The sequence below is a fragment of the Asaia krungthepensis NRIC 0535 genome, from assembly GCF_025995175.1.
Lineage (GTDB): Bacteria > Pseudomonadota > Alphaproteobacteria > Acetobacterales > Acetobacteraceae > Asaia > Asaia krungthepensis.
On the sequence record NZ_BAPV01000004.1, the window covers coordinates 288,358 to 344,433 of the forward strand.

Annotated in this window: 57 protein-coding genes and 1 other RNA gene (2 of these 58 cut by a window edge); 27 read left to right on the plus strand and 31 right to left on the minus strand. The window is 60.5% G+C overall.

The window, feature by feature from the left end:
• Positions 1–5: the 5' end (the start) of an amino acid permease gene (locus AA0535_RS03790; RefSeq protein ID WP_264814560.1), read on the minus strand. 1,405 nt of this gene lie to the left of the window's left edge; only the first 5 of its 1,410 coding nucleotides appear in the window; it begins with the start codon at positions 3–5; the stop codon falls past the left edge of the window.
• Between the two features lie 472 nt (positions 6–477).
• Here AA0535_RS03790 and AA0535_RS03795 point away from each other — a divergent pair, with 472 nt between their 5' ends.
• Positions 478–2,100 carry a dihydroxyacetone kinase subunit DhaK gene (locus tag AA0535_RS03795; protein ID WP_264814561.1) on the plus strand — a complete coding sequence of 541 codons (1,623 nt, stop codon included), beginning with the start codon at positions 478–480 and terminating at the stop codon, positions 2,098–2,100.
• 124 nt (positions 2,101–2,224) lie between these two features.
• Here the strand turns inward: AA0535_RS03795 and AA0535_RS03800 are convergent, their stop codons facing one another.
• Together AA0535_RS03800 and AA0535_RS03805 are read right to left on the minus strand one after the other, a co-directional pair.
• Complete coding sequence (locus AA0535_RS03800) at positions 2,225–3,076, minus strand: GntR family transcriptional regulator (protein WP_264814562.1); 852 nt, start codon at positions 3,074–3,076, stop codon at positions 2,225–2,227.
• Between the two features lie 151 nt (positions 3,077–3,227).
• Positions 3,228–4,226: an alcohol dehydrogenase catalytic domain-containing protein gene (locus AA0535_RS03805; protein WP_264814563.1), complete on the minus strand. Its 999-nt coding sequence runs from the start codon at positions 4,224–4,226 to the stop codon at positions 3,228–3,230.
• A gap of 298 nt (positions 4,227–4,524) precedes the next feature.
• On the opposite strand from AA0535_RS03805, the gene AA0535_RS03810 reads away from it, so the two are divergent.
• Both AA0535_RS03810 and AA0535_RS03815 read left to right on the plus strand, forming a co-directional pair.
• Complete coding sequence (locus tag AA0535_RS03810; protein ID WP_264814564.1) at positions 4,525–5,307, plus strand: class I fructose-bisphosphate aldolase; 783 nt, start codon at positions 4,525–4,527, stop codon at positions 5,305–5,307.
• Positions 5,308–5,456: 149 nt separating this feature from the next.
• Entirely contained in the window at positions 5,457–6,782 is a 1,326-nt protein-coding gene (locus AA0535_RS03815) for an FGGY family carbohydrate kinase (RefSeq protein ID WP_264814565.1), read from the plus strand.
• Between the two features lie 10 nt (positions 6,783–6,792).
• Here AA0535_RS03815 and AA0535_RS03820 read toward each other — a convergent pair whose 3' ends face one another.
• The 3 genes from AA0535_RS03820 to pstS all read right to left on the minus strand — a co-directional run bounded on the left by AA0535_RS03820 (position 6,793) and on the right by pstS (position 9,300).
• Positions 6,793–7,632, minus strand: a complete 840-nt coding sequence (locus AA0535_RS03820; RefSeq protein ID WP_264814566.1) for a fructosamine kinase family protein — start codon at positions 7,630–7,632, stop codon at positions 6,793–6,795.
• Positions 7,632–8,099, minus strand: coding sequence for a low molecular weight protein-tyrosine-phosphatase (locus AA0535_RS03825; protein WP_264814567.1), 468 nt, complete (start codon positions 8,097–8,099; stop codon positions 7,632–7,634). Before AA0535_RS03825 ends, AA0535_RS03820 begins: the two co-directional genes overlap by 1 nt.
• A 208-nt stretch (positions 8,100–8,307) precedes the next feature.
• Positions 8,308–9,300 carry a phosphate ABC transporter substrate-binding protein PstS gene (pstS, locus tag AA0535_RS03830; protein ID WP_264814568.1) on the minus strand — a complete coding sequence of 331 codons (993 nt, stop codon included), beginning with the start codon at positions 9,298–9,300 and terminating at the stop codon, positions 8,308–8,310.
• 107 nt (positions 9,301–9,407) lie between these two features.
• Between pstS and AA0535_RS03835 the strand changes: the two genes are divergently transcribed.
• Positions 9,408–9,779, plus strand: coding sequence for a DUF4870 family protein (locus tag AA0535_RS03835; protein WP_264814569.1), 372 nt, complete (start codon positions 9,408–9,410; stop codon positions 9,777–9,779).
• A gap of 174 nt (positions 9,780–9,953) precedes the next feature.
• Here the strand turns inward: AA0535_RS03835 and AA0535_RS03840 are convergent, their stop codons facing one another.
• The 7 genes from AA0535_RS03840 to AA0535_RS03870 all read right to left on the minus strand — a co-directional run bounded on the left by AA0535_RS03840 (position 9,954) and on the right by AA0535_RS03870 (position 16,309).
• Positions 9,954–10,943 carry a sensor histidine kinase gene (locus tag AA0535_RS03840; protein ID WP_264814570.1) on the minus strand — a complete coding sequence of 330 codons (990 nt, stop codon included), beginning with the start codon at positions 10,941–10,943 and terminating at the stop codon, positions 9,954–9,956.
• Between the two features lie 168 nt (positions 10,944–11,111).
• Entirely contained in the window at positions 11,112–11,807 is a 696-nt protein-coding gene (gene phoB, locus AA0535_RS03845; RefSeq protein ID WP_264814571.1) for a phosphate regulon transcriptional regulator PhoB, read from the minus strand.
• Positions 11,804–12,520 (minus strand): phosphate signaling complex protein PhoU, encoded by a 717-nt coding sequence (gene phoU / locus AA0535_RS03850; protein ID WP_264814572.1) that lies wholly within the window; start codon positions 12,518–12,520, stop codon positions 11,804–11,806. Before phoU ends, phoB begins: the two co-directional genes overlap by 4 nt.
• Positions 12,521–12,551: 31 nt before the next feature.
• Positions 12,552–13,373, minus strand: coding sequence for a phosphate ABC transporter ATP-binding protein PstB (pstB, locus tag AA0535_RS03855; protein ID WP_264814573.1), 822 nt, complete (start codon positions 13,371–13,373; stop codon positions 12,552–12,554).
• Positions 13,374–13,392: 19 nt separating this feature from the next.
• Positions 13,393–14,262, minus strand: coding sequence for a phosphate ABC transporter permease PstA (pstA, locus tag AA0535_RS03860; protein ID WP_127100538.1), 870 nt, complete (start codon positions 14,260–14,262; stop codon positions 13,393–13,395).
• Positions 14,259–15,233 carry a phosphate ABC transporter permease subunit PstC gene (gene pstC, locus AA0535_RS03865; protein ID WP_264814574.1) on the minus strand — a complete coding sequence of 325 codons (975 nt, stop codon included), beginning with the start codon at positions 15,231–15,233 and terminating at the stop codon, positions 14,259–14,261. The genes pstA and pstC overlap by 4 nt, the downstream gene beginning before the upstream one ends.
• Positions 15,234–15,370: 137 nt before the next feature.
• Positions 15,371–16,309: a glycosyltransferase family 2 protein gene (locus tag AA0535_RS03870; RefSeq protein ID WP_264814575.1), complete on the minus strand. Its 939-nt coding sequence runs from the start codon at positions 16,307–16,309 to the stop codon at positions 15,371–15,373.
• Positions 16,310–16,459: 150 nt separating this feature from the next.
• Here AA0535_RS03870 and AA0535_RS03875 point away from each other — a divergent pair, with 150 nt between their 5' ends.
• Positions 16,460–18,964: a glycosyltransferase family 2 protein gene (locus tag AA0535_RS03875; protein ID WP_264814576.1), complete on the plus strand. Its 2,505-nt coding sequence runs from the start codon at positions 16,460–16,462 to the stop codon at positions 18,962–18,964.
• A gap of 55 nt (positions 18,965–19,019) precedes the next feature.
• Here the strand turns inward: AA0535_RS03875 and AA0535_RS03880 are convergent, their stop codons facing one another.
• Positions 19,020–20,195 carry an MFS transporter gene (locus AA0535_RS03880; RefSeq protein ID WP_264814577.1) on the minus strand — a complete coding sequence of 392 codons (1,176 nt, stop codon included), beginning with the start codon at positions 20,193–20,195 and terminating at the stop codon, positions 19,020–19,022.
• A gap of 85 nt (positions 20,196–20,280) precedes the next feature.
• Here AA0535_RS03880 and AA0535_RS03885 point away from each other — a divergent pair, with 85 nt between their 5' ends.
• From AA0535_RS03885 to AA0535_RS03895, 3 genes are all read left to right on the plus strand, one after another.
• The gene (locus AA0535_RS03885; RefSeq protein ID WP_264814578.1) at positions 20,281–20,658 is read left to right on the plus strand and encodes a nuclear transport factor 2 family protein; all 378 of its coding nucleotides are present in this window, start codon (positions 20,281–20,283) and stop codon (positions 20,656–20,658) included.
• Positions 20,659–20,742: 84 nt separating this feature from the next.
• Positions 20,743–21,279, plus strand: a complete 537-nt coding sequence (gene dps / locus AA0535_RS03890; RefSeq protein WP_264814579.1) for a DNA starvation/stationary phase protection protein Dps — start codon at positions 20,743–20,745, stop codon at positions 21,277–21,279.
• A 295-nt stretch (positions 21,280–21,574) separates the two neighbouring features.
• Positions 21,575–23,008 (plus strand): calcium-binding protein, encoded by a 1,434-nt coding sequence (locus AA0535_RS03895; protein WP_264814580.1) that lies wholly within the window; start codon positions 21,575–21,577, stop codon positions 23,006–23,008.
• 118 nt (positions 23,009–23,126) lie between these two features.
• On the opposite strand, the gene AA0535_RS03900 is transcribed toward AA0535_RS03895, so the two are convergent.
• The 4 genes from AA0535_RS03900 to ahpC form a co-directional block, all read right to left on the minus strand.
• Complete coding sequence (locus AA0535_RS03900; RefSeq protein WP_306310214.1) at positions 23,127–24,200, minus strand: aldo/keto reductase; 1,074 nt, start codon at positions 24,198–24,200, stop codon at positions 23,127–23,129.
• 49 nt (positions 24,201–24,249) lie between these two features.
• Positions 24,250–25,362 (minus strand): DNA topoisomerase IB, encoded by a 1,113-nt coding sequence (locus tag AA0535_RS03905; protein WP_264814581.1) that lies wholly within the window; start codon positions 25,360–25,362, stop codon positions 24,250–24,252.
• Positions 25,363–25,465: 103 nt separating this feature from the next.
• On the minus strand, positions 25,466–27,025 hold the full coding sequence (ahpF, locus tag AA0535_RS03910) for an alkyl hydroperoxide reductase subunit F (RefSeq protein ID WP_264814582.1): 1,560 nt from the start codon (positions 27,023–27,025) through the stop codon (positions 25,466–25,468).
• 83 nt (positions 27,026–27,108) lie between these two features.
• Positions 27,109–27,672 carry an alkyl hydroperoxide reductase subunit C gene (gene ahpC, locus AA0535_RS03915; protein WP_127100560.1) on the minus strand — a complete coding sequence of 188 codons (564 nt, stop codon included), beginning with the start codon at positions 27,670–27,672 and terminating at the stop codon, positions 27,109–27,111.
• A 144-nt stretch (positions 27,673–27,816) separates the two neighbouring features.
• On the opposite strand from ahpC, the gene AA0535_RS03920 reads away from it, so the two are divergent.
• The gene (locus AA0535_RS03920) at positions 27,817–28,758 is read left to right on the plus strand and encodes a hydrogen peroxide-inducible genes activator (protein WP_264814722.1); all 942 of its coding nucleotides are present in this window, start codon (positions 27,817–27,819) and stop codon (positions 28,756–28,758) included.
• A 104-nt stretch (positions 28,759–28,862) separates the two neighbouring features.
• Here AA0535_RS03920 and AA0535_RS03925 read toward each other — a convergent pair whose 3' ends face one another.
• Both AA0535_RS03925 and AA0535_RS03930 read right to left on the minus strand, forming a co-directional pair.
• Positions 28,863–29,477 (minus strand): transglycosylase SLT domain-containing protein, encoded by a 615-nt coding sequence (locus AA0535_RS03925; RefSeq protein WP_264814583.1) that lies wholly within the window; start codon positions 29,475–29,477, stop codon positions 28,863–28,865.
• A gap of 72 nt (positions 29,478–29,549) precedes the next feature.
• Complete coding sequence (locus AA0535_RS03930; protein WP_264814584.1) at positions 29,550–29,765, minus strand: hypothetical protein; 216 nt, start codon at positions 29,763–29,765, stop codon at positions 29,550–29,552.
• Positions 29,766–29,905: 140 nt separating this feature from the next.
• On the opposite strand from AA0535_RS03930, the gene AA0535_RS03935 reads away from it, so the two are divergent.
• The gene (locus tag AA0535_RS03935; protein WP_264814585.1) at positions 29,906–30,241 is read left to right on the plus strand and encodes a hypothetical protein; all 336 of its coding nucleotides are present in this window, start codon (positions 29,906–29,908) and stop codon (positions 30,239–30,241) included.
• A 29-nt stretch (positions 30,242–30,270) separates the two neighbouring features.
• On the opposite strand, the gene AA0535_RS03940 is transcribed toward AA0535_RS03935, so the two are convergent.
• On the minus strand, positions 30,271–30,522 hold the full coding sequence (locus tag AA0535_RS03940; protein WP_264814586.1) for a hypothetical protein: 252 nt from the start codon (positions 30,520–30,522) through the stop codon (positions 30,271–30,273).
• 4 nt (positions 30,523–30,526) lie between these two features.
• Complete coding sequence (gene thyX, locus AA0535_RS03945; RefSeq protein WP_264814587.1) at positions 30,527–31,435, minus strand: FAD-dependent thymidylate synthase; 909 nt, start codon at positions 31,433–31,435, stop codon at positions 30,527–30,529.
• A 181-nt stretch (positions 31,436–31,616) separates the two neighbouring features.
• Here thyX and ssrA point away from each other — a divergent pair.
• Positions 31,617–31,949, plus strand: a transfer-messenger RNA (tmRNA) gene (ssrA, locus tag AA0535_RS03950).
• Positions 31,950–32,110: 161 nt separating this feature from the next.
• Complete coding sequence (locus AA0535_RS03955) at positions 32,111–32,635, plus strand: SspB family protein (protein WP_264814588.1); 525 nt, start codon at positions 32,111–32,113, stop codon at positions 32,633–32,635.
• Between the two features lie 165 nt (positions 32,636–32,800).
• Here the strand turns inward: AA0535_RS03955 and AA0535_RS03960 are convergent, their stop codons facing one another.
• Positions 32,801–33,331, minus strand: coding sequence for a TetR/AcrR family transcriptional regulator (locus AA0535_RS03960; protein ID WP_264814589.1), 531 nt, complete (start codon positions 33,329–33,331; stop codon positions 32,801–32,803).
• Between the two features lie 104 nt (positions 33,332–33,435).
• Between AA0535_RS03960 and AA0535_RS03965 the strand changes: the two genes are divergently transcribed.
• The 3 genes from AA0535_RS03965 to AA0535_RS03975 are packed head-to-tail and all read left to right on the plus strand — an operon-like array spanning position 33,436 to position 35,544.
• A complete protein-coding gene (locus AA0535_RS03965) occupies positions 33,436–34,002 on the plus strand; it encodes a hydrolase (RefSeq protein ID WP_264814590.1) in 567 nt (188 codons plus the stop codon).
• A 38-nt stretch (positions 34,003–34,040) separates the two neighbouring features.
• Positions 34,041–35,123 (plus strand): AbrB family transcriptional regulator, encoded by a 1,083-nt coding sequence (locus tag AA0535_RS03970; RefSeq protein ID WP_264814591.1) that lies wholly within the window; start codon positions 34,041–34,043, stop codon positions 35,121–35,123.
• A gap of 28 nt (positions 35,124–35,151) precedes the next feature.
• Positions 35,152–35,544 carry a VOC family protein gene (locus AA0535_RS03975; protein ID WP_127100577.1) on the plus strand — a complete coding sequence of 131 codons (393 nt, stop codon included), beginning with the start codon at positions 35,152–35,154 and terminating at the stop codon, positions 35,542–35,544.
• Between the two features lie 334 nt (positions 35,545–35,878).
• On the opposite strand, the gene AA0535_RS03980 is transcribed toward AA0535_RS03975, so the two are convergent.
• Positions 35,879–36,103 (minus strand): hypothetical protein, encoded by a 225-nt coding sequence (locus AA0535_RS03980; protein WP_264814592.1) that lies wholly within the window; start codon positions 36,101–36,103, stop codon positions 35,879–35,881.
• 356 nt (positions 36,104–36,459) lie between these two features.
• Here AA0535_RS03980 and AA0535_RS03985 point away from each other — a divergent pair, with 356 nt between their 5' ends.
• On the plus strand, positions 36,460–38,493 hold the full coding sequence (locus AA0535_RS03985; protein ID WP_264814593.1) for a Hint domain-containing protein: 2,034 nt from the start codon (positions 36,460–36,462) through the stop codon (positions 38,491–38,493).
• Between the two features lie 62 nt (positions 38,494–38,555).
• On the opposite strand, the gene AA0535_RS03990 is transcribed toward AA0535_RS03985, so the two are convergent.
• A complete protein-coding gene (locus AA0535_RS03990; protein WP_264814594.1) occupies positions 38,556–39,173 on the minus strand; it encodes a YceI family protein in 618 nt (205 codons plus the stop codon).
• 29 nt (positions 39,174–39,202) lie between these two features.
• On the minus strand, positions 39,203–39,814 hold the full coding sequence (locus tag AA0535_RS03995) for an FMN-dependent NADH-azoreductase (RefSeq protein WP_127100586.1): 612 nt from the start codon (positions 39,812–39,814) through the stop codon (positions 39,203–39,205).
• A 159-nt stretch (positions 39,815–39,973) separates the two neighbouring features.
• Between AA0535_RS03995 and AA0535_RS04000 the strand changes: the two genes are divergently transcribed.
• From AA0535_RS04000 to AA0535_RS04020, 5 genes are all read left to right on the plus strand, one after another.
• Positions 39,974–40,966, plus strand: coding sequence for a LysR family transcriptional regulator (locus AA0535_RS04000; protein ID WP_264814595.1), 993 nt, complete (start codon positions 39,974–39,976; stop codon positions 40,964–40,966).
• A 209-nt stretch (positions 40,967–41,175) separates the two neighbouring features.
• The gene (gene queA / locus AA0535_RS04005; protein ID WP_264814596.1) at positions 41,176–42,213 is read left to right on the plus strand and encodes a tRNA preQ1(34) S-adenosylmethionine ribosyltransferase-isomerase QueA; all 1,038 of its coding nucleotides are present in this window, start codon (positions 41,176–41,178) and stop codon (positions 42,211–42,213) included.
• Positions 42,210–43,382, plus strand: coding sequence for a tRNA guanosine(34) transglycosylase Tgt (gene tgt, locus AA0535_RS04010; protein ID WP_264814597.1), 1,173 nt, complete (start codon positions 42,210–42,212; stop codon positions 43,380–43,382). Before queA ends, tgt begins: the two co-directional genes overlap by 4 nt.
• Before the next feature lie 13 nt (positions 43,383–43,395).
• A complete protein-coding gene (gene queG / locus AA0535_RS04015) occupies positions 43,396–44,457 on the plus strand; it encodes a tRNA epoxyqueuosine(34) reductase QueG (protein ID WP_264814598.1) in 1,062 nt (353 codons plus the stop codon).
• Complete coding sequence (locus tag AA0535_RS04020; RefSeq protein WP_127100596.1) at positions 44,450–44,665, plus strand: ribbon-helix-helix domain-containing protein; 216 nt, start codon at positions 44,450–44,452, stop codon at positions 44,663–44,665. The genes queG and AA0535_RS04020 overlap by 8 nt, the downstream gene beginning before the upstream one ends.
• Positions 44,666–44,732: 67 nt before the next feature.
• Here the strand turns inward: AA0535_RS04020 and AA0535_RS04025 are convergent, their stop codons facing one another.
• Positions 44,733–44,984, minus strand: a complete 252-nt coding sequence (locus AA0535_RS04025) for a hypothetical protein (RefSeq protein WP_264814599.1) — start codon at positions 44,982–44,984, stop codon at positions 44,733–44,735.
• On the minus strand, positions 44,981–45,418 hold the full coding sequence (locus AA0535_RS04030) for a DUF2778 domain-containing protein (RefSeq protein WP_264814600.1): 438 nt from the start codon (positions 45,416–45,418) through the stop codon (positions 44,981–44,983). Before AA0535_RS04030 ends, AA0535_RS04025 begins: the two co-directional genes overlap by 4 nt.
• 254 nt (positions 45,419–45,672) lie before the next feature.
• On the opposite strand from AA0535_RS04030, the gene AA0535_RS04035 reads away from it, so the two are divergent.
• From AA0535_RS04035 to AA0535_RS04045, 3 genes are all read left to right on the plus strand, one after another.
• Positions 45,673–48,888, plus strand: a complete 3,216-nt coding sequence (locus AA0535_RS04035) for a response regulator (protein WP_264814601.1) — start codon at positions 45,673–45,675, stop codon at positions 48,886–48,888.
• A gap of 32 nt (positions 48,889–48,920) precedes the next feature.
• Positions 48,921–49,748, plus strand: coding sequence for a TerB family tellurite resistance protein (locus tag AA0535_RS04040; RefSeq protein ID WP_264814602.1), 828 nt, complete (start codon positions 48,921–48,923; stop codon positions 49,746–49,748).
• 156 nt (positions 49,749–49,904) lie between these two features.
• Positions 49,905–50,942, plus strand: coding sequence for a sulfite exporter TauE/SafE family protein (locus AA0535_RS04045; RefSeq protein WP_264814723.1), 1,038 nt, complete (start codon positions 49,905–49,907; stop codon positions 50,940–50,942).
• Positions 50,943–50,980: 38 nt separating this feature from the next.
• Here AA0535_RS04045 and AA0535_RS04050 read toward each other — a convergent pair whose 3' ends face one another.
• On the minus strand, positions 50,981–52,132 hold the full coding sequence (locus tag AA0535_RS04050; RefSeq protein WP_264814603.1) for an aldose epimerase family protein: 1,152 nt from the start codon (positions 52,130–52,132) through the stop codon (positions 50,981–50,983).
• A 361-nt stretch (positions 52,133–52,493) separates the two neighbouring features.
• Here AA0535_RS04050 and AA0535_RS04055 point away from each other — a divergent pair, with 361 nt between their 5' ends.
• The 3 genes from AA0535_RS04055 to AA0535_RS04065 are packed head-to-tail and all read left to right on the plus strand — an operon-like array spanning position 52,494 to position 54,758.
• Complete coding sequence (locus tag AA0535_RS04055) at positions 52,494–53,339, plus strand: MlaA family lipoprotein (RefSeq protein WP_264814604.1); 846 nt, start codon at positions 52,494–52,496, stop codon at positions 53,337–53,339.
• Positions 53,340–53,351: 12 nt separating this feature from the next.
• Positions 53,352–53,969: an MlaC/ttg2D family ABC transporter substrate-binding protein gene (locus AA0535_RS04060; RefSeq protein WP_264814605.1), complete on the plus strand. Its 618-nt coding sequence runs from the start codon at positions 53,352–53,354 to the stop codon at positions 53,967–53,969.
• A gap of 54 nt (positions 53,970–54,023) precedes the next feature.
• On the plus strand, positions 54,024–54,758 hold the full coding sequence (locus AA0535_RS04065) for a metallophosphoesterase family protein (RefSeq protein ID WP_264814606.1): 735 nt from the start codon (positions 54,024–54,026) through the stop codon (positions 54,756–54,758).
• Between the two features lie 20 nt (positions 54,759–54,778).
• Here AA0535_RS04065 and AA0535_RS04070 read toward each other — a convergent pair whose 3' ends face one another.
• Both AA0535_RS04070 and ettA read right to left on the minus strand, forming a co-directional pair.
• Positions 54,779–55,273, minus strand: coding sequence for a GNAT family N-acetyltransferase (locus AA0535_RS04070; protein ID WP_264814607.1), 495 nt, complete (start codon positions 55,271–55,273; stop codon positions 54,779–54,781).
• A gap of 68 nt (positions 55,274–55,341) precedes the next feature.
• Positions 55,342–56,076, minus strand: the 3' end of a protein-coding gene (ettA, locus tag AA0535_RS04075) for an energy-dependent translational throttle protein EttA (RefSeq protein ID WP_023979103.1). The gene runs 945 nt beyond the window's last position; the window shows 735 of its 1,680 coding nt (coding positions 946–1,680); its start codon lies beyond the right edge, outside the window; the stop codon is at positions 55,342–55,344.

Here is a 56,076-nt window from a genome sequence, read left to right on the forward strand (position 1 = left end):
TCCAAAACTCTGTAATCCTGACCTTGTTGACGAGAATTCTTGTATAATCGTAACGAAATCCCTGACCGCTGCCAATCGTTTACATGAGCACCTTGCTCGAAAGCGGCCTTCCTGAGAGCACGGCACCCGGCCCTTTGTGTCAAGCATCAACGCCCTGTCAGGAGAGATGCCTCACAGGTCAGAGCAAGGTCCCGTCACGGCTTCGCGCGCAGGAAATGAGGGCTTTCCTCTCCGCCCGAGCTTACCCTGCTCATGGCGGAACCGGCGCAGGTCGGAGGCCGAACGAGCGTGGCAGGGCCGGTATGGTCGCGCGCGCGGGGAAGGACCATAGCGCTCAGCCATTCGGCTCATCGTCACATCAATGTGTCTTTCATCACATGAAAATGTCATGTCCGTCACGCGTCGGGCTCTCTAGCGTGCTCGCCCTGAGCAAGACCACCGATCCCGAGCGGCGGTGAAACGATGCGGAGACAGCCGATGAAACGTTTCTTCAATCAGCGCGAAACCATTGTCAGCGAGAGCCTTGAGGGATTGCTTCGCTCCCCTGCCGGCGCGTCGCTGTGCCGTCTGGAGGGTGATGACGATATCCATGTCGTCCTGCGGCGCGACTGGACCAAGGATCAGGTCGCTCTGCTGTCGGGCGGTGGTTCGGGCCATGAGCCGGCCCATGCAGGATTCGTTGGAAAAGGAATGCTGACGGGCGCCATATGCGGACAGCTTTTCGCATCACCGGGCGTCGACGCCATTCTTGCTGCCATACGCGCGGTGACGGGCGAGGCAGGCTGCCTCCTGATCGTCAAGAATTACACCGGCGACCGTCTGAATTTCGGGATTGCCGCCGAGCAGGCCAAGGCGCTGGGGCTCAGGGTCGACCTCGTGATCGTGGGTGACGATATCGCCCTTGGCCGGACGGACCGGGCGCGCGGTATCGCCGGCACCGTTCTGGTCCACAAGATCGCAGGAGCCGCGGCAGAGGCCGGTCGCACGCTGGACGAAGTGGCTGCTCTTGCCCGCAAGGCCGCGGCTTCGCTCGGCTCCATCGGTCTCGCCCTCAGCGACTGCAATGTGTTCACCCGCGATCAGAAACCGCGTCTGGGCGACAACGAGGCCGAGCTTGGGCTCGGTATTCACGGTGAAGCCGGTGTGGAACGCATTCCCATGGCCGGTCTGGACGCGCTGATGGCCGTCACGGCAGACAAGCTTGAGGCTGCAATGCCCGGCAAGGGTTCGCTGGTCGTCCTGCTCAATATGCTCGGCAGTGTTCCCCCTATCGAAGCCTACGCTTTGCTCGACGGATTCTCACGCACGGGACTGGCTGCCCGCACACGATGGATCATTGGCCCTGCTCCGGTCATGACCGCGCTCGACATGAACGGGTTCTCCCTCACAGTGCTTCCCGACGATCCTGACTTCATCGAGGCGCTGAGCGCACAGGCCGCGCCTCATGCATGGCCCGGCATGGCAGCTTTCGGCGCGGTTGCGACCATCCCCTCGCCTGATCTGCCTGCGACATTCATCGAACCCCCTTCGGACGATACCCTGTTGCGCCGTCTCATCCAGAGCGGAGCAGACGCGCTGATCGGTCACGAGGCTGCCTTGAACGCCCTCGATGCGAAATGCGGTGATGGCGATGCAGGATCGACCTTCGCAGAGGCCGCGCGGCAGGTGCTGCGCTCTCTGGATGCTCTACCCCTTGCCGCTCCGCAGGCTCTGCTCGCCACGCTGGGTCGTCTGATGGCGCGCCACAGTGGCGGGTCGAGCGGCGTTCTGCTCTCTATCCTGATGACGACCGCCGGGCATGAGCCCGACTGGCGCAAGGGATTGCAGGAGGGCGCCTCGCGCATGCAGGCTTATGGCGGGGCTAAGCCAGGCGACCGGACCATGCTCGATGCGCTGCTCCCTGCGATTGCCGCTTTGCAGGCCGGTCAGAGCCTGGCGCAGGCCACCCAGGCAGCGCGTGCGGGCGCCGATGCCACGCGCCATATGAAGGCCCGGGCCGGACGCGCCTCCTATATCCCCGCAGACCAGCTTGCCGACATTCCCGATCCCGGCGCAGAGGCTATAGCGATCCTCTTCGAGGCACTCAGCGCCTCGGTCTGATCAGATCCCCGCAAAGCCCGGTTTCGATCCTCGTGAAACCGGGCAAGCGAGGCAACACCTGCGAGAGGCGTGCTTTCGGCCAGCGAGAGCATCGACCCCGGGCGCCATGTCTCCGGTCTCTCGCTCAGATCGCACTGACATCGACTTCCAGAGGGATCAGATCGCTCCTGACCCACGCCTCATACACATCGAAACGCTTTCCATCGCGCCTCCAGGACACGGAACGCACGCGCAAGAGCGGTGAGCCGGTCCGGACATCCAGTCTTGAGGCGATGTTACGCGGGGCGGAAACGGCCACGATGGAGCGATGCGCGCCTTGCAGCGCATAACCTGATTCGCCCAGCAGGGCACTGAGAGAAGAGCGTCCTTGCAAGACAGCATCCCCCTGTTCGAGCACGCCGATGACGTCGGGCGGGCTGTAGTTGATGCTGTAGAGCGCAGGGATGCCGCGCAGGGCGCGCACGCGCACCAGTTCGAACCCCTCACTTCCTTCAGGGATCTCGAGCAACCCGCAGATCATCTCGCTCAGTATGGCGCGTCCCGAGTGCAGCACGCGCGTCGTCACATCGAGATGCCCGTGACCGAGCGCGGTCTCCAGAAACCCTTGACGCCCCTGGATCATCCAGCCCTGGACCATACCCCCCGGCGCGACGAAGGCCCCTCTGCCGGCGATACGCTGCACCACGCCTCGCGCTTCGAGCGTCTGCAATGTCTGCCGGACCGTGGCACGTGACAGGTCGAATCGTGTGCACAACTCGCTCTCGCTGGGCAGGCGTTCTCCCGGCCCGTACAAACCCTCGTGAACACCTGCCTCAAGATGAGCCGCAAGTTGCGCGTAGTAAGGTTCGGCCGCCATCCGGTCGATCTCGAATGCCGGAAGGGAACGCGGTTGAGCCCGGGCAGGAACAGCCGCCTCCTCGGCAAAGGACCTGGTCTCAGATTTCTTTCGGGCGGGGTGGCGAGCGGTAGTTTTCATGACGGGGCGCAGCGTCCTTCTGTCTCATCGGCATCGTTCGCCCCGGATAGCATGAATGGCAACCCTGCCTCGAGCCGCTCAGCCCTTGTCCCGTTGCGTCGCGAGGGTCAGCCAGAAAATCCCCATGCACGCGCCGGGGCGGCTCGTTGCCTCAGTCCTGCATGCAGCGAATCATGACCTTGCGCGCCGCCTCAGACCGCGCAAGAGCGAACCCGGTCCTTGCATCCTCGAGATCCACCACATGGCTGACAAGTCTCGTCCCGAGATCGCCCATCTCGGCCATGATCCCGATCGCTCGTCCGTAGGATCCTGCGAGAGATTGTGACCCTATCAGGGTCAGCTCACGCTTGAAGAGATCATAGGGCCTGAGAGCAATACTGGCCTCCGGTGCACAAACCCCCATCTGCACCAGGGTGCCACGCGGGGCGAGGCGCGTCAGGGCGTCGGCCACGGCTGACGGATGCCCACTGGCCTCGATCACGACATGCACATCCTCGCATCGCTCGTACGTCCCGGGGGCATAAGCCGAATCGGCGCCCATTTCGATAGCGGCCCGGCGACGCGTCTCGCTCGGCTCAATGACCTCGATGCACGCAGCCTTTCGGTGCCGCACGAGAGCGATCGCAAGGAGTCCGATACTCCCTGCCCCATAGACAAGCACATGCCTGGCCTCGAGTGAGGGGGCGCGTTCCAATGCGTGTACCACACAGGCCATTGGCTCGATCAGGGCGCCTGAACGTGCATCGAGACTTTCGGGCAGGGCATGCACGATCTTTTCCGGGACCGCGACGTATTCGGCAAACGCGCCATCTATCGTGACGCCGACCGGGATCAGATTGAGGCACAGATTCGGCGCATCATCCCTGCACATCGGACAATGCCCGCAGGCAATATTCGGATCCACGCAAACCCTCTCGCCTTTCGCGAAGCGTGTCACCCCTGCGCCGGTCGCCACAACCTTCCCGGAGAATTCATGCCCCCCAATGCGGGGGAAGCGCCCCAGAGGATATTCACCATCCAGCAAATGAAGATCCGTCCCGCAGATGCCCACCAGTTCCGGGACAATGAGAACAGTGTCTGCATCCAGCGCGGGGATCGCCCGCTCCTCGAGAGTGATCCCGCCTTTTCCATCGAATATGACTGCGCGCATGACGATTCTTTCCGTGTAGAAACTCTGCCCGCTTCGCATGAAGCCGGGGCAGGTCTCATAGCAGGATCGTCTCTTCCGCTCATATTGTCCGTACAGTATGGACGATCAGGCTTTTGTGATTATCTCTGAAACATCTGTTCTTCAGAGACTTAGGAGCGTATCGGCCCTCCCTCTCCACGCTGGAGGCGAACAGAGAGTTGACGACAAGCCTCGAAGCGCGCCTCGGTGTTGTACGTACAGACCGTACAGTTTTAACAACGGGCATCACGCCACCGCGGTCCTAACGGGAGTTTTTCTCATGTCCATGACCTACCGCCTGCGTCGCACCTTACCGAGCAACCGTGCCGCCATCATCATGCCTGTCGATCATGGCCTGATTTTCGACCGTATCGAAGGCCTCGAGACGCCTTCCTCGCCTTTCGCCCGCTGGGCAGGACGCGGGGTGACAGGCTTCATGCTCACCCCAGGTCAGGTCCGACAGACCGAAGGCTTCTTCGCAGCGCATCCCGAACTCACACGTGTCCTCACGATCGACACCTATTATGATTATCGGCAGCTCGATGGCGGCGGCTCCCATGACCTGATCACCTCGGTCGAAGACGCTGTGCGAATGGGGGTAGATGCGGTCAAGATGCTGTTCCCGTGGAACATGTCCAACAAGGAGCGCGTGGCCATCTGCCATCGCGCAGGCAAGGTGATCTCGGCCTGCGATCGCTGGGATATTCCGCTCGTTCTCGAACCGGTCCTGATCGGCGCTCCACGCACCGAGGAAGTGATCATCGAGGAAGAGAAGATCGCCCGCATCGCCTATGATCTGGGCGCACATGTCATCAAGATCGCCTTCCCCGGCGAGGCCCGTACGAAGCGCCTCGTCGAGGAGCTCCAGGTTCCACTGGTCATTGCCGGAGGTCCTTTGGCGGGTGGCCCTGCAGAAACCCTCGATGCAGTTGCCCAGACGATACGGTCGGGCGCACGCGGCGTGATTGTCGGCCGCAATATCTGGCAACGCGACGAGAAAACGGCCCGCGATCTGCTCAATCAACTTGATGAGCTCTCCTGCTCGGTCCGCTTCCAGGACTGACCGCCGCGCGATAGCCTGTGAAAATCCGGAGTGGGAACTGGCACAGGTTCGCTACCTGTCAGGGATCTCGGGCCCGACAGGGAACGCTGACAGGCCCCTCCCACCCGGGTGGGCATCAAAAGACCCGAGTGTCGTGAATAGGGCTCATCATGGGTTTCGATCGTGTAGCCGCCGGGCTCGATATCGGCAGCACCAATCTCAAGGCCATCATCATTTCCCCTGAAGGTCGCGTGGTCGGTCGTGCAGCCGTGCCGACGCCCAGACGGCTGGAAGATCGCATGATCGATGCGACGTTTCTATTGCACGAAGCTTCCAAATTGCTGCGCTCCCTCTGCAGCGACCGATACCGCATTGCCGCAATCGCCACGGCAGGGATCGGCGAAGACGGCATGCTGGTAGACTCATCCCTGGCCCCCCTGAGCCCTGCCCTTCCCTGGTTCGATCCGCAACGTCACGCCCTGTACGCCGCTTTCGCGGCAGACCTCCCCACCGGCAACGCCACAGGCATCGTCCCTGATCCGTTCCGCACCCTGGGAGGCTGGTACTGGTCGGCGCGCCAGTCAGGTCATGAACAGGCGCAAACCTGGCTCGCCATATCTGACTACCCCTCGGCGTTCTGGTCGAGTCAGGCATTCATGAGCGACACCCTGGCGTCCCGCACCGCCGCTTACCTGCCACGCACAGGCAATTGGGTTCCAGAATCAGTAGCGGCAACGCTTGGCAACCCGGCGCTTCTCCCTCAGGTCAGGCGCACCGGCTCGATCATCGGACCGGTCATACAGGCCGGTTCGGGCGAATCGCCTTTTTCTGACGACGCTGTTGCCGTGGTAGGGGGGCATGATCATCCGATCGGCGGATGGGGGATCAACCAGATCACCCCCGGTGCCATTCTCGACTCCATGGGAACGGCCGAGGTGATCGTGACGCAGGCGCCTGCCTATCCGGATCCGTTCCCCCAAGATCTCGACATCGCGCCGGGCATCCTTTCCTCAGGGGCGACGCTGATCCGTGTGGAGGAGCTGGCCCGTAATCTCGCCTGGGCATCATCAGATGAGATCTTGGCTGACGCAATCAGGGCCCTTTTCGCCGGCACGGTACAGCCCGACTCCTTTCTCGACAGTTCGTGTTTCACCCCCGGATCCCATGGCGGACATGACCCGCGATTTTCCGCGGATGCGCCGTCATCTCCTCTTTCACGCGCCTCGGCGGTCGTTGGCGCCCTGGCACGGATCGGCGCCGATTCTGTGGACTATCTTGGAGCAATGACCCAAGGCGACAGAGCTCTCTATATCTCCGGTGGCTGGTCCCGTGCGCCGGGCTGGGTTGCCATCAAGCAGCGTTTCAGCAAGCGGCCATTTCGGGTTGTCAGGGAGCCTGAGCTCACCGCTGCCAGCGCGGCGCTTCTGGCAGCGCGCGCTATTGGCTGGGCTCCTTCGGCTTCCGATCTTCTGATGCCAAACTCCGATAGCGCCTGAATACCGTCCCCTATATCTCCAGAGCATCGAGCGTCATTTCGACCATCCCGCGATAGGTTTCGCCGAAAAGCCGGTAATGCACGAGGGCGGGCCAGAGGCGATAGACGTTGATCGTCGTCTCATAATCCGACGGGAGCGGACCGTAGGCCTGCCAGAATGACACGGGAGGTGTGGAGAAGAGCGTCAGTATTGCAAAATCGGCGCTCGCATCGCCAATCGTGCAGGCAGGGTCGATCAGAACCGCCTGCGTTGCCCCTTCGTCGGAACGTGTCGCGATGAAATTCCCCGTCCACAGATCACCATGCAGCAGTACAGGCCGGGGCGTCGCCGGCAGGAAGCGCTCGAGACGATGCGCCAGATGCGCGACACGGGGGGCGAGTTCTCTCGGAAGAAAGTCCAGGCAGGGGAGCAACCGGCTGTCCCGCCAGAAAACACGCCAATCCTCTGCCCAGCCATTGGGGATTGGCATGGAGCCGAACGCATAATCCTCATCCCAGCCATATCGTGGGGCTCTGCTTCTGGCGTGAAGCGTCTTCAGGGTTTCACCCAGAGCGATCCATCCAGCGTCAGGGCTCTGCGCCGTTTGCGCTGAAAGGGGCGGTATGTAGCCCAGCACCAGCATGTCGCCTTTTGCGGCCAGCAACGGAGGCACACTCGCACCGGTTTGCTGGATGGCTCGCAGCATGGCGGCCTCACTCTCGGCGCGCCCCCCGAGCTTGACCACCACGTCCTGCCCGGACTCGAAACGCAACCGCCACAGGCTTGAAAGATCACCACCGCCGAGCGCCATTGCCTCGAAGGGCGAAGTTTCGCCGATCAGAAGCGCAGCTTCGTCGAGGCGGGCAGCCATCAGGAATCGAGCGTGAAGCTGGCCAGATGGGCGCAGCCGAGGGCAATCTCCTGCCACGCCGTCTCGAAATCGATATCCTTGCCGTAAAACGGATCGGATATCTCCTCGCCCCGGCGTTCCGGCACATAATCGAGGAGGAGGCGTATGCGCTCCTGTTCGGCCTGTGGCGCAAGGCGGCGCAGGGCCCTCATATGCCCCCCATCCAGCGCGATAATGTGGTCGAAGCGGCTGAAGTCGTCTTCCTGAACCTGACGCGCCACATAGGTGTCGATATCCAGCCCGTGGCGTTTAGCCACGCGCCGCGCTCTCACATCAGGCGCTTCCCCCACATGCCAGACCCCTGTTGCGGCAGAGTCGATGTCGAGGGTCAGACCGCGCTTGGCGGCCTCGGCGCGCATTGCAGCTTCAGCCAGAGGGGAGCGGCAGATATTACCCGTGCAGACGAAAAGGAAGGAAGGCAAAGGCATAGGCTCTATCCCGCGCAGTCTTTGTTTTGTCCAACGCCGGAACATACGCCCCGGCTCATGGAAGAAAAACCAGAATAGAGAGCCCCGCGCAGTTGGAAATGCTGTACCCTATCAAGACTTTGCTACTTCTCGCGTCGGGAACTTTTCACCTTGATGGAGAAACGCATCTGGCAGCTAAGGGCAGACGCGTTGCTCCCTCAGGGAGCTATCAATGAGACCAGACTGAAAGACATTCCTCACGCACCGCTTCCGGCACGGGGATGTAATCGAGGCGTTTTGCCTCCTGCACGCCTTCTCTCATCCCTATTTCGAAAAAGCGTTTGACTTCGGGGCGGGTCTTTTCGGGGATGATGGCGTACGTAGCGCTCATGATAGGCCACGCATTGGCGCCAGCGCTGTCCAGCAGATCAACCACGTGGTTCTCGGCATGTTGCCAGTCTGCCTGCGCGGCGGTGGCGGCAAAGCTGTTCGGGCTGGCCGCGATATAGGCACCATCATGGCTTTTGAGTTGCGCCATGGGGATGTGATTGTGACTGGCATAGGCATATTCGACATAACCGATACCACCGATTGTCTCGTGTACGCTGGCAGCGACGCCATCATTACCCCGTGCGCCTGCTCCCTCGGTCCAGGCTACCGAGGTTCCCGCACCGATCTTCGCTTTCCATTCCGGCGAGACATGGGACAGATAGGACGTGAACACGAAGCTGGTGCCGGAAGCATCTGCGCGGTGAATGGGCGCCACATCGGCATCCGGCAATCTGATCCCGGGGTTCTGGGCCTGAATGCGTGGGTCGTTCCATTCCGTGATACGCCCGTCATAAAGCGCCGCCAGTGTCGGCCCGTCGAGATGCAACGCCCCCGGCGGCACATCGGGAACGTTGACGATCACCACGATAGCCCCAAGCGCAGTCGGAAACTGGACGAGCTTGTGTTCTGCCAGAAGCGCCCTAGAAGCGGGTTTGTCGGAAGCTCCGAAATCGACCGTACCCGCCACGACCTGATTGAGCCCGGCTCCTGAGCCGACACTTTGGTAATTGACGCTGATTCCGGCCTTGTCACGCGCGAGCGTGCCCCAGCTTTCGTAAAGCGGGGCTGCAAAGCTGGAACCGGCTCCCGTTACGCTCTGCGCCTGCGCGCAGGAGAGGGAGAGCGAGGCAGCGAGACCCAGGAGCAGCACAGGGCGCGGAATCGAAATCATGGCACCGATCATTTTTCTTTATCGACATGGACCTGCATCGGGATATCCTGCCCGACGCGACCCGACCTGAATTCTAGCACAGCACAGTAAAAGGACTGAAATCGCCCATGCAATCCGGTTTCACACAGGCCTGGCCGACCTCTCCGCGCGCTGAGCGTTCACGGCGCTGGGCATGGATCGTCCATATCCTGTTCATTGCCTCATTCTTCTGCGGCATCACCAGTATTCCCGGTGTGATCGTGGCCTATATGAAGCGCGGTGAAGCGCAGGGCACGATCTATGAGAGCCATTTCATCTATGCCATCCGCACGTTCTGGCTGGGCCTGCTGGGGGCGATCATCGGCGGCGTGCTCTGCTTTATAATGATCGGCTATGTGCTACTGGGCCTGCTGTTCATCTGGTGGCTGGTGCGGGTCATACGTCCTATAGTCGCCTTGGTAGACGAAGCCCCGATGCGCAATCCCCGTGGCTGGTTCTGAACGCTTCCTCCTAGTCGAAGAGAGCCCTACCCCGCCCGAGGGTGAGGAACGAAGCGTCTTTTAGATGATACTCCGGCGGGAAAATTTTCATCCCCGATCCTGACAATTCAGGACACCGGACATAGCCTGCGGGTGGCGGCGCTTCATGCCTGCCGGCGTGACTACAGACGGTCGCTAGCTCGCTTTCGGAAGCCAGATCCGACAGGTCATCCCCCTGCCGGGCGCGCTTTCAATACGCAGGCGGCCCCCATGTCGGTCGACAATGTGCTTCACGATGGCCAATCCCAGCCCCGTCCCCGACTGGGAAGCCGTCGCGCGCCCTTCCACGCGATAGAACCGCTCTGTCAGGCGGGGCACATGCTGACTATCGACACCGCGCCCGTTATCGGACACCGAGATTTCCACACCCTTGCCGTTATCGGCAACGATACCAACCCGTATCTCGATATCCGGACCACCATATTTCAGGGCATTTTCGACCAGATTGAGCAGGACCTGGACGATCTGATCTTCGTCCGCGGGGAAAAACAGATCCTCATCGGTGGGCATGAGGACAAGACGCGCTTCGGATGATCGAATGAGGATCTGGCTGTCTTCGAGCAGACGATCCATCAGATCCTGTGCCGCGACCATGTCATGAGGGCGCATATGCTCCAGGCGCTGAACCCGTGACAGATAGAGCAGACGCTCGATCAGGCGCTCCATACGCGCAGCCTGCGCCGCCATGATAGCGAGAAACTGCTGCTGGGCCGCAGGATCATCGGCGGCAGGCCCTTGGAGCGTCTCGATAAACCCAATCAAAGAGGCCAGAGGGGTACGCAGTTCATGACTCGCATAGGCCACGAAATCGGCGCGCATGCGGTCCACGACCTCGAATTCCGAGCAATCTTCCAGGACGGCCAGAACGCCCTCATGCCACCCGATGGCGCTTGCAAAGCGTTCAGGCCACTGGCGGAACGTCACCTGAACGATACGCCGCACCGGCACATCCAGCTCCACACGGGTCACGACACCAGTTTCGGGCGTCAGTGTAGAAAGCACCGACTGCACAGCCGGGTGGCGGATGACAGCCCCCAGCGCGTCGCCGAATATCGAATGCGCCACACGGTTGGCATGGAAAATACGCCCGCCGCTATCGAGCAGGACCGCCGGTATCGGCAGCAACTCGCAAAACGCGGGCGCGGCCGGCGATTCATGCGGTCTCGGCGCGGCGGGCAGAACCGAATGCCGATCGAGGCGCGTCCTGCCAAGCCAGTATCGCCACGAGATGAACCACCCGACCAGGGAGAGACAAAGAAGGGTGGCGAGAAAGAAAGTCAGAGGCGCGTTTCCTCAGGCCTGATCGTCAAGCGCATAACCGGCAGAACGGACAGTCCGCACGTAATCCAGTTCGTCGTCCAGATTGAGTGCCCGACGCAGACGGCGGATATGCACATCGATCGTGCGCAGCTCGACATGGACATTCGAACCCCAGACCTTCTGAAGCAGATCCTCACGCGAAAAAACACGTCTCGGATGCCGCATCAGAAACTCGAGCAGCCGGAATTCGGTCGGACCGAGTGTCAGGGCCCGCCCATTGCGCTCGGCGCGGTGGGTTTGCAAATCGAGCTGAAGATCGGCGAAGTTCAGGATGTTCTGCTTGACCGGCTGGGTGCGGCGCAGCAGGGCGCGCAGCCGGGCATCGAGCGCCTCGATACTGCAGGGCTTGGCGATATAGTCATCGGCCCCGCTATCGAGCCCACGAATGCTGTCCTGCTCATCGGCGCGCGCCGTCAGCATCAGAACCGGCAGATCATGCAGGGACGACGTTCCCCTGATGCGCCTGCACAGATCGATGCCCGACATGCCCGGAAGCATCCAGTCGAGCACAATCGCGTCGGGGCGGGCGCGGGAGATGAACTCCCAGGCCTGCTCGGCTTCGGGAAAGGCCGAGACGTCATAACCGAGCTTGTCGAGGTTATAACGGATCATCAGCTGCAGGGAGGGATCGTCCTCGACAACGACTATCTTCACCAGCGAACCACTCATCGTGAGACCACATCATCCCCTGCGGCCAGACCGCCGCGCGGACGCACCGCAGGCAGGTTCTCGCCTGTCACAGCGTAATAGACGCGCTCTGCGATGTTGGTCGTGTGATCGCCGATGCGCTCGAAATTCTTGGCGATGAACAGGAGATGGGTGCACGGGCTGATGTTGCGCGGGTCTTCCATCATATAGGTCACGAGCTCACGGAACATGGCCGTGTAATACTCATCGACCTCGCGATCGGCCTGCCAGACTTCGGTCGCACGATCGGCATCCTGCTGTGTCACGGCATCGATCACGCGGCGCAGATTTTCCTGCACCAGGCGCCCCATGCTGCGCAGACCGGAAAGCGAGATCTGACGATCTACCAGGTCAAAACGCTGGCTGCGCCGGGCAATGGACGCCGCATAATCGCCGATACGCTCCAGATCGCCTGTGATCTTGAGCGCCGCCACGATTTCGCGCAGATCGCCCGCCATGGGGCTGCGCAAGGCAAGAAGACGGATGGCCAGCGCCTCGACATCGCGTTCCAGCAGATCGACCTGCGGGTCCTGTGCCGGTGCAGCCTGCGCGGCATCCTCGTCATGTTCGGTCACTGCGGCGACCGCCTGGGCTACCTGACTTTCGACGATCCCGCCCATACGCGCCATCATGGCGCGCATACGGTCGAGTTCCTGCTCGTAGCTCTTGACGGTGTGGAGGCTGTCCGCTGGCATGATAACTTGTCCCTACCCGCTTGGGGAAAACTTAACCGAAACGCCCGGTGATGTAATCCTGAGTCTGCTTCTGACGCGGATTGGTAAACATCCGGTCAGCGCTATCCATTTCGATCAGGGAGCCGAGATAGAAAAACGCTACCTGATCCGCGCAGCGCGCTGCCTGCTGCATGTTATGCGTCACGATCGCGATGGTGAAATCCTGCTTGAGCTCGTCCAGCAGTTCCTCGATGCGCGCTGTCGAGATCGGATCGAGAGCCGAGGTTGGCTCATCGAGCAGGAGCACTTCCGGCTTGGTCGCGATGCTGCGCGCAATGCACAGACGCTGCTGCTGACCGCCAGACATGCCCGCAGCGGGCTCCTTGAGGCGATCGCGCACTTCCTTCCAGAGTGCCACACGGGTCAGCACGTCCTCGACACGGGCATCCATCTCGGCGCGCGACAGCTTTTCATGCAGGCGCACACCGAAAGCGATGTTATCGTAGATCGACATGGGGAATGGCGTGGGCTTCTGGAACACCATGCCGATGCGCGAGCGCAGCATGTTCAGGTCGAGGGCAGGATCGAGGATATCGGCGCCATCGAACAACACCGACCCCGTCGCCCGTTGACCCGGATAGAGGTCGTACATGCGGTTGAAAATGCGCAGCAGGGTGGATTTGCCACAGCCCGAGGGGCCGATCATGGCCGTCACGTTCTGCTTGCGGAAATCCATGCTGATGGATTTCAGGGCCTGCTTCTCGCCATAATAGAAATCGAGTTCACGCACCGCCAGCGCGGCCTCTGGCGTGGCTGCGTGTACCGCCCCCTGGGCCTGCGATGCGGTGGAGAAATCCTGCAGGGCTTCGCTCATGAGCGTGTCGTCCTCTTGCTTATGACTGTTTGCTGCGGAAGCCGAACCGCACGATGATATTGATACCGAGAACGCCCAACGTGACCAGCAAGGCGCCGGTCCAGGCCAGACGCACCCAGTCATCATAGGAGGCGCCTGCATATTGATAGATGGCGATAGGCAGGCTTGCCATGGGTTTGTCGAGGCTGAACGACCAGTTCTGGTTCCCGAGCGAGGTGAACAGCAAGGGTGCCGTCTCACCACTCACGCGCGCCAGGGCGAGGAGAATACCGGTGAGCACCCCCGGCGCTGCCGAACGCAGGCACAGGAACAACACGACGCGCCAATGGGCTGCCCCGAGTGCCGAACCCGCCTCGCGCATCGCAACAGGCACCAGACGCAGCATATCCTCAGTGGTCCGCACGATAATGGGGACGGCCAGAATGGCGAGGGCCACCGAACCGGCGAAGCCGGAGAAGTGCCCGAAAGGCGCCACCAGAACCAGATAGACAAAAAGACCGATCAGAATGGAGGGTGCCGAAAGCAGCACGTCCGAGACGAAACGCACGGCGGTCGCAAATTTCGATCCGGTCCCGAATTCAGAAAGATAGATACCGCAGCCCAGTCCGACCGGAGTGGCGATCAGAAGGGCGACGGCAGTCTGGATCAGGCTGCCCAGAATGGCGTTGGCCAGACCACCATTGCTGCCAGGCGGCCCCATGGGGTGCAGCAACGCAGCGAGCGACAGCCCTGCAAGCCCGTTCCAGAGCAATGTCCAGAGAATTGAGGCGAGCGCGAGGACCAGGATAGCCGTAGCCGTCAGGCTCATCCCGGTCGCAAGGCGGTCCATCAAGAGGCGCTGCGTGGCGCGCGGGTCCTTGCGCCACCCCTGTCCCATCGACTTGCTCATGCGCGTTTCTCCCTCAGCAGCCAGCGCGCAATGGCAAGGGTCGTAAAGGATAGCAGCATGAGTATGAAGCCCAGAGCCAGCAGGGAGGACAGCTTGAGGCTGCCAGCGGCACTCTCGGGGAATTCCAGCGCCACAAGCGAGGCCACCGTGTTGCGCGGCGCAAAAAGCGACCAGCCGATGGTATTGGCATTACCGATCACGAAGGTGACCGCCATGGTCTCGCCCAGGGCACGGCCCATGCCCAGCACCACACCGCCAATCATACCAGCGCGCGACCAGGGCACGATTACGCGACGCATGACCTCCCAGCGCGTCGCACCCAGCCCATAGGCACTTTCCTTGAGCATGGGCGGCATGACGGCAAACACGTCACGCATGACGGCTGTGACGAAGGGCGTGATCATGACGGCCAGGACGAGACCGCCCGTGAGCAGGCCGTATCCGAAGGGTGCGCCGTGAACGAGCCAGCGTATGCCGGGCACATGGCCGAAATGATGCCGGAAAAAGGGCTGAACATGCTGCGCCATGAACGGCACAACCACGAAAAAGCCCCACATACCGAAAATGATGGAAGGCACGGCGGCCAGAAGCTGCACAGCTGTCCCCACCACTCCGGCCACCATGGGCGGTGCGATATTGGTCAGCCAGAAAGCTGCCCCGAAGGCGAGCGGCACACCAATGGCGATGGCAATCAGCGTCGAGCCGATCGTGCCGAACACAGGTGCCAGAGCGCCATATTCGTTTGTGACTGGGTTCCAGACATTGCTGAACACGAAACCCGGGCCGAACGCACCGAAGGCCTTGCTGCCCCCGAACGCCATGGTCAGAACCAGACCGCCCAGCGATACCAGGACGAGTAGCGCACACGCGCCCACGAGCAGACGGAACAGCCGGTCTCCCTTCCAGAAGGGGGTTTTGCGGGCTTCCTGGATCGGTGCAGGCTGGGTCCGCGAAGCGGCAGCGCTAGTCATACGGTCGTTGCGTCCTGGCTCAAACAAGGAGGGGTCAGGGTGGAAAGGCACTCTGTGCCAGCTTGTCGTGTAGCTTTCCGGAACGAACGAGACAACAAGCCTTGCCGTCGGGAAGCTGTGAATATTTCATGACATCCTCAGAATACCCGGCCCTCGCTCCAGCCGTGAAGCAGATAATGCATGAGCGGCCCGGGTGGCCAGTTTTTCACGTCGTGATGCGCGGCCTCATAAGATCTGGCCGACCAGTCACGCATACCGCGGTGATCCTGAAGCAGAACCTTGCCGTGCTCGACATCTCCCGGGAGCGCCGAGGGTGTTGCGGCCCACGGCACATGTAACCGAAGCAGCGCATCATAACGCGAGAGATAATGGGCTTCATCTTCCAGCAGAAGATCGACAAGATGCCGCCCCGGCAGATTGGGGATGGACGCATAGCGCAGCAGGGCCGCCCGATCGGTTGGGTCCAGCAGGGAGTTGTCCAGCTTTCGGCGGGCCCTCTCCCTCATTTCCGTGAAATCGTGATTGTGCCAGTGCAGATAGGCGAAGCGCGTCAGAGCGTGACCGGGGGCCAGTCTTGAGCACGGATTATGCTGGCCATTATCGATCACGGCCACGCTATTTGCCGGCAGGCAGCCTTTGACAAATTCGGGATCGACGGCAAACCATCCGGGCCGCGAGGGCATGTTGAACAGGGAAACACCAATACGAAGGGCTCGTTTCTCGTCCCGATGGGCTGCAAATTCCTGCATGATGCGCGCCCGGTGCGTCGATAGTCCCTCATCATCGACAACCACCAGAAATTCGTCGCAATCCACCGGAAGGGCGAAATCATAGTCGCCATCCTTGTCCCAGGCCCGGATCTGCTCGGCAAAATGCAGCCCCTTCGCATGGAAATCGCCCGGATCGTTACGGTCATAGCGCACGGTCGCGCCGCAGCGTCGCGCATGCGCAAGGAGGTGAAGGGTCAGGGGATCGCGCGAGCCATTATCGAAAACGGTCAGGTTCGGAAAACCGAACAGCCTGCCGTAATAAGAGAGCCACGCCATGAGCATGGCCCCCTCATCGCGCTGCATCATCACAACGCGTATTCTCGGAGCAAATATAATAAAATATCTCCTTGCCATGCAGATACAGGCATTCGCCTAGCCATCCACGCAGAACTGCGGCATTGCTGACAGTAACGATCCACGCACGATTTCAGATGTGACCGGCAAGAGATACAGATCATGAAAACCGCCCGTACCAACAGCCCTTTTCTTGCTCATTGCGACGGGCTCAAGAAGGATGTCCTGACCGGGTGGGCCGTAAACAGACTGGATCCTGCAACCCCTGTCAGACTTCATCTCCTGATAGACGGGCAGGAAATCGCCCAGATACTGGCCGACACGCCGAGACAGGATGTGCAGAACGCCCTCAAGACCCCTCATGACCGACTGGGCTTCCAGTTTCCCGTTCCTGTCCGGTTCATGGATGGGAAGCCGCATGAACTGTCGATCCGTCTCCCTGACAGATCGACATTACCCATACAGAACGATTCTGTACCAGTTAAATCATCTCAGTCTCTTGTTTTTACCATAGAACTACGCCCCGAATACACGAGCTGCGTCGACGGCATCAAGCAAGGCGCTCTCAAGGGCTGGATCCTTCAGAGGCTTCCGGGGGAAACCGAGTGGCGCGGCGACTGTGTCGTGTCCGTATCGGCCAATAATGTCCTGATCGCCCAGACGCGCGCCGACCGTTATCGCGGTGACGTGGCCGCAGCTGTCGGATGCAATCCGAACTGCGGATTTGAGGTCCCGATACCCCAAAGGTTTCGTGGCTCATCACCGCGCAGCTTTTCGGTCAGGGTCATGCCCGAGGGTGAGGAACTCATGGGTAGCCCCTTCACGAGTTCGATTGCGGATGATGCACTCGAGACGCGTCTGCTCGATATTGCCGAGACCATCGACCGGCTCCACCGGGAACTGACGACACTGCGCACAGAGATCCGCAGCGCCATCCCGCAGGCGGGCTATAATCTGGGCAATTACGACCGCTGGGCCGCACTCTACTACCCTGCCCTGCGCGAACGGACTGCCCTGCAGCGTGTCACGGCGCCGCTCACCGATGAGCCGCTGATCAGCATTCTCTGCCCCACCTACAAGCCATTGAGAGCGGATTACGTCACCGCCATTGAATCCGTCCTGAAGCAGAGTTATCGCAACTGGGAGCTGATCCTGATCGATGACGGTATGGTCAGCGCGGAAACGACGGCCCTCATGGCCGAGTATGCCGCACGTGACCCGCGTATCGTCATTCTGCCCCTCGAGAAAAATCTGGGTATTTCCGGCGCGACCAATGCCGGAATGGATGCTGCCCGAGGCGCCTATACGGTCTTCTTCGACCATGATGACATGATGGTCGACGTGGCGCTGGAGATCATGCTGCGCAAGGCGCAGGAAAGCGGTGCGCTTCTGATCTATTCCGACGAGGACAAGATAGACCTTGCCAATAACTGGCAAGCGCCCAACTTCAAGCCGGATTTCAATTATCGCTATCTGCTGGGCTGCAATTACGTCTGCCACCTCACAATGGTCGAAACCGCGACAATGCGGGCTATCGGGCCGCTCCGTGCGGAATATGATGGGGCACAGGACCATGATTTCATTCTGCGCGCCTGCGAGATCATGCCCCATGACAGGATCGCCCATGTACAGGAATTGCTCTATCATTGGCGCATGACGCCCAACTCTACCGCAGTGACGGTAGGCAACAAGAATTATGCCATCGCGGCAGGCGTCAGGGCGGTCAATGATCATCTCGTGCGTCGGGGGTTCAAGCCCGACGTCTCGTCCATCAATGGCCTCACGCTCTATCGCGTCGACTGGCGTCTGACACAGAGCCCGAGTGTCACGATCATCATTCCGTTCAAGGATCAGAGCGACATCACGCGCCGATGCCTCGAGACCCTGCTCGAGCGCACCGACTATCCCGATTTCGAGGTCGTTCTGATCGATAACTGGTCGGTGCAACCTGCCACTCAGGCTTTCATGACTGAGTTCGGCAAGAAGCCGAATGTGCGCTTCATGACGATCGAAGAGCCCTTCAACTACTCCAGACTCAACAACCTGGCTGCCCGGACATGCCGTTCGGATTATCTCGTCTTCATGAATAATGACGTCTTTGTCGAAAAATCCGACTGGTTGCGTCTGATGATGAACGAGGCCCTCGCGGGTGACAGGGTTGCGGCAGTGGGGGCGCGACTCCTCTACCCCAATGAAACGATCCAGCATGCAGGAGTGGTGGTTGGCCCCGCAGGCGTCGGTGCCCATGCGCATCGCGGCTGCGGCCCGGAGGATTACGGGTATATCGGGCGCATTCTGCTCAGCCATGAAGTCACGGCCGTCACGGCGGCCTGTATGCTCGTCGAGCGCGAGGTGTTCGACGCTATCGGCGGCTTCGACGAAACCCATCTCAGGATCGCCTATAACGACGTGGATCTTTGTCTCAAGATCAGGGCGGAGGGCTATCGCATCGTCTATTGCGCGGAGGCCATGGCATGGCACCATGAAAGCCTCACACGCGGATCGGACGATGTGCCCGAGCACGAAGCGCGCTTCTTCGAAGAGGGGCAGACCATGCAGAAACGATGGGCTGGGCACCCGCTCTACGAACGCGACCCGGCCTATCCGCGCTTCTTCACCGTAGACTTGCAGCCATTCTTCGATCTGGTCGACCCGCTGAAAACCTGATTTGTCAGCGGGTCTTTTCTGGAATGCAGTAAAAAGGGGGCCGAGGCCCCCTTTTTCATACCCTCGGTATGTTGTTCTTCTTGGTCTTGAACTCGTCAGCGATGCTGAGGACGTAAATGCCGAATCCCCCCAGCGACAAGGCAAGCCCGACCCAGCCGACCGAGGTCCAGCCAAGCCCCGCCGAAATCGCCAGCCCCCCAAGCCAGGGGCCAACAGCATTGGCAATATTGAAGGCGCTCTGATTGAGGGCGGCAGCCAGTCCTTCCGCCCCTACGGCAACAGTGAGCAAACGCGCTTGTACCACCGTTGCAAGTCCGCCGCTGGCCCCGATCATGAACACGTTGATCGCAAGGGGAACGAATTTATGCGCGGCTTCAGGAAATCCAGCCATGGCGGCCGCACCCATCAGCAGGACACCAGCCAGTGTCGGCATCATCTTGTGGTCCGCCAGCCAGGCACAGACCAGCGTACCGATGGTCATGCCCACACCGAACACGGCAAGCATGATCGGCACATAGGATTCAGGCACCTGGGTAACATTGATCATGATCGAGGCAAGATAGGTGTAAACGCAAAAGACGCTGCCAAAACCCACCGCACCGATCGCAAGGGTCAGCCACACCTGCTTGATCTTGAGCGCCGTGAACTCGTTGAGAATGCTGGCATCCTTGCGAGGTGTGTCCTTGGGCGCGAAGATGCTCAGGAGCAGCGCCGTGCACAGGGCGAGGAATGCGATAAGGGCGAACGCCCAGCGCCATCCGACGATCTGGCCAATTCCGTTGGCCAGCGGCACACCGCCGATGGTGGCGATGGTCAGCCCAAGAATGACTCGTCCCACTGCCTGGGACCGCTTGTTGGGCGGCACAAGGGACGAGGCCAGAATACCCGCAATCCCGAAATAGGCACCGTGCGGCAAACCGCTGATGAAGCGGCAGGCAAGGAAGAGCAGATAATTCGGGGCAATCGCACTCACGCCATTCCCCAGCATGTAGAGGAGCATCATGCTGATCAGCATCGTGCGACGGCTCACGCCAGCGCTGAACAGGGCAATGGTCGGCGCGCCCACGCAAACGCCAGCCGCATAGAGCACGATGGCATGACCGGCTTCCGGATCGCTCACACCGAAGCTGTGTGCAATCATCGGCACCAGACTCATCGCTGCGAATTCAGCCGTGCCGATTGCAAAGGCCCCGAGGCCAAGACTAAAAAATATGATGCGTATGTCGCGCATCGATCGCGCCAGATCCCCGGATCCCAAGCCGCTCATGCCACCCCCAGCAAGTCTGTAGAATTTTCTCGTGAATAAGGGCGCGCCCATGACTTTCACCGCATATCCCGAGACGATCTCTGCCCTTACTCTTGCCTCGGACCAATATGAAGAGGCCCTGGCCCAAAATGATGTGGGCCGCCTCGATTCCCTGTTCAGCAATGACCCGAATGTGATCCGCCTGGGAGCGACGGAGAATTTGTTCGGCCCTGAAGAGATCGCCGCTTTCCGGCGCGGTCGCACCGGTGGGGCGCCGCCGAGGGAACGCATCAGACGCGACATTGCCGCTCTTGGCCCCGATGCGGGTTGCGTCACGATTCTCTTTCGTAACCTGCGCACGGGTCAGACCGGTCGGCAGTCCCAAACATGGCGACGCGAGGGCGATCAGTGGAAGGTGCTGATCGCTCATGTGTCTTTCATTGTCTGAGGGCGCAACCCCGCCCATATCAAGAGCGTTCTGAAGTCATCGCTTTCTGCGAATGTCCGACAGCAAAAACGCAAGGGTAATATCATGGCCACGAAAAACGCGATGCACACGACACAGAATGCTCTGAAGTCCAACGCGAAAACAGTGTCGATCGAGACACTGAACGCACGTCTGGCTGACCTGATCGATCTCGCTCTCATCACCAAGCAGGCTCACTGGAACCTGAAGGGGCCGCAGTTCATCGGCGTCCATGAGATGCTCGACGGATTCCGCGACAGCGTGGACGATCTGGTGGACAAGGTCGCCGAGCGCGCCGTGCAACTGGGCGGCACCGCCTATGGTACCGTTCAGGATGTCTCGAAAAACTCGGCCTGCACGCCCTATCCAACGGACGTGTACAAGATAGCCGATCACATCTCTGCCCTGATCGATCGCTATGCGACGGTGGCCAATAACGTTCGCGAGTCCATCGACGTCACAGACGAAGCTGGCGATGCCGATACTGCCGACCTTTTCACCGAAGCGTCGCGCGCACTCGACAAGCATCTTTGGTTCCTCGAGGCCCATACGCAGGAACCCACTGGGCAGATGCGTGATGGCGACCATACAGGCGCCCGCTGAGCGCTCTTCCTTATAGGGAGAAACTATAAAAGCCCTGTCGCCATGTGCAGCAGGGCTTTTATTTTATGTGCTCCATGCGGCATCCGGGGCTCTGTGCATTGATTTATATCGTTATTTCATTTCGAATCCGAACGTATATGTCGTTATATTATCGTTTTATCGGGATTAACGATACAATTTGCGAATTTATCGATATGAAACTTAAATTAACGTAACTAGAGTTTTCATGATCCGCTCTTTAACGGCACAACGCTCTTAGCCGCCCCAGGCTGTGTTGCCGGAGAGTGCCCCGCCCATGAGCATTGTAACGATCGTCGGAACATCCGGTACTGCCATCCATGTCACGGTTGGTGGAGGTCGGGCGCAGGCGCTTGCCGAGACCTATGCGCAGCAGATGAACGACGCGTACAAGCAGAACCAGCTGACAACCGTTCTGCTTTCCGAGGGGAATGCTGTCGCCAGCGCCGGAACAGGATCGCTTCTTGAAGGGTTCGTGACGACAGGGGGCAGTTTCGCGCCTGTAGGATCATTCGACTTCATCGGTGCAGGATCCTGGCTCAACTCCCATGCTGGCAGCCAAAGCGTATTGCTCGATGAGGCCGTGACCATCAACGGTGCAGGGCTGTCCAGCAGCGATACGCTCTCCATTCTCGGCGGGAGCACAATTGGACTGACCTATGAAGCGGGTAGCGCCCCGAAGGGCAGCTTCCTGGGCGTGAGCGGCGATAATTTCTTCAACGGTAATAACCAGAGCGCCAGCTGGACCATCGTGACCGCCGCGGGAAATGACACGATCATGGCCACCAACGGCACGAATGACATCAATGCCGGAGCAGGCAACAATGTCATCACGCTTGGTCAGGGCATCAACAGCGTTGTTTCCGAAGGTCAGGATACCATCACTGGCGAAGAGGGCGGCGTTACCGAACTCACGCTCTCCGGTGGCAATTCTCTGGTTTCGCTGGGCAGCAACAGCCATGTCAGCGATAACGCCACGATTGGTAGCATCATCAGCCTCGGCAATGACAGCACGGTCCAGGCGGGACAGGGATCGACTATTCATTTCACCGGGGCAAACGGCACCGTGATGAACGCATCGAATGACACCGTCTCCGCTGTTGGTGACCTGACCGTTCTTCACGGAAGCGACCAGACTCTCAGCGTCGGCGGAGCGCTGAAATTCATCGCAGGGACCGGTAACAGCGTCATTACTGCTGATCAGTCCACCTTGTGGGGCGCTGATGGCCTCAGCGCCCGGTTGTCGATCGGTGACAATGCCCTCTGGACCGGAAATCAGACCGGGGCGCAGAGCAACGAGATGATCGACGCCTCTTCCTCCGCGGGATCGCTGGAAGCCTGGACCGGAGCGGGCGACCAGACAATCATCGGTGGACAGGGGGCGGACCATTTCGTGTTCGGCACCGAGTATTCGGGTAATTCAGGCGCAACCTATGCGACGGTGACAGGGGGAAGCGGGGCGGCCAACAGTTTTGGCGTGCTGGCCGGTCATACGGCGGGCGACATCACCATCACGGATTTCTCGGCCGTCAACGGCAACAAGTTTTTCCTCTATAATTACAAACCGTCCGACGCCGAAGCAGCGATCAAAGACCTGCTGGCAACCGCGACGGTACAGGGCGGCAATACGTCCGTCATGCTGGACAACAACATGAAGGTCACATTCACCGGGGTGACCGATCTCAAGGCGAGCAGCTTCGAAATCAGCTAACAGCGCCCCCGGAGAGCGCCGGGGTCAAGAAAGGGTAGACACCTGAAGGCGGGGCCTCCCTGAACCCTGTTGTCGAACTCCCCCGATGCTGAAGAAAGCCTCACCGTGCCCACGGTGTCTAGCGGTTGACCAGTGCCATGTTGGTTTCATTGTAGCGCTTCCCGGTGACCCGATCGGAAGACAGCGCACTATCGAGTGCCGCCATGTCTGACTGATCGAGTCTCACACTCAGTGCTCCAATATTGTCATCGAGATAGGACTGACGTTTCGTTCCCGGGATAGGCACGATATCGGGCCCCTTGGCGAGCAGCCACGCGAGAGCAATCTGGGCGGGGGTGGCGTGATGCCGGGTCGCCATAACCCCGACGACTTCTGCCGCCTTCTGGTTCGCGTTGAAATTCGCGCCCTGAAACCGGGGATCCGTGTGGCGGAAATCGGTCGCCGGATATTCCTCGGCCGGTTTGGCCGTGCCTGTAAGAAAGCCACGTCCCAACGGGCTGAAAGGAACGAAGCCGATGCCCAGTTCGCGAAGCACTGGCAGGATATCGACTTCCACATTACGCTCCCAAAGCGAGTACTCGCTTTGGAGCGCGGTAATCGGCTGGACTGCATGCGCCTCGCGTATTGCTGTCGCCCCGGCCTCAGAAAGGCCGAAATGAAGAACCTTTCCTTCCTCGATCAGTCTGGACACGGTTCCGGCAACCTCCGCCATGGGGACCGAGGGGTCGACGCGATGCTGATAGAGCAGGTCAATCCTGTCCGTCTGCAAACGGCGTAGCGACGCTTCAACGACCTCCCGAATATGGTCCGGATGGCTGTTGACCCCGGCGGATTTGCCATTTTCGATACGGAATCCGAATTTCGTCGCCAGAGTGAGTGCGCCGCGACGCGATGAGAGGGCGCGACCGAGCAGCTCCTCATTTGCAAAAGGGCCATAAACCTCGGCGGTATCGAAAAACGTAATCCCCCGCTCGATAGCCCGGTCGAGCGTGGCAAGGCTCTCGCGTTCATCAGCCTCACCGTAAGACTGGCTCATTCCCATGCAGCCTAGCCCCAGCGCCGACACACGTAAGCCCGATGACCCAAGAACGCGATATTCCATGCCTCTCTCCTCTCCCTTCTGACCGGGGCCCAGACGTCGCCCTGCCAGGGGGCGTATTAGCGCGCCAAAGGCCAGCCGAACGGTCGCCATGCTCTGAGCCGCGCCGGTATTTTCAGGGGAAATTAAAGCCCGCAGGGCTTCAGGGTTTCTTCTGCCTGCCCGGGGGCTTCGCCGGCTTCTCCAGCAGACGAGTGAGATACCCCACCATCATGGCCTCATCGGCACTCAGCGAGGTGCGCCCGGTTTCCTGCTCCAGCAGGTCCTCCGCCTGTCGGGCGAAGGCCTTGCGCAGGCTTCCATCGAGATAACCCGTCAGGATTTGGGGGTGGATGTAACATTTGCGACAGACACTTGGCGTGTTGCCCAATCGCGCCGCCACCTGCTCGATGGTCCGCAGGATGTTTTTCTTCGCACGGGCCCGGGTATCGCCCTCTTCGAGGCTGGCCAGAGTCAGGGCTGCCAAATGCGTGGCGGCCCAGGTTCGAAAGTCCTTGGCCGTGATTTCCTCGCCGCTGATCTCCTGCAGATAGGCATTCACGTCATGAGAGTGGATCTCGTGGCGCTCTCCCTCATCATCGACGTACTGGAAAAGCTTTTGACCCGGCAGGTCCTGAAGCCGGGAAATCACGCGCACCAGCTTGGGGTCACGCACGTCCAGATGCGCCTCGATGCCGTGCTTGCCCCTGAAATCGAGGGCAAGCCTGCCGCCCTCGACGGTCGCATGACGATGGCGCAGCGTCGTCAGACCGAAACTGCGGTTTTCCTTTGCGTAGGTTTCATTGCCGATACGCGCCATGGTGCGCTCCATCAGCCTGACCACAGCGGCAAGTACGCGGGTTCGATCGAGATGCGGGTGGCGCAGATCCTCATCCACACGCTGCCTTATGAGAGGCAGCTTGTCACCGAAGACGAGCATGCGGGCGAATTTGTCTTCATCGCGCACAAGACGCCAACGGGGATGGTAACGATATTGCAGCCTGCCGCGACTATCCTTGCCGACGGCCTGCAGATGCCCTTTCGGGTTGGGGCAGATCCATACATCCCGATAGGCAGGCGGGATCGCCAGACCCTTGATACGATTCAGGCTCTCGGGAGTGGTAATCCGCTCGCCGTCAGGCGTGCGATAGAAGAAACCACGACCGGCCCGATGCCGTGTGATGCCCGGGCGGGAACGATCCACATAGGTCAACCGGGCAGATCGGGCGTGATCGCGTGCCTCCTGTTCGGCACTGCTCATCGTCGGATTATCCATCGCGCGCTCCCTCCCGATCCCCTCGTATGGGGAGGAAAAAGCGCAACAGGGACAGAAGGGTTCCCCCTCCTGCCCCTGCCCGGCAACCTAATGATATCCGGCCTTATTCTGCCGGCAGACGGATAAGATAGTCGAAGGCCGAAAGCGCACTCTTCGCCCCCTCGCCGACGGCAATGACGATCTGCTTGTAGGGCGTCGTCGTGGCGTCACCGGCCGCAAAGACGCCAGGCACGGAGGTCGCGCCATGATCATCGACCTTGATCTCGCCGAAATCATTCAGCGCGAGCGTGTTCCGCAGCCATTCGGTGTTGGGCAGCAGACCGATCTGGACGAATACCCCTTCGAGGTCGATCCTGTGATCCTTGCCGTCGCCACCGCGATAGGTCAGCCCGTTGACCTTGCTGCCATCACCCTCGATGCGCGTGGTCAGGGCCTCGGTCAGAACCGTCACGTTCGGCAGACTGCGCAGCTTGTCCTGCAGCACCTTGTCGGCCTTCAGCTTCGAGCTGCGCTGCAATAGCGTCACATGGCCGACGATACCTGCCAGATCGATGGCCGCCTCAACGCCACTATTGCCCCCACCGGCCACGGCAACGCGCTTGCCCTTGTAGAACGGGCCATCGCAATGCGGGCAATAGGCCACGCCCTTGGTGCGATACTGCTCCTCACCCGGCACGCCGAGCTGACGCCAGTGAGCGCCGGTTGTCAGAATAACCGTGCGGCTATGCAGGATGGCGCCGCTCTCCAGGGCAATGCCATGCAGCCCACCCGGTCGTGCGGCAGGAAACAGCTCCTTGGCGCGCTGGCCCGAGATGATCTCCACGTCATAGCTGCGCACATGGGCCTCGAGCTGGGCCGAGAGCTTGGGGCCCTCGGTTTCCTTGATCGAAATGAAGTTCTCGATCCCCGCCGTATCCATGACCTGACCGCCGAAACGATCGGCCACGAGCCCCGTGCGCAGTCCCTTGCGCGCCGCATAGATGGCGGCAGAGGCACCGGCAGGGCCGCTGCCGATGATCAGTACATCGAAGGCAGGCATGTCTTTCAGGCGCTCGGCCGCACGACGCGGCGCATCGTCATCCAGCTTGGCGAGGATCTGGTTCACATCCATGCGCCCGGAGCCAAAGGCCATGCCATTCAGATAGATCTGGGGCACGGTCATGATGTTCTTGGAGGCCACTTCCTCCTGGAACAAAGCGCCGTCGATCGTCGTCACATTGATCGCAGGATTGATCACGCTCATGGCGTTCAGCGCCTGCACCACATCAGGGCAGTTCTGGCACGACAGCGAGACGAAGATCTCGAAGCGAAACTCACCCGCCAGCCCCTTGATCTGCTCGGCAATTGCCGGCTCGATTTTCGGTGGATGGCCACCCGCCTGAAGCAATGCCAGCACGAAGGAAGTGAATTCATGCCCCATAGGAATGGCAGCAAAATTCACGCCATGTCGGCTGTCGCCACGACGGATCAGGAAGGACGGACGACGCTCGCTGACACCCTCTTCCGAATAGGTCACTTTATCGGAAAGGGCAGCAACTTCCTGGAGGAGTTCACCCGTCTCCCGCGCTTTCGCGCTCCCGTCGAGGGAAGCTTCAAGCACGACCGGGTGGCCCAGATTGCCGAGATAGGTCGAAAGCTGTGACTTGATGGGGTCCTGCAACATCAGGCTGATCCTGCTCTTTCCGATAAACTGCGCCGGACGATCCCGGCGGGGTTGGCCCGGCAGAAAAGCCGGGCCAGACGACCTCAGATCTTGCCGATCAGGTCGAGCGACGGGGACAGGGTGGCTTCACCCTCTTTCCACTTCGCGGGGCAGACTTCACCCGGATGCGAGGCCACATACTGCGCTGCGCGGATCTTCTCGATCAGCTCGGCAGCCGAGCGGCCGACGCCACCGGAAGTCACTTCGATGTACTGGATCTTGCCTTCCGGATCGATCAGGAACGTGCCGCGATCGGCCATGCCTGCTTCCTCGATCATGACATCGAAATTGCGGCTGATCGTGCCTGTCGGGTCAGCCAGCATGACGTACTGGATCTTGCCGATGGCCGGCGACGTGTCGTGCCAGGCCTTGTGGGTGAAGTGCTTGTCAGTGGAAACAGAGTAGATCTCGACGCCGAGCTGCTTGAAGGTGGCGTAATTCTCGGCCAGGTCTTCGAGTTCGGTCGGGCAGACGAAGGTGAAGTCGGCAGGATAGAAGAAAAAGACGGACCACTTTCCCTTCACATCCGCTTCCGACACCTTGATGAACTTGCCATCATGATAGGCATCGGTCTCGAAAGGCTTCACGGTCGAATTGATGCGTGGCATGTCATATGCTCCCTGGTTCACATCGCTGTTTGATGACGGGCTCGTTGTCCCATGAACACGAACGCCTCGGAAATCGTTTCTGTCAATGGGTGATATAGGCATAACCGTTTTTACCCACGTCACGGATTGGTCCTATCTATGTCCATGACCTATATTCCTCTCTCCGGCCTCTCCCTTCGCGATATCGAATATGTGGTAGCTGTCGATGATCTGCGTAATTTCTCGCGGGCCGCCGAGCGATGCGGCGTGAGCCAGGCGGGATTGTCAGAGCAGGTTCGCAAGCTCGAGCTGCTGCTCGATGTGACCCTGTTCGAGCGCTCACGGCGCCATGTCGCGCCCACCCCCGACGGGATCCGCCTTATTGCCATGGGCCGGGAGGTTCTGGCCTCTGCACGCGCCATGATCGAGGCGGCGCGTGCGCGCACGGGCCCGCTGGAAGGGCTGCTGCGTATCGGGGTCATCGCAACGCTCGGCCCCTATTATGTGCCGAGTCTTCTGCCTCTGCTGCGCCGGGCCTATCCCGAGCTGAAACTTCAGCTGACGGAAAGCCTGACCCAGAGCATGCTGTCACGCCTGCGGCAGAACGAGCTGGATCTCGTTTTTGCGGCTCTTCCCGTCCCGGGCGAAAGCTTCGAGACCTTTCCGCTCTTTGAGGAACCCTTTCTCGCCGTTTTCCCGCGCAGCCATCCCCTTGCCGCCCGCGAGACGCTGACGATGCAGGATCTGGCTGCCGATCACGATGAAAACGGATTGCTGCTGCTGGAAGACGGGCATTGCCTTCGCGATCAGGCGCTTGCCGTATGCGGCATGATGCCGGCCCGGGACCAGCAGCGTCTGGCGACCAGTCTGGAGATGCTCTGGCACATGATTGGTGCGGGAGAGGGGTATTCCCTGATTCCCCAGCTTGCGCTCAGGAATCGTGCTGAATGGGACGAACTTGTGGTGACGCGCCCCATGGCCCCCGCCAGTCGGCAGATCGGTCTGGTCTGGCGCAGTTCCGATCCTCGTGGCCCCGCATTCCGTGACTTCGCGGCTTTTCTGGCCGAGAATATTCCGGAAGGTTGCCTGCCACCGGGCGCTGGCTGAGCCGCATCGTTCTCGCTATCGGGATGACCTCGAGCGAGGCGCGATAGAACCTCCGGAGGAGCGCCGCAGCACAAGGCGCCCCGCTCACGACCTGCTGAGAGCAATCAGAACAACCAGCTCCAGAAGCCCTTGTCCTTCAGGTCGTTTTCGCAGCTCGCATATTGAGCGGCATAGACATTCGACCGCGCACCTACCTTGCGTGCGACCGTCATGAGCCAGCCCTTGCTGGCATAGGAGCGCTTGCGATATCCGCCCCAGCCTTCATGATAGGCCAGATATTGCCTCATTCCGTCCGTCACAGGCACATGGGCCTGTCTCTTCGTGCTGGTGATATACCAGTTGATGAAATCGAGTGAGTCGGCGAAACTCTCCCGGCTGGCGCTCGTGTCGGTGGCGCGCTGGTAATCCTGCCAGATTTCGTCCTTGGCCTGCGGATAGCCATAGGCGGTGGTAATGTACCCCCAGGGGATGAACCAGAGAATATAGGTCCGCTTCGTGTGCAGATTACTGTGGAAGCCGGATTCCTGGTACATGATGGCCATGGGAACAGAAAACGGGACGTTCCACTTCTTCTCCTGCCGGAGCGCTGCGTGATACCAGCCCCGCTTCTCATGGAGTACGGAGCAGATATCGTCAGGATGAGCAGGAGGCGTTGGCGTGCAGGCTGCCAGTAGTACGCCAGCAGGAGCGAAGGATGAAATCAGCTTTCCGACAGACACTCTCGCCCCAGTTCCTGACACCCGAATGGCCAGTGCAGGCCATTCCGGTCCGGCGAGGGACGATACGACCTGTCAGCCTTCGAGTTTGACATCCCCGGCCCATTCATCGCGCGGGATCAGGGACAAATCGGCTGCGCAGGTCCCGACCATATAGCGATCGGCATCCCAGGACCAGATTTCAGGTGCGTTTGCCGGCTCTGCGCCACCATAGGTCGGCAGGGAAAATGAGAGCCCGACCGATCCGGTCTTGATGGCCTCGTAAAGACTGTCGAGCGTCGGATACATCATGAGCAGAGTGACCTTTTCCAGGTGAACCGGTTATTGAATTCCGGGTTGGAGGCAAAACCGGCGAGCCCGGTCGCGGTTTCTGCCTGTGGGCGCTTCATGCCCGTCACTTTTCCGACAGATTTGAGGGGGCTCGTTGCGACATGATATCCACTGGATCAGCCCTGCACCCTTCCCCCGTTACCGACGAGAGCGAGCGGCAGCGTCGGCTCAATCTCCTGATCGCACGGCTGCCGGCAAAGCTGCAGCGCCTGACACGGTGGCTTCTCACCCCCTCGCACTGGTGGGTGAGAATACCGGCCGGCGTGCTCTTCATGGTGGGAGGCTGTCTGGCATTCCTGCCTGTACTCGGGCTGTGGATGCTGCCTCTGGGATTTTTCCTGCTCGCCGAGGATATCCCGCTGCTGCGGCGCCTGAGCGGCCGCCTTCTTGCCTGGATCGAACACCGCCACCCAGGCTGGATGGGCCTCAGGACCTGAACACTGCCTCTGCCGCGAGCAGTGGCGCCTCAGTGCACTGGCGAAGCGGCGTCCCTGCCGGGCGTGGCCCCTGATTTCACACAGGCTTCCTGCTGGGTGCCCGGATGACCCGAGCATTGCGGCAGGGCCGTCGAGGCAGGAATCGGCCAGAACAACCGGATCCCGAGCGAGATGAGCACCAGCACACCCGCGACGATTGCCCAGGGCATGATGGATGGGAGTTTCCTGGGGGGCTCGGGGTCCGGAACCCCGTCCTCCATCAGGCGGCGCATGTCATTCAAGATTTCAGCCCTCTTGCAGAACGGCCTGCATCTCTTCCCATTCGCGCTTGCTGAGCCCTGATTCCGGCTGCGTCACCGCCTCACCCGCCAATTGGCGGCGTAGCACGGCCAGCATGCCCGATGAGAAGGTGAAGGCCCCGAGACGATATTCTTCGAAAGCAGAAGCCGTGATGGGTACCCAGGCGCGCAGCACGTCGAGCATGGCCTCGGCATAAACGCGAATCTCGTACTGGGCGTGGCTGTCGGCGCGCAGGCTCAGGAAATGCAGCAGGTTGTGAAGATCGATCTTCCAGTACCACTGTGTGTAGGTGTTGAGCGTCAGGTTCATGCGCGCCAGTTCGCGCGCCAGACCATACCCCTCGGGGTCGAGCATCGTCTCGTAATTGTCGTAACAACGCGCTGCGTCCTGACGCAGCAGATCGAGCACTTCAGCGGCCTTCTCGGGAGAAAGTGCCTCGGCGCGGCCCTGGCGGTTCGACACGCTCTGTGCAGATACCTGCTCGGGATCGGGCAGGTAGAATTCTCGGTCCAGAATCGAATAGCGTGCCGAGTATTCGTTCACATTCGCCATGCGATGACGGATCCATTGACGCGCCACAAAAACGGGCAGCTTCACATGGAACTTGATCTCGCACATCTCGAACGGAGTCGAATGGCGATGCCGCATCAGATAGCGGATCAGCCCCGTATCCTCGGAGACCTTCTTGGTGCCGCGCCCGTAGGAAACGCGTGCAGCCTGCACGATGGCCCCGTCATCGCCCATGTAATCGACAACACGGACGAATCCATGGTCGAGCAGTTCGATGGGGGTGAAGAGAATCGCCTCCAGGGCAGGCACGGTCGGCCGGCTCGTCTGGGAGGGCGTGAGGCGGGAAGCGTCGATCTCGGCGCGTTGTTCTGGTGTCAGCGGCATGGGCCGAGGCTTATCACAGGACAGCCCCGGAAGACACCAGCACTTCGTGTTACGGGATGATTCGGGCCCCATGCATCCACCCTCCACCCAAGAGCCCGCAAGGTGAATCGCCTGCATGGTCCATCGCGATTGCCCGGACTTGGAACGCTTCGCGCGCCGCATTTACCCCGAGGCCGGGCAGCCCCTTGCCGTAAAAGCGGCGAGCGCCTATATGCATCGGTGCCGGAGGGCTTGCCCTTGGCTATGGCGATAAACGGTAAGTGGAATAATCGTTACGGACCCGGGGGCAGTGCCCGGCGTCTCCACCATTCCTTTCCGAGGGCCCTGCCCAACGGAAAGTCAGGGGACGAAACAGGCTCGACGTGCGTGGTAAAGACTTGCCTTTTGCCCGGCATTGTACCGCCGTTATCGGGCTAAATCACAAGTGCCAATGATAACACAAAGGTGCTCGCTGTCGCTGCATAAGCGATAAGCGCGGTTCGGGAGGGCACCGGGCAACAGAAGCCCTCCCACTTCATTCATCCCCCATCCTCAGAAACGCCGGCGCAGGCGCTCGGGCATTTCTCGCCCGCACATCGAAGGCTCGGGGTACTGTCTTCCGACACGAGCCCTTGCCATGGGCCCTGAATCGTCGCATCCCTGAATGATCAGTGTCTCGAAAATGGATCGATTAGAATGAGCGATGATCAGGGTGACGGCATGGATCACGAACTGCCAGAAAGCCTGCTGCCCTACGATGAATGGGTGGAAGACGCTTATCGTGAAGTCATGCTGCGCGCGCTCGATTACGCCAGCACGGAAGGTCTCCCGGGCGAGCACCATTTCTATCTCACCTTCCTGACCGATTATCCCGGCGTCATCATTCCCGATCGTCTGCGCGCGCAATACCCGCATGACATGACGATCGTGCTGCAGCACCAGTTCTGGGATCTAAGGGTTGATCGCGAGGCCATGACGGTGTCGGTCGGTCTCTCCTTTGGCGGAATCGGCAGCGTCCTTGTGATTCCCTTCGCCGCGATCACTGCCTTCGCTGATCCCCATATCCGTATGGCGCTGCGCTTCACCGTCGAGCCGGGCGAGATGACCGCCGAGGTCGATGAGGCAGAGGCCACGGCTGAGGACGAGAACGCATCCACACAGACTGGCAGCGAGGATGGTCAGGTTGTCAGCCTGGACGCCTTCCGCAAGCGTCCGCACTGATCTGATCCACCTTCCTTGGCCTGACATCGCCACGCCCCGATTTCAGGTTCTTTTTCGGCGCGAACGGGCAGAGAAACCCGTTCATGCCATGCCGCTTGAAAGTCTTTCTCAAGTCGCGCATCGACCCGGGTCCGGCCTTGCGGTCGCGACGTGCGGATCGCGAGGTCAGGAGCCCTTCAGAAGCCTCAGAACTACCTGACGCAATTCCTTCTCGATCTCCCCACCCAGCGGGCCCGTCACGAGTTGCGGCGCAAGCTTCAGGACGTGAAGCATCACAACGCCTCGTGCTGGTGCCGTTTCAGATTTGTCGGGTGTTACGCGCTCGAGAATACGCACCACGCGCTGCAGAAACTGGCTACGCCATTGCGCTGTGTAATGCTCGGCATCGGGGCGCGATGCCATAAGCATGGTCGTCACATCGCGCTCTTCACGTTTTTCCAGCCAGGCGTTCATCAGGCGTTCGGCGGCGTCGTCGAGAGCCCCGGGCCCGAGTTCCTCATACAGGCGATCGAGCAGATCGAGACGATCCTCGATGAACCGCTCCAGCAGCGTGATGGCAATACTCTCTCTTGTCGGGAAGAAACGATAGAGCGACCCTATGGCCGTCCCCGAGCGCGCGGCGATTTCCGTCATGGTCGCACCCTCGACACCTTTCTCGGCAAAGAGAGAGGACGCCGCATCAAGAATCAGGGCCACGCGCTCCCGGCCACGCTGCCTCTTCGGGGCGATGGTATTTGACTTATGCGAGGATTTCCTCGCATAACTGGGCAGTGACGTTTCCATCGATGAAAGGCTCTCCCATGCTCACTCTCGATCCCAAAACGACGGCGCTCGTCCTGATCGATCTCCAGAGCGGCATATTGTCCCTGCCTGTAACGCCTCATTCAAGTCAGGAAGTGCTCGCCAAGGGCAGGAAACTTGCGCAAACCGCTCGCGCCGCAGGAGTCTGCGTTGCGCTCGTTCATGTCGGCTTCGCGCCCGATTTCGCGGATGCCCCACCCCATAATGTCGATTCCCCCCTCTCCACCGCCACTGCGCTGCCTTCCGATTGGAGCGATCTGGCGCCCGGCTTGCAGCAGGAGGGCGATCTCGTGATCCTCAAGCGCCAATGGGGCGCCTTCACGGGAACGGATCTCGACCTGCAACTGCGTCGCCGCGGTGTCAGGACCATCGTTCTGGCCGGTATCGCCACGAATTTCGGCGTTGAGTCGACGCTGCGCCATGCCTGGGAGCTTGGCTATGATGTGGTGGTCCCTGAAGATGCCTGCACCTCGCTCAACAAGGAGATGCATGAGATGACGATCACCCATGTATTCCCCCGACTGTGCCGCGTGACGACCACGCAGGATATCGGGTTCTCGGCTTGAGCTGAGGAGGGATCGACGCTGGTGGAAAGGCAGGGGCCATGAAGAATGCGATACGTATCCTCGTCATTCTCACGCTGCTCTCGGCCGTGCTCGCCGAAGGACTGCTTGTTGCCGGTCTGCCTGCGGCCCTGCTGATCGGCCCGATGATTGCGGCCATCATCGTTGCGGTCTCGGGAGGCAGCATACCGCTCGACAGGCGCCTGCCACCCCTTGCCCAGTCGATCATCGGCCAGTTGATGGCCCATTCCCTGACACTTCGCGTCCTGCGCGAGGTAGTCAGCCATTGGGCCATTTTTCTCGGAGGGGTGTTTTCGGTCATTCTGATCAGCTTCTCTCTGGGCTGGGTCCTCGCCCGGCTGCGCGTCATGCCCGGCAGCGTCGCGCTCTGGGGCTCGTCCCCCGGTGCCGCAACCGCCATGACGCTCCTCTGCGAGTCCTATGGTGCCGATCAGCGCCTCGTGGCGTTCATGGTCTATCTGCGCGTCTTTCTTGTCACGATCGCCACCTCGATCGTCTCGCATATCGTGGTGTCCTCGCATGGGGCGCATCCACTTTTCCCTACCGACCTACATCTGCCGATCTGGCCGTGTTTCATCATCGTGGCGCTCACAGCAGTCATTACCCCCTTCCTGCGTCTGGGTGCCGCGCCGCTTCTGGTCAGTCTGGCGCTGGGGGTGCTGTGCCAGAGCTTTCTGGGGCTCCGCTATACCTTGCCCGAATGGATGCTGGCCCCGAGCTATGTGATCATCGGCTGGATGATCGGCCGACGCTTCACCCGTGACGTACTGGGCCACGTCTGGCGCGCCCTGCCAGCCGTCACGCTCTCGACATGCGTGCTCATTGCAGGATGCGCGCTCCTGTCCTGGCCGCTGGCGCGGATCGCTCATGTGGATCTGCTGAGCGCCTATCTGGCCACCAGCCCCGGCGGCGCGGACTCGATCGCCATCATCGCCGCCTCGACACCCATCGATGTGCCTTTTGTCATGGCCATGCAGATCGCGCGCTTCATGGTGCTGATCGCAGTGGCCCCAATGATCGCCACATCGCTCATGCGCTTCCTGCCGGGTGAGAGAGCGGAGGTCTCTAGTCAGGCGGGGCGGAACACTGATACTGAACAGTGAGGCCCCTGTCAGCGAAAGTCCGGACCTCATGCGTTTTACCGTCGATCGCCTCGACCATATCGTTCTCACGGTTCGTGACCGCGCCCTTTCCGCCAACTGGTATCAGCGCGTTCTGGGGATGGAAATCGAGGAATATGGCCGCAACAACCGCGTCTCGCTTTCTTTTGGCGGCCAGAAGATCAATCTGCGCCCGCTGGACTCAGAAGGCTGGACCACAGCCGGGAAAGCGGCTCCGGGGGTAAGCGATCTGTGCTTCACCACGGCAATCGATTCGGAAAATATCATACGCCATCTGGAAAAATGCGGCGTGGCCATCATCGAGGGACCGGTGAACCGTATCGGAGCGCTCGGGCCGATCACTTCGGTCTATATTCATGACCCGGATCAGAACCTCATCGAGATCGCCTCTTATCAGGGCTGAACGCCCCGGCGCTGGAAGATCGAGTCAGGATCAGACACTCCCCGAAGCGCGTTTTCGCGTGCGCCAGGTCCTCCAACCGATTGCGTGCGGATCGGCCCGATCCGGTCAGGGTCATACAAGATGATAACCGTCTGGCGGTTCTGATCGGACCGCGTCTAGCGTGCGGCCTGCTTCCTCAATCGCCTCAAGGTATGTTTCCTCGAAGTCTGCAAGCAGCCCTCCCGGGTGACAGCTTGGCTCTCTCGGAAGGGCTATGAGGACGCGCGCAATCCCTCGGCATCACGAGAGCGGACAAGCCGGCCTCCGGGAAATCCCGCTCACGCGCGCCTCGAAGTTACCAGTTTTTACTGATCAGCCAGAACTCTTCTGACGTCAGCGTCACAAGACCGCCCCCGGGCAGGGTCGTTTCTGCAGCGGCGCTGGCGAGCGCTTCAATACGCTCGACCATGATAGTCTTGCGCTGATGAGTCTCGGACTGCTCCTTGACCTGCCCCAACGCGGTCAGAGCAGATTTTGAAGCTTTGGCAACGCGGAGTGCGTCGAGAGCAGCGTAGGACATGCAAGTTTCTCCGATGTTTCGCTGCCTCCTTCTAAAGCAGTTGCCGGAGATTTGCATTCTCTGACGTCGATAGAGAAACTTCCGACTCTTCATAAAAAAACAAGGCAATATTATATAATAATAGTTTCATAACAAAAAATGTTATAGAAAATTTACCATATAAATTTATAAAACAACAATATTTACGTTTGACAAACATATACAAAATTTATCTATGCTTCTCCCATATGTCGCATTACCGATAATATATCGCGTTATTCGATATATGTTGCGGATTTTCCTTTTTTCTTCTGTCTATTTTGTTTCTTTATTAAAAACATAACGACAGCTGCCACACATATTCCGGATGGATATTCATGACCACAAAAATCAGCGGGGTTTGGTCCGCAGTGAGTATGAACGGTGCAACCGTTTTTCAGAGCAACAACACCAGTCTGCTTCCTCCTGTGGAATTGGCCGTCGGGACCACGGTCTACATCAAGAATGGCGCCGTGGTTTCCGGATTGAACAGCTACGCGGTCAACATCTATGTCTCGAGTGGCGGCATGCTCGCGGACAGCACAATCATTGACGGTGGTCTCACGACTTATGCGGGCGGCGCAACAAGTGGGAATTTTCTCAATTCCATTCCCACCAATATTTACTCTGGCGGTACATCGCTGAACGATACCTGGTACAACAGCGGATACGGTGAGGACGGAATCAATATTCTTTCCGGGGCTACCGTCGGCGACATTACCTGCGGCAATGGGGCTGTCATCAATATCCAGAAGGGCGTGACCATTCAGGGGGACGTCACTGTAAGCTCGGGAGGCAACCTGACCACCTATGCCGGTTTCGGCCGCGAGGTCATCATCCCCGATGTACCGGCCCCCTCGACGGGTACCAGACTTCAAGGTGTCTGGTCGGCTGTGAAGATGGGGAATGCTACAGTCTATCTCAGCAATAATACCATAGTTCGCGCACCCGTAGCGCTGGCCAACGGTGCGACAATCTATGTGCAGAGCGGCGCTGTCGCGTCCAATCTCTCGGGATATGCGGTCAATATCTACGTATCAAACGGGGGAACACTCACCCATTCCTACATTCGTGACGGCGGCTTCACGGTCTATAATGGAGGAACCTCGAGCGAGAACCTGTTTGATTCCATCCCGACCAACATCTATCCGGGTGGCCATTCCATCAACGACACCTGGTACAACACGATCTATGGTCAGGATCCTGCCCTGATTCACAGTGGCGCCATTGTCGATAATCCGCAGATCGGCTCCGGTGGAGCCATGTCAGGTGCATGGGGAGCCATCATCAACACACCTGCCGTCGCAAACGGGGGCGTTCTCTGGGCCAATCACACGACAGTAACGGCGTGCTTCCTGAGGGGGACGCTGATTCAGACAGAACATGGCGAGGTTCCGGTCGACAAGCTTCAGCCGGGCGACCCGATCGCCTGTGTCACACCTGACGGAATTGTCTATCGTCCGGCCCGATCAATCGAGCGCGAGCAGAACATGCTGCAGCCGCATCTTCCGGTCGATCAGTCGGGTTATCCCGTGCGGATTTGCGCAGGCGCGTTGAGCGATAACACGCCGCATACAGATCTGCTCGTGACGGCTGAGCACTGCCTCCTTCTGGAAGGCAAATTCGTGCCGGTCCGCATGCTCGTCAATGACCGCACGATCACCTACGATACGACACGTCCCGTTTACGATTACTACCATATCGAGCTCGAAGAGCATGCGATCATCATCGCCAATGGCGTCGAGACCGAGAGTTTTCTCGACACAGGTGAGGCGATGCGCTTCGCAACTCTACGCCAAGCCCCAGCCGGGAAGACCTGGAAGACAGATGGTGCGGCGCCTCTCGAAACCGGACGGGAGGCCATCGAGCCACTTTATCGCAAAATCGCCGAGCGCGCTTCCGAACTGTTTGGTGTGCATCTGGCAGGCTTGCGCCAGATCTCGCATGATTCCCGTCTGACATTGGCTACGGACAAGGGCGATTTGCTCAAGCCTTTGCGCTGGAACGGGCAGATTTGCGTGTTCCGTCTGCCGCCCGGAGTCGCGTCAGTGCGGATCATCTCCCGTACCGGACGCCCCTGCGACAGCATCGGTCCGTTTGTAGACGATCGACGCCGACTTGGGGTCAAGATCGCTGAGATCATGCATTATTCGCCCAGAGCTTCCGTCTCTCTCACCAGCCATTTACAGAACCCGGTCATGGAAGGATGGCACGAGATCGAGGGAGGGCCGAGCCGCTGGACCGACGGCATGGGGCACTTGTCGCTCGATACCAACGCCAGCCTCGAAACCTCGCTTCTGTCCTTGAAAATCGAGGAAACGCCAGGATACGTCGAAGCGATAGCTGATCCTGACTGCGCTATGGCGGGATAAGATTGCCCCACCCCGGGATGGCGGCCAGTGCGGCCATCCCGGAGGCGATTGTCGTTACGAGTTCAGGAGGCTTTTTCGAAAGCGCCGGCGATGTGCAGCGTTACCTGGTCGCCCACCAGCGGCACATAACGCGAAACGCCGAACGCGCTGCGTGAAATTACCGCGCTGCCTTCGAACCCGACCGTTTCCTTCTTGTCGAGCGGGTTAACGCCGCTCCCGATCAGACGTGCCTTGAAGGTGACGGGCTTGGTCACGCCATGAAGGGTCAAATCGCCCGTGATCGTCGCCATGCTGCTTCCGGCGCGCGTGACGCGTGTCGAGACGAAATGGGCCGTGGGGAATTTCTCGGCGTCGAACCAGTCTGCGGATTTCAGCTCGCCATCGAGCTTGCCCACAGTAGTCTGAACCGAGGCGATGGGCAGGGTGACATCCAGCTTCGTCGCGTCGATATGCGCCGGATCGAGGGTCAACGTGCCTGAGGCCTGCGAGAAAAAGCCTGAAAAATTGGTGAAGCCCATATGCAGGAGCGTGAACTCGACCTGGGTATGATAGGGCTCGATGCTGTAACTGCCCGCCTGAACCGCCTTGGGGTCAGGCGTGCCGCCCTTCTGCGCGTGAGCGTGCGGGACAGAGACGAGAGCCGCGAAAAGGGCGGCGCTGGCGAGAATGGTCTTGTTCATGGAAAAGAGCTCCTTCGTTTCGAACTGGGTCAGAGTGTCAACGCAGCAATATCGGCCTTGGCCGCACTCATGGCCGCATCACGGGCCTCTGCGCCTCGGCTCAGTCCCTCAGCGCGGATCCAGGTTATGTCGCGCAGTCCGATGAAGCTAAATACAGCCGTCATGTAGGGCTCCTGATGGTCCATCGGCGCTGCCGGAGTGCCCGGCGTATAATTGCCGCCGCGGGTCGAGATCAGAACCGCCTTCTTGCCCCCGGGCACCAGCCCCTCGGGACCGTTCTCACCATAGCGGAAGGTCTTGCCCGCTACCGCGATACGGTCGATCCAGTTCTTGAGCTGAACAGGAACGGTAAAATTGTACATCGGCGCGCCGATCACCACGATATCGGCGGCGAGAAGTTCCTCCACATGGGCGTTGCCTCGCGCAAGATCGGCCTGGATTGCCTCATCGGTCACCTCCGCGCCGAAACGCGCGGCCACATGACCGGCCGAAAGATCCGGGATCGGATGAGCGGCCAGATCGTGATAGGTGATCTCGGCTTCGGGATGGGCTGCCTTGAGATGGGCGATGGTCTCGGCCGTCAGGGCACGGCTGGCAGAATTGTCACCGAGAATGCTGGAATCGATATGAAGGATTTTCATGACGGGCGCTCTCTGTTTAAGGGCCTAATAGGGGAGCAGGAAAACCGCGTGATAGGGCGTCAACCTGCTGTTCCCGCATACCGTCCCATACGTTAACCCATCTCGACACTCGATATCTTCCGATGGATAGTATCGCTCTGGACTATGGATGGGGGGATCATGCTGGACCGGATTTCGCTCGATCAGCTCCGTGTTTTCATCGCGGCAGCCGATGATGGCAGCTTTTCTGCAGCAGCCAGGCGCTTTCGACGCTCCCAGCCTGCGATCAGCGAAATGATCGCGACACTGGAATCCCAGATGGGCGTGGCCCTGTTCGACCGTATGGGGCGCTATCCCCAATTGACAAAGGCGGGCCAGACCCTGCTTGCCGATGCGCGCGGCATCGTCATGGGCGTCGATCACATGAAGGCGCGTGCCTATGGCATGGCATCGGGCATCGAGCCCGAGCTTTCCGTGGTGGTGGATGTCTTCTTTCCCATGGACCGAATGACCCGCGTGGCGCGCGGATTTCGCGAGACCTTTCCCCAGACGCCGCTGCGTCTCTATGTCGAGGCGCTGGGCGGGGTCTTTCAGCCTATTCTCGAGTCACGCGCCCAGATCGGCATTGCAGGCCCCCTGCCCGATCTGCCCGATGCCCTTTCCTCGGAGGCGCTGGGTGACATCCGATTCATGATGGTGGCCTCGGCGGAGCATCCCCTTGCCCGTCATGACGGCCCGATCCCCAAGGAAGAACTGGCGCGCCACGTGCAACTGGTCCTGACCGACCGGACCGATCTTTCCGCGGGGCGCGAGCGCGGTATCTTCTCACCCGCCACATGGCGTCTGGCCGACCTGTATGCGAAGCATCATTTTCTTCTTGGCGGGCTTGGCTGGGGCGGCATGCCGGTGCACAGCATCAGCGCCGATCTCGAAGCGGGTCGTCTGGTGGAACTGCAAATGGATGGGTTCACGCCCGGCGGTTCGGCCATGCCCATGACGGTGGTCTACCCTACGGCAGAGCCCCCCGGCCCGGCAGGACGCTGGCTGATCGATCACCTCAAGCTCTGCCCGGGGCGACATGGCATGACCGGACCCGATACGGGCCATGCGCCTCCGGAGCCGCAAGTCGCTCAGACAATGTGCCGGTCCAGACAACCGGCCCTGTCACAGTAGCGCCCGGGCGTATTGAGCCGATGTAACGCGTATCGCGCCGGGCCAGAACGAGGACAAAACTCCGAGGCGCGAATACGGAAGGCATACGGGCATACGCCGCTGCCTGCACAGGTTCCTGCCGCAGCAGCACAGCCCGATGACGGCCCCATAGCAAAACGCCTGATTTAGTCTGGCATTGACGGGCGGTTCTGGCCTAAACCGGGCCGCCCATGCAGATATCCGATTTCGATTTCGATCTTCCGCGCGAGAATATCGCCCTGGAACCCGCCCGACCGCGCGATTCAGCGCGGCTGCTGCGCGTGGCCGCTGGCCAGCCCCTGAGCGAGGCGCGTATCAGCGACCTCCCCTCCCTGCTGGAGCCGGGCGATCTGCTAGTGGCCAATGACACAGCCGTCATACGCGCCCAGCTTGCTGCACGACGCGGCGAGGCAAAAATCGGCATCACCCTCGACCGTATCCTGAGCGATGGCAGCTGGCACGCGCTGGCGAAGAATGCCCGCAAGCTCAGGCCCGGCGACACGCTGCATTTCGGCAGCGATCCTGTCACGGCCGAGGTCGTCGAGAATGAGGGCGATGGCGCGATCTCCATGCGGTTCTCGGCCGAAGGAGAGGCCTTCGACGACTTCCTCAAACGGGCCGGTGTGCTGGCCCTGCCGCCCTATATCGACCGCCCCACCGGCCCGACCGCGCAGGATGACAGCGACTACGCGACGATTTTCGAGCGCCATAAGGGCGCCGTCGCGGCCCCCACGGCGGGGCTGCATTTCACCCCCGAGGTCCTGGCCGCGCTCGATGCACGCGGCGTGGAGCGTCACACCCTCACCCTGCATGTGGGAGCGGGCACCTTCCTGCCCGTACGTGATGAGATTGCCAGCCATAAGATGCATGCCGAATGGGGCCGCATCGATGCCCAGACAGCGCAGCTCATCAACGACACCCGCGCCAGCGGCAGGAGAATCGTGGCCGTAGGCACCACAAGCCTGCGCCTGCTCGAAAGTGCTGCAGATGAGCAGGGCATCGTGCATCCGTGGGAGGGCGAGACCTCCATCTTCATCAAGCCCGGCTATCGTTTCCGGGCGGTGGACAGGCTGATGACCAATTTCCATCTGCCGCGCTCGACCCTGTTCATGCTCGTCTGTGCGCTGGCCGGCACCGAGACAATGCGCGACGCCTATCGCCATGCGATTGCCGAGGGTTTTCGCTTTTATTCCTATGGAGATGCCTGCTTGCTGGACCGCGCCCCATGACCGAATCCGCCACGAAAATGCAGTGGAAGGCCGAGGCCTGTTGCGGGCAGGCACGTGCAGGCCATCTGCACACCGCCCATGGGACGATCCCGACCCCTACCTTCATGCCGGTGGGCACGGGGGGCACGGTCAAGGCCATGACCATGGATGCCGTGCGCTCGACGGGTGCGGGTATCATTCTGGGCAATACCTACCACCTCATGCTGCGCCCCGGCGCCGAGCGCGTGCGCAAGATGGGCGGCCTGCATCGCATGATGGACTGGTCAGGCCCGATCCTGACCGATTCAGGCGGGTTTCAGGTCATGTCGCTTGGCGCGCTGCGCAAGCTTGATCAGGACGGGGTGACGTTCAACTCCCATATCGATGGCTCCAAGCATCGCCTGACGCCTGAGAGCAGCACCGATATCCAGCATGCGCTCGATGCCACCATCACCATGTGCTTCGATGAATGCCCTGCCCTGCCCGCCACGCCAGAGCGCCTCGAATCCTCGATGGAATTGTCCATGCGCTGGGCGGCGCGCTCGCGCGAGGCCTTCGTGCAACGCCCCGGCTATGGCCAGTTCGGCATTGTGCAGGGTGGCACGGAGCGCGATCTGCGTGCCCGCTCGGCGAAGGCCCTGACCGATATTGGCTTCGAGGGCTATGCCATTGGCGGTCTCGCGGTAGGCGAAGGTCAGGAGCTGATGTTCTCGACACTCGATTTCACCACACCACTCCTGCCGCAGGACCATGCGCGCTATCTCATGGGCGTGGGCACGCCCGATGATTTGCTGGGCGGTGTGGAGCGTGGCGTCGACATGTTCGATTGCGTCATGCCCACGCGCGCAGGCCGCACGGCGCGCGCCTATACCGAGCGCGGCACGCTGAATATGCGCAATGCGCGCCATGCAGAAGACAACCGCCCCATCAGCCCCGATTGCGATTGTCTGGCCTGCTCACGCCATAGCCGCGCCTATCTGCATCACCTCTTCCGTGCCAATGAAATTCTCGGCCCGATGCTGCTGACATGGCATAATCTGGCCTATTACCAGCGGCTGATGCGCCAGATACGGGTTGCCATTGTCGATGGTACCCTGCCGGAAAAAGCGCGTGCCCTGCGCGCGGATTGGGGTGCCGGAGACTGGACACAGGACGAATTCCCCCAGCCGGACTGGCCGCCCGCTCCATGACGCCTCCCACCCCATGAGCAAAAGCATCGAAGACCGCATCGCCGACCATGCGCGGCATCTCGGCTTCGATGCGATCGGGTTCTGCGATGCCTCCCTGCCCGAGGCAGCCCGCGCGCGCCTGAAGCAGTTTGTGGAAGACGGGCGGCACGGCACGATGAGCTGGATGGAACAGCGCATCGACCAACGCGGCGACCCCAAGGCCCTGTGGCCCGAGGTACGCAGCGTGATCTCGCTTGGCCTGTCCTATGCGCCTGAAGCCGACCCCGCCGAAACACTCGACCAACCCGACACGGGCACGATCTCGGTCTATGCCCGCCATCGCGATTATCACGATGTGCTCAAAGGCATGCTCAAACATCTGGCGCAGTTCGTGGTGCGTCAGGATGTCGGTGGCGACGGCACACAGGTGAAGGTCTTTGTCGATACCGCGCCGGTCATGGAGAAGCCTCTGGCCGAGCAGGCTCAGCTTGGCTGGCAGGGCAAGCACACCAATGTCGTCTCACGCGACCATGGATCATGGCTGCTTCTGGGTGAAATCTACACCACGCTCGAACTGATCCCGTCATCACCACGCGCGGGGTCATGCGGCAGTTGCACACGCTGCCTGACCGCCTGCCCGACCGATGCTTTTCCGCGCCCCTATGCGCTCGATGCGCGGCGCTGCATCGCCTATCTCACCATCGAGCATGACGGGCCGATCCCGGTCGAATTCCGCAAGGCCATGGGCAATCGCATCTATGGCTGTGATGACTGCCTCAATGCCTGCCCGTGGAACCGTTTCGCTGCGACCTCACGCCATATGAAGCTTCAACCCCGCGCCGATCTCATGGCACCGAAGCTGGACGATCTGGTCCGGCTGGACGATGCCGGATTTCGCAGCTTTTTCTCCGGCTCGCCCATCAAGCGCATCGGGCGCAACCGCTTCGTCCGGAACGTTCTGATAGCGCTCGGGAATTCCGGTGATCGCGCGCATCTGCCCCTGGTCGCGCATCTGACGCAGGACGAAAGCCCGATTGTCGCTGACGCTGCCGCATGGGCAGAAACCGAATTACAGGAAGCCGCGACGAATGAGTGATCTTGTCAAACGCAGCTTCACATTGTCACGCCATCGCACCAGCATCGCTCTGGAGCCTGAATTCTGGGCCGTTCTGGAAGAGATGAGCGCAGAAAATTCCCTCGCCTCACTGATCGCCAGCATCGATGCGACGCGCCCACCGGAACGCCCGCTCGCCTCGGCGCTGCGCGTGGCTTGTCTGGTTTTCCTGCGCAGCAAAGGACCATGATTCGACAAAACATCTGGTGCCTCGATCCGTCGAGATCCATCCCACCTTCTTATGCATCCGATACCATCTAGCCGCGGCGGCGGCGCATCAGCGCGCCAAGCCCCGTCACGATACCATAGGCCAGAATAAGGCTGACGAGCATCATGGTCGCCATGATGATACTGGCCTGACTCAGGTCCAGACCGAGAGCGTCATTGACATAAAAGACGGGCGATAACACCTTCCAGCTTCGGCCCGACCAGGCAAAATAGTGATGGGTTGCATTGCCCAGAACAAGATAGACAAAAACGGCGACAGGCAGGGTGATGAGCGCTTTCATTTGACTTCCAGCGTCCCGTAAGACCGCATCCCGTTCAGATAGGCAGGAGCCTGCGCGAGCAGGATCTCGCGCAGGCGATAGAAATCATGGGCGTCGGGCAGCGTGATGCATCCCTTGCTGATCCCCCAGAAGCCGACTGGATGCAGCCGGAAAGCCCCGCGTCTGATACCGTTGATCGATGTCTGATCGTCTATGACGCCATCATCGCGGTAGAGGGCGAACCAGTCCTGACGATGGGTGCCCGCGAAGAAATCACCGACATGGTCCCTGACGACACCCAGCCGACCCCCACATTGTCGATCGAGAATATGGTAAAGCCCCAGCGGTAGAGGGCCATTATTCCTGTTATTGGTTGCAGCAGGTCGATTGGTTAAGACGCCGGCCCCGGAATAGGCGGGAAACGAACCATATCCCCCGCAGGTAAGCACCGACACATCTCTCTCGTTGAGATAGAATACGCAATGCGCGGGCAATCGATTTCTCTCCGGTCTTGATGGAAAACCTGTTTCTTATACTGGTCATGTCTTTTGCATTTTCCTGGTCGAAAAGCCATTGCGAGAGGACGTTAGACGCCTTTGTGCCAATCGTGATGCGGTTGGCTTCCGAACCACTGAGCCGCCACTCACCCGATCGTGAGCGAACCCCTAGCCAATGACGATTGTTGTCGATATTTAACGACAACATCATCATGCTCACCTTTGTGACGCTGGGGCTTCATCGATCCATGACGTCTTGCCCATCTGGCGCTGCCACTTCTTCTGACAGCCTCGAAGCCTTCATCGAGGCCGAGATCACGCGTGGCAGCTTTGCCAACGAGCGTGCCATGATCGAAGCGGGTCTCACCCTGCTGCGTGAGACAATGGCCAACGCTGCGAAGAAGGAGGGGATCGCTTTCCCGCCTGCTGGCGGCCAATGCGGTGCGCTCATACGCGGGCTGGACTGGACACAACATGATGTTGGCCCGACACGCACATGGTCCGACCCCCTGAGGGCGACGATTACCAATATCGTCAACTCTCCCGTGGCCAAGATGCTCCTGTGGGGACCGGAACAGATCCTCTTCTATAATGACGCCTTTAGTATCATCGCGGGTGACCGCCACCCCTGTGCACTCGGAACCTCTCTCGTACGGGCTTTCCCTGAGCTTGATGACTGGGCCAGACCCTTCATCCAAGCGGGATTGCGCGGGGAGGCCGACAGTTCCCTCAATCGCAAGATCGGGCTGAACCGCAAGGACCAGATCGAGACGCTGATTCTCGATTTCTATTTCACCCCCGTCTACGAAACGGGTGAAATCCCCAGGGGGGTGCTCTGCACCATCGTCAACAACACTGAACGCGCACTTGCCGAGAAGCGGCTTGCCTCAAGCGAGGCCGAATTGCGGCGCGTGACCGATGCGACGCCCATGCTTGTCGCTTATGTTGACCGGCAACACGTCTATCGTTTTGCTAATGCGCATTATGAAACTTGGCTCGGCCTGCCGCTCGATCGCATCGTCAACCGGCCCGTGACCGAGGTTCTGGGCGAGCGCGTCTATCAGGACCGCCGCCCGGATCTGGAACGCGCCTTGTCCGGCGATCATGTGGTGGCCGAAACACGACTGCCGCAGCAGGACGGCACCTGCCGCCATACTGAATTCCGCTACGTGCCGCATATGGCCGAGGATGGTTCGATACCCGGCGTGCATATTCTGGGCATCGATATCGAGGAGCGCACGAGACGGATCGCCGAGGTCGCAGCGAGCGACAGGCGTTTTCGTACCGCCATGCAGGCCGTCCATGGTGTGCTCTGGACCAATAGTGCCGATGGCCGCATGACGGGCGAGCAGCCGGGATGGGCGGCCCTGACGGGTCAGACCTATGAGGATTATCAGGGATTTGGCTGGGCCAATGCCGTGCATCCCGATGATTCCGCCGCAACGGTTATGGCCTGGAACGCCTCGGTTTCTGCGCGCGCCATGTTCGTCCATGAGCATCGTGTGCGCAGTCGCGACGGTCAGTGGCGAAACTTCGCCATACGTGCCCTGCCCATTCTCGACTCGACTGGCATCATCACCGAATGGGTGGGCGTTCATACCGACATCACCCATCAGCGCGCAGCTGAGGCTGCCTTGCGCGAGCATGCGGAAGATCTTGCCCGTCAGGTGCGGCATCGCCAGAGGGCCGAGGAGCAGCTCCGCAAATTCAACGAAACGCTCGAAAACCGGGTGATCGAGGAAATCGCGGAGCGTCGCCAGGCCGAGGCCCGTCTGGCCCAAGCTCAGAAGATGGAATCGATCGGCAAGCTGACCGGCGGCGTCGCCCATGATTTCAACAATCTGCTGCAGGTCATCAGCGGCAATCTGCAGCTACTGGGGCGCGATGTAGCCGGTAATGCTCGTGCCGAGCGCCACATTGCCAGCGCCATGGGCGGGGTGCAGCGTGGATCGCGCCTTGCCAGCCAGTTGCTCGCTTTCGGGCGGCGTCAGGCACTTGAGCCCAAGATCGTCAATGTGACACGCTTCGTGCGCGGCATGGATGACATGCTGCGCCGCGCCATCGGCGAGGGGATCGAGATCGAGACTGTGGTCTCTGCCGGGTTGTGGAATACCTTCATCGACCCCGCCCAGATCGAGAACGCGCTGCTCAACCTCGCCATCAACGCACGTGATGCCATGGAGGGTCAGGGCAAGCTCACCATCGAGCTGGGCAACACCCAACTCGATGATGCCTATGTGCGCCAGCATGACGACGTGAAGGCCGGTCAGTATGTGATGCTCGCTGTCAGCGACACGGGTTCGGGCATGACGCCCGAAATACTGGCCAAGGTGTTCGAGCCCTTTTTCTCTACCAAGGCTGAAGGCAAGGGCTCGGGGCTTGGTCTGTCCATGGTCTATGGCTTCGTCAAGCAATCGGGCGGTCATATCAACATCTATTCGGAACCCGGCGACGGCACGACCATCAAGCTCTATCTGCCGCGCGCTATGGATGCTGAAGATGTCGAGATCGAGCACCATATGGGGCCGGTCACGGGCGGGACCGAAACCGTGCTCGTGGTCGAAGACGATGACGAGGTGCGTGCGACCGTGGTCGAGATGCTCTCGGACCTCGGTTATCGTGTGCTGAAAACCACCGATGCCGCCAATGCGCTTGTCGTGATCGAGAGCGGCATGCCCATCGACATCCTGTTCACCGATGTCGTCATGCCCGGAACGCTCAAGAGCCCGGAACTGGCACGCCGCGCCAAGGAGCGCCTGCCCAATATCGGGGTGCTGTTCACTTCAGGCTATACCGAGAACTCCATCGTCCATGGTGGACGTCTGGATGCCGGGGTCGAGCTGCTTTCCAAGCCTTATACGCGCGACGCCCTCGCCCGGAAGTTTCGCCACGTGCTTGGCAATCGCGCCCAGCGCAGTGCTGCCGAGACACGCGGCATTCAGGCGTCAACGGGTAACGCAACACCATTGGAGGTGACGCAGGAGGCGCGCGCGCCGTCACAGGCCCTCTGTGTCACGGTACTTTTCGTCGAGGATGACCGGCTTATCCGTCAGACGACGACCGAGATGCTCAGGGACTCAGGGTATCTGACCGTTGAGGCAGCCGATTATGACGAGGCCCTGATCGTTTTGCAGACCATGCCTGTCGATGTGCTTCTGACCGACGTGAACCTTCCTGGTAAATCGGGCAAGGAACTGGCCGAACAAGCGAGAATCCTGCGCCCGGGTGTCGGGATTGTGTTCGCGACCGGTGACAGTCATTCGGTGCAGGGCGATCCCTCCGTGACGATCCTTCCCAAACCCTACGACCTGCCAGCACTGATCAACGCACTGGGTGACTGTCTGCCGCGTCTTGCACCCGACCGGACTGCTCATCAGGAAACGGATACCCCTGCGGGTAGTGCTGCAGATCGTCCAGCCAGCGTTTGAACTCCGCCCTGCCCTCATGCTACCGGTAGGTCATGGCATTCTGGGGTAAGATGTTTGGCGGTGTGGCCGGCTTCGCGGTAGGCGGGCCGATGGGCGCACTCATGGGGGCTGCTCTGGGGCATGCTGCCGACCGGGGGTCGCTGCTCGTAACGCCTGCTGGCGGCTGGCATGAGCACTGGCGTACCAAGGGCGCACCTGATCCCAATGGCGCCGCCTTCATGGCCGCTGCCAAGATGTCCACCCTGCTGGGCAAAACCGACCAGCTCTATGCCATCGGCCTCGTCGCACTCTGCGCGAAGATGGCCAAGATCGATGGTCCCGTGAACAAGGCCGAGATCTCTACGTTTCGCTCTCTTTTCCAGTTCCCGGCCGATAACATGCGTGAGGTCGGCATGCTGTTCGATCGCGCACGCGACCGGACAGATGACTACGAAATGTATGCCCGCGAACTCGGTAAGGGCTTCGCCAAGGATCGCGCGCCGCTCGAGCAGCTTCTGATGGCGCTGTTTGTCATTGCCCGTGCCGATCTTCCTCCGGGCGCGCCGCTCCATCCGGCAGAGACCGCCTTCCTGCAAAAGGTGCATGCGGCATTCGGCCTGCCTCCCGGCGCGTGGGACAGGGCGGAGAGTGGGCGCTCAGGCTCGGCAAGCAACGAGAACGATGCCTATGTCGAACTCGGGCTCACGCGCTCGGCCACGGATCAGGAAGTGCGCACGCGCTGGCGTGTGCTGATACGCGAACATCATCCCGATGTGCTGAGCCAGAAAAATCTGCCCCCCGATGCCATGGCCAAGGCCGCCGATCGCGTAGCGCGCATCAATGCGGCCTGGGACAGGATCAAGCGCGACCGCAAGCTTTGAGCTTGCGCCCTGCGATCGGCCGAGCCCCCCGCGTTGCTCTCTGTCTCAGGCAGACATGATTTGTCGGATAGCTGCGAATAATTCTCAGTTAAGCTCCCTGACCGAAACTCCCGATGCCACAAGGCGCAGGGGAACACGGAAACGGAAAGCCCTGTGATGCTGCTCGTCCCGCTCCTTTTCATTGTGTCCTGCGCAGCCTTCACCATCTCCTCGGTCGCTGGCGGTGGGGCCGGGCTCGTCATCATGCCCATGCTGGGGTTGATGCTGACCGCATCGCGTATCCCGGCAGCTCTCTCCATCGGTACGATGATCAGTACGATGGGCAGAATCGCGACATTCCGGCGCGCCATCATGTGGCGCGTGGTGCTTCTGTTCCTGCCCGCAGCGCTGCCAGCCGCCGCATTGGGCGTTTACTGTTTGCGCCTCATGCCACCCGTCTACCTCGAACTGCTTCTGGGATTGTTCCTGAGTGGCAATGTCGTGCTTCTCCTGCGCCCGCAGGCAACGATCCAGCCCGATCCTGCCTGCTGGCGCAGCCTCCCCGTCATCGGTTTTGCAGCCGGCTTCATCTCGGGATTCACGGGCGCAACGGGCCTCCTGTTCAACCGGTTCTACCAGAAGCTCGGCCTGCAGAAAGAAGCCATCATCGCCACACGCGCCGCCAATGAGGTGCTGCTTCACGCAATCAAGCTGGTGCTCTACGCGCGTTTCGGCCTGTTCGATCACTCCGTGCTCGTGGCCGGGCTGGTTGTCGGGGCCTCGGCCATCGTCGCGCTTCAGATGACCCGTCTGGTTCTACCCCTGCTGACCCACGCCCAGTTCTGCCGCATCGGTCACGCGGCTGCAGCCCTGGCCGGAATCTTCATGCTCGGCAGCGCCGCTCATCAGATCGCGCTGAAAGATGCCATGTCCCTCACCTATGGCCGTGCCCATGGCGAAACCGAACTGGCCATGACCTGGCGGAGTCACAGAGTGGCGCTCGAACTCGAACGCCCTCTCGAACTGGAGGTAAAGCATCGCGTCGCTCTGGCATCAGATCCTGCAACGGGGCGGCATGGCGCTACATTGACTGTGCTGCATCTGGCAGCGGATCGCGGCGTGTTCGTAACGCGGCGCGCTCTGGGAGATCATGATGGAAGAAGAACGGGAGGCGATGGGGCGTTTATTCCCCATCACCACCGCCATAATGCGTGATCTGTGCCCCGAGAGCGGGGCACAGGCATAGGACCGGCTCAGCGTGTCCCGAGCTTGAAGATCGTCGTGTAATCGAAGTGCTGGCCCGGGCGGAGTTCCGTGGTCGGGAACGCGGGGTGGTTGGGGCTGTCGGGATAGTGCTCGGCCTCGAGCGCGACAGCGTCGGTCTGACGATAGGCGCGGTGCGAAATGCCCGCGTATTTCCCGGTCAGCGAATTTGACGTGTAGACCTGCAGACCAGGCTGATTGGTCGATACCTCAAGCGTACGCCCCGAAGCCGGATCGAAAATCACAGCGGCCGGGCGCGGAGCCTTGCCATAAGCGCCATCCACTACCCAGTTATGGTCATAACCACGGGCAATGAGCATCTGGGAGAAATCGCTGCGCAGTCGATCGCCGATGCGCATGGGCTTGCGGAAATCGAGCGGTGTGTTCTTGACCGGAGCAAGTTCTCCTGTCGGGATCGAGGTGCCGTCGGTCGGGGTATAGCGCTCGGCATTGACCTGCAGCACTTCGTTCTCGATCGAGCCCGAGCCTTCGCCATTCAGGTTCCAATAGGAATGATTGGTCAGGTTCAGAACGGTCGGTGCATCGGTGGTCGCCTGGTAATGCAGGCTGAGCGCATTGTTCTCATCGAGGGTGTAGGTCACATTGGTCGTGAGTGTCCCGGGGAAGCCCTGATCGCCATTGGGGCTCACAAGACGCAGCGTGACCGAGGCGCCCTTGGCATTCTTCTTTGTGTCGACGAGCGTCCAGACATGCTTGTCAAAACCGACCTTGCCCCCATGGAGCGCGTTCGGCGGATCGGTCAGATCGGTATGGTAGCTTTTGCCATCGACGGTGAACGTGCCATGCGCCAGGCGATTGGCATAACGACCGATCATCGCACCAAAGAACAACCCGCCCTCTGCTGAGTCCTTGGTATAACCATCGAGCGTGCCGAAGCCGAGAACGAGATCCTGCACATGGCCGGAACGATCCGGCGCCTCGACGGACTGGATGATCCCGCCATAAGTGATGACCCGAACAGTCATACCATGGTCGTTGGTCAGGGTGACGATCTTCACTTCCTGACCGGCAGGGGTCTTGCCCCAGGGTTCTGCCGTCACAGCGGGCGCCGCCTGCGCCGCACCGTCCATCATCCCGACAAGCGCCGCCAGACATACGGCGCTCTTCACTAATACTTTCATGGACAAGGTGCTTCCATCTGTTGATTCGCGGCCACACTGATCGGAGAAATGCTCTGTGTCAAAGTATATAAGGCCCTTCCGCCCCAACCATGCGGCTCTTCAAACGCTAGAGAGGCGGCATGAGTTGGCATCTACAGTCTGGCGTCTGGCAGACATCGTGCTAGAAAACCACGATGCCGCGTCTCTCCCGGGACAGCACGGTCATCTTCTCCCCCGCTGGCAGACGATGTCATGCTGCTCTTTTGAGCGATGCGAAAAGGTAACGAGACCGGGGCTGGATGCCAGCCTCGTACAAAACGATCGTGGGCAGGTGCGCAGTTTCTGGCGCGACCGAGCGCGCTGACACGACTTGGGGATTGCGATGACCGCACCGCTAGGTGATTCCGATAACCGGCTCGATGCCGGATCTGCCGTCGAGAGCAGAACGACACGGCATGAGAAGCGCAAGGGCGGCCGTCTTCTTGTCGGGCTGACAGCCCTCCTCTCCCTGAGCGCCTGCGCGAGCTGGCGTAACCCGCCCCCGAAGGATCCGGAAGCGCTGGCAGACTACAAGGAAGCCAACGACCCTTACGAGCCGGTCAACCGCAAGATGTACGGCATCCAGATGTGGGCCTATCACCACGCGCTGCGCCCCGTGGGCAAGGCCTGGGCATGGGCCGTTCCAAAGCCGATCCGCAACTCGATCGATAACCTGAACCAGACCTGGTACATGCCCACCGTCTTCTTCAGCGATGTCGGTGCAGGCAAGCCGCGTCGTGCTGGCGACGATTTCATGCGTTACGTGATCAACATGACGCTGGGCGCGGCCGGTTTCATCGATGTTGCGACCTCACTGGGCTATCCGCATCACGACAGCGATCCCGGGCTGACGCTGGCAACCTGGGGCGTCCCGAGCGGCCCCTATCTCTTCCTCCCCGGGCTCGGACCGAACACCCTGCGTGACGCGGGCGGCTATGCCATTGCCCAGGGCCTGTCGCCGATCAACTATGTGCCCCGTGGCTACGGCCTTCTGACCTTCAACTGGGCCTATAATATCGCTGGCGTTCTGGGGGGCTTTTCAAGCCATATTGACGAGATCGATCAGGTCGAACAGGATTCGCTCGATCCCTATGCGTTCATCAGAAGCGCCTGGCAGCAGAACCGTCAAAGCCAGGTTGACGCCATACGTAACGACCACCGGGCGACCGTGCCGGACTGGTACAATTAAGGACCTCCCGACATGCTCAAGACCTGCCTCTCCTTTTCCCGCCGCACAGCTCTGGGTGTCCTGACCACGGCGCTCGTCTCGGTCGCGGCCCTGTCCAGCCCCGCCCATGCGGAAGACGCACAGGGCTTCGTCACCTCTTTCGGTGGCAAGCTGGTCGGGATCATCAACAGCGACAAATCCCTGTCCGAGAAGCGCGCCGAAGTGCTGCCTCTGTTGCAGGATAACGTCGATATCGCCACCATCGGCAAATTCTGCCTCGGTCGTTACTGGCGCACCGCGACGCCGGACCAGCAGGCGCAATATCTGAAGCTGTTCCATCAGGTTCTGGTCAACGCGGTGACCGACAAGATCGGCGATTACCGCGGCGTCAGTTTCAAGGTGACCGGCACATCCAATACGACCAATGGCGAACTGGTCAGCGCCCAGATTATGCGTCCTGGCCAGCCCGTGGCCGATATGGGCCTGCTGATTGCCCATGATGGCGGCATGAAAATTGTCGACATGATTGGTGAAGGCACCAGCCTGCGTCTGACCCAGCGACAGGACTACAGCTCTTACCTCGCCCGCAATGGTGGCAATGTCGCCACGCTGATCAGCGCTCTGGAGCGTCAGCTCTCTCACCGCCACTGACCACTGATTCTTATCGTCGGAAGCTGTAACGCTCCCGACGATAAGACCTGCTTCATGGAAATAGCCGTCCTCGCAGACATACACGGCAATCTCGCGGCACTTGATGCCGTCCTGGCAGATTGTGCTCTCCATGGCGTCGACCAGCTGGTTGTTCTCGGCGACCATTTCTCCGGTCCGCTCCTGCCCTTCGAAACAGCCGAAAGACTGATCTCCCTCGCCCCGACTGCTATTGCCGGCAATCACGAGCGGCAGCTTCTCACGCAATCATTGCATGAGATGGGCGAAACAGACCGCTTCACCTGCCAGGCTCTTGCCCCTCACCATTTTGACTGGATGACCGGGCTTCCGGCAACACTTCGGCTGGAGAACGATATCCTTCTCGTTCATGGCACCCCCACCAGCGACACGGCCTATTTCCTTGAAACTGTCTCGGCTGAGGGCCTGCATCCCGCCACGCAGGTAGAAATTGTCGCCCGCGCCGAGGGTACGGACGCCCGCATCATCCTGTGCGGTCATACCCATATCCAGCGCAAGGTGGCATTCGGAGACGGGAGACTGGCAATCAATCCCGGTAGCGTGGGTCTTCCCGCCTATGAGGATACCGAGCCGTTCCCTCATCAGATCAGTAATACCTCTCCGCACGCACGTTACGCACTCCTCAACGACGCAAATGGCGACTGGGCTGCCAGCTTCCATACGGTCGCCTATGACTGGGAGCAGGCGGCACAAATTGCAGAGAGAAATGGCCGACCAGAATGGGCCAGGGCACTGCGTACGGGGCGCCTTTAGGCCGGAGGAGCCCGCCTGTCCTACCTGATTTCATAAACGAGCATCAGATAACCATCGCGCTCGAAGCTTTCCACATGGTGCATGCCGATACTACCCAGCACGATGCGGGAAGGCATGTTGTCCTCGCGGGTGACGCCCACCACGCGTTCCACGCCTGCATCCAGCGCAAAACGCAGCGCTGCACCCGCTGCCTCACGCGCAATACCACGCCCGGCGGCCTCGGGTATCAACGCAAAACGCAGGCCCAGACCGCGCCCGTCGGGACGCTCATGCAGCCCCGTAATCCCCACGAAGCGATTATTTTCGCGAATGGTGAAAATGCCGATGCCGCGCTTTGCCCAGAAAGCGAGGTCATCGGCCATTTCGTCTTCAACCTGCCGAAGCGAGCGCACACCCCCCAGCATACGCCCGAACGAGGCGCCATTGGTCTTGAGGCGAATCATGTCCTGCATGTCGTGCCAGCTCACGGGCTGCAGCACGAGCCGCTGGGTCCGTATCTGACGCCCAAGCGTCACGATACGGACCCGGTCATGACATCGGCAAGGGAGATGTCAGAGAAACGCCGCTCCGACATCCTCATCCCTTAGCGTGCGATGGGGCGATACTTGATACGGCTCGGTTCGGTCGAATCCGGGCCGAGGCGGCGGCGCTTGTCTTCTTCATAATCCTGGAAGTTACCCTCGAACCATTCGACATGGCTATCGCCTTCGAAGGCCAGGATATGCGTAGCAAGACGGTCGAGGAACCAGCGATCATGCGAGATGACCACGGCGCAACCGGCAAATTCCGCCAGAGCGTCTTCGAGCGCGCGCAGCGTGTCGACATCGAGATCGTTGGTCGGTTCGTCGAGCAGAATGACATTGCTGTCCTTCTTGAGCATCTTGGCCAGATGCACGCGGTTACGCTCACCGCCCGAGAGCACTCCAACGCGCTTCTGCTGATCCGAGCCCTTGAAGTTGAATGCCCCGACATAGGCGCGTGACGGCACTGTGCGCTTGCCAAGCTGGATGACATCCGTACCGCCCGAGATTTCTTCCCACACCGTCTTGCTGTCATCGAGCGAGTCGCGGGACTGGTCGACATAACCGAGCTTGACCGTGTCACCGATCTTGAGCGCACCGCCATCCGGCTGATCCTGACCCGTGATCATCTTGAACAGCGTGGACTTACCCGCGCCGTTTGGCCCGATCACGCCCACGATACCACCCGGCGGCAGCTTGAAGTTCAGACCGTCGATCAGCAAGCGATCGCCAAAGCCCTTGGAGAGATTCTCGGCCTCGATGACCGTGCCACCCAGACGGGGGCCGGGGGTGATGAC

Coding starts and splice junctions, on each gene's coding strand:
- AA0535_RS03905 (WP_264814581.1), bottom strand. CDS start 25,362: ATGGATAATCCGACGATGAGCAGTGCCGAACAGGAGGCACGCGATCAC.
- AA0535_RS04040 (WP_264814602.1), top strand. CDS start 48,921: ATGGCATTCTGGGGTAAGATGTTTGGCGGTGTGGCCGGCTTCGCGGTA.
- AA0535_RS03955 (WP_264814588.1), top strand. CDS start 32,111: ATGAGCGATGATCAGGGTGACGGCATGGATCACGAACTGCCAGAAAGC.
- tgt (WP_264814597.1), top strand. CDS start 42,210: ATGACCGAATCCGCCACGAAAATGCAGTGGAAGGCCGAGGCCTGTTGC.
- AA0535_RS03820 (WP_264814566.1), bottom strand. CDS start 7,632: ATGGCTGCCCGCCTCGACGAAGCTGCGCTTCTGATCGGCGAAACTTCG.
- AA0535_RS03990 (WP_264814594.1), bottom strand. CDS start 39,173: ATGAACAAGACCATTCTCGCCAGCGCCGCCCTTTTCGCGGCTCTCGTC.
- AA0535_RS04045 (WP_264814723.1), top strand. CDS start 49,905: ATGCTGCTCGTCCCGCTCCTTTTCATTGTGTCCTGCGCAGCCTTCACC.
- AA0535_RS04035 (WP_264814601.1), top strand. CDS start 45,673: ATGCTCACCTTTGTGACGCTGGGGCTTCATCGATCCATGACGTCTTGC.
- ahpC (WP_127100560.1), bottom strand. CDS start 27,672: ATGCCACGCATCAATTCGACCGTGAAGCCTTTCGAGACCGATGCCTAT.
- phoB (WP_264814571.1), bottom strand. CDS start 11,807: ATGAGTGGTTCGCTGGTGAAGATAGTCGTTGTCGAGGACGATCCCTCC.
- AA0535_RS03870 (WP_264814575.1), bottom strand. CDS start 16,309: ATGATGCAGCGCGATGAGGGGGCCATGCTCATGGCGTGGCTCTCTTAT.
- phoU (WP_264814572.1), bottom strand. CDS start 12,520: ATGCCAGCGGACAGCCTCCACACCGTCAAGAGCTACGAGCAGGAACTC.
- pstB (WP_264814573.1), bottom strand. CDS start 13,373: ATGAGCGAAGCCCTGCAGGATTTCTCCACCGCATCGCAGGCCCAGGGG.
- AA0535_RS03980 (WP_264814592.1), bottom strand. CDS start 36,103: ATGTCCTACGCTGCTCTCGACGCACTCCGCGTTGCCAAAGCTTCAAAA.
- AA0535_RS03895 (WP_264814580.1), top strand. CDS start 21,575: ATGAGCATTGTAACGATCGTCGGAACATCCGGTACTGCCATCCATGTC.
- AA0535_RS03995 (WP_127100586.1), bottom strand. CDS start 39,814: ATGAAAATCCTTCATATCGATTCCAGCATTCTCGGTGACAATTCTGCC.
- AA0535_RS03875 (WP_264814576.1), top strand. CDS start 16,460: ATGAAAACCGCCCGTACCAACAGCCCTTTTCTTGCTCATTGCGACGGG.
- queG (WP_264814598.1), top strand. CDS start 43,396: ATGAGCAAAAGCATCGAAGACCGCATCGCCGACCATGCGCGGCATCTC.
- dps (WP_264814579.1), top strand. CDS start 20,743: ATGGCCACGAAAAACGCGATGCACACGACACAGAATGCTCTGAAGTCC.
- AA0535_RS04055 (WP_264814604.1), top strand. CDS start 52,494: ATGACCGCACCGCTAGGTGATTCCGATAACCGGCTCGATGCCGGATCT.
- AA0535_RS03805 (WP_264814563.1), bottom strand. CDS start 4,226: ATGCGCGCAGTCATATTCGATGGAAAAGGCGGGATCACTCTCGAGGAG.
- AA0535_RS03825 (WP_264814567.1), bottom strand. CDS start 8,099: ATGCCTTTGCCTTCCTTCCTTTTCGTCTGCACGGGTAATATCTGCCGC.
- AA0535_RS03965 (WP_264814590.1), top strand. CDS start 33,436: ATGCTCACTCTCGATCCCAAAACGACGGCGCTCGTCCTGATCGATCTC.
- AA0535_RS03795 (WP_264814561.1), top strand. CDS start 478: ATGAAACGTTTCTTCAATCAGCGCGAAACCATTGTCAGCGAGAGCCTT.
- queA (WP_264814596.1), top strand. CDS start 41,176: ATGCAGATATCCGATTTCGATTTCGATCTTCCGCGCGAGAATATCGCC.
- AA0535_RS03970 (WP_264814591.1), top strand. CDS start 34,041: ATGAAGAATGCGATACGTATCCTCGTCATTCTCACGCTGCTCTCGGCC.
- thyX (WP_264814587.1), bottom strand. CDS start 31,435: ATGCCGCTGACACCAGAACAACGCGCCGAGATCGACGCTTCCCGCCTC.
- AA0535_RS03935 (WP_264814585.1), top strand. CDS start 29,906: ATGATATCCACTGGATCAGCCCTGCACCCTTCCCCCGTTACCGACGAG.
- AA0535_RS03975 (WP_127100577.1), top strand. CDS start 35,152: ATGCGTTTTACCGTCGATCGCCTCGACCATATCGTTCTCACGGTTCGT.
- AA0535_RS03885 (WP_264814578.1), top strand. CDS start 20,281: ATGACTTTCACCGCATATCCCGAGACGATCTCTGCCCTTACTCTTGCC.
- AA0535_RS03835 (WP_264814569.1), top strand. CDS start 9,408: ATGCAATCCGGTTTCACACAGGCCTGGCCGACCTCTCCGCGCGCTGAG.
- AA0535_RS03900 (WP_306310214.1), bottom strand. CDS start 24,200: ATGGCGACCGTTCGGCTGGCCTTTGGCGCGCTAATACGCCCCCTGGCA.
- AA0535_RS04050 (WP_264814603.1), bottom strand. CDS start 52,132: ATGAAAGTATTAGTGAAGAGCGCCGTATGTCTGGCGGCGCTTGTCGGG.
- AA0535_RS04020 (WP_127100596.1), top strand. CDS start 44,450: ATGAGTGATCTTGTCAAACGCAGCTTCACATTGTCACGCCATCGCACC.
- pstS (WP_264814568.1), bottom strand. CDS start 9,300: ATGATTTCGATTCCGCGCCCTGTGCTGCTCCTGGGTCTCGCTGCCTCG.
- AA0535_RS04025 (WP_264814599.1), bottom strand. CDS start 44,984: ATGAAAGCGCTCATCACCCTGCCTGTCGCCGTTTTTGTCTATCTTGTT.
- AA0535_RS03880 (WP_264814577.1), bottom strand. CDS start 20,195: ATGCGCGACATACGCATCATATTTTTTAGTCTTGGCCTCGGGGCCTTT.
- AA0535_RS03930 (WP_264814584.1), bottom strand. CDS start 29,765: ATGATGTATCCGACGCTCGACAGTCTTTACGAGGCCATCAAGACCGGA.
- AA0535_RS04000 (WP_264814595.1), top strand. CDS start 39,974: ATGCTGGACCGGATTTCGCTCGATCAGCTCCGTGTTTTCATCGCGGCA.
- ahpF (WP_264814582.1), bottom strand. CDS start 27,025: ATGTTGCAGGACCCCATCAAGTCACAGCTTTCGACCTATCTCGGCAAT.
- AA0535_RS04065 (WP_264814606.1), top strand. CDS start 54,024: ATGGAAATAGCCGTCCTCGCAGACATACACGGCAATCTCGCGGCACTT.
- AA0535_RS03920 (WP_264814722.1), top strand. CDS start 27,817: ATGACCTATATTCCTCTCTCCGGCCTCTCCCTTCGCGATATCGAATAT.
- AA0535_RS03810 (WP_264814564.1), top strand. CDS start 4,525: ATGTCCATGACCTACCGCCTGCGTCGCACCTTACCGAGCAACCGTGCC.
- AA0535_RS04060 (WP_264814605.1), top strand. CDS start 53,352: ATGCTCAAGACCTGCCTCTCCTTTTCCCGCCGCACAGCTCTGGGTGTC.
- pstC (WP_264814574.1), bottom strand. CDS start 15,233: ATGACTAGCGCTGCCGCTTCGCGGACCCAGCCTGCACCGATCCAGGAA.
- AA0535_RS03800 (WP_264814562.1), bottom strand. CDS start 3,076: ATGAAAACTACCGCTCGCCACCCCGCCCGAAAGAAATCTGAGACCAGG.
- pstA (WP_127100538.1), bottom strand. CDS start 14,262: ATGAGCAAGTCGATGGGACAGGGGTGGCGCAAGGACCCGCGCGCCACG.
- AA0535_RS03815 (WP_264814565.1), top strand. CDS start 5,457: ATGGGTTTCGATCGTGTAGCCGCCGGGCTCGATATCGGCAGCACCAAT.
- AA0535_RS03985 (WP_264814593.1), top strand. CDS start 36,460: ATGACCACAAAAATCAGCGGGGTTTGGTCCGCAGTGAGTATGAACGGT.